Origin of the sequence: Amycolatopsis ruanii (assembly GCF_003385175.1) — a bacterium.
GTDB lineage: Bacteria > Actinomycetota > Actinomycetes > Mycobacteriales > Pseudonocardiaceae > Amycolatopsis_E > Amycolatopsis_E thermalba.
This window is the reverse complement of sequence record NZ_PQHY01000013.1, coordinates 57672-111092: the sequence shown is the minus strand read 5'-3', so window position 1 is coordinate 111092 and position 53421 is coordinate 57672. Positions and strand designations below refer to the sequence as shown.

Genomic DNA, 53421 nt, shown 5'->3' with positions numbered 1-53421 from the left:
ACGGCCAGCAGCCCGGGTACGACCAGGGCGGCTACGGGCAGCAGCCGGGTTACGACCAGGGCTACGGGCAGCAGCCCGGCTACGACCAGGGCGGCTACGGCCAGCAGCCGGCCTACGACCAGGGCTACGGCCAGCCCCAGGGCGGGTACGACCAGGGCTACGCACAGCAGCCGGGCTACGACCAGGGCGGTTACGGCCAGCAGCCGGGTTACGACCAGGGCTACGGGCAGCAGCCCGGCTACGGCACCCCGCCGGGCGGTTACGGGCCCCCGCAGGGCGCGCCGGACCCGTACGCGCAGCAGGGCTACGCCCCGCCGCCGGCCGCTCCGGGCGCCGGGCGCCAGGTCCAGGCGGTCCTGCAGCTCGACGACGGCTCGAACCGGAACTACACCCTCAAGCAGGGCGGCAACGTCATCGGCCGCGGCCAGGACGCCGACTTCCGCCTGCCCGACACCGGGGTCTCCCGCCGCCACCTGGAGATCACCTGGGACGGCCAGAGCGCGACGCTCGCCGACATCGGCTCCACGAACGGCACCACGGTCAACGGCACCCCCGTCCAGACCTGGCAGCTCGCGGACGGCGACGTGATCCGGGTCGGTCACTCCTCGCTGGTGTTCCGCACGCAGGGCTGACACACGCGCCGGTAACCTGCGCCTGACCGGGTTCGCACCCGAAATCCCGTGTCCCGCAGAATGACTCCTGCGGGACGCCGCGGCGCACGCGTGCCACGGTCGGGAGAACAGAAGGCGGAGACACGTGCCGGAGCTGGTCGTTCAACTCACCAGAGTGGGCTTTCTCGTGCTGCTCTGGCTGTTCGTGCTGGCCGCCCTTCGGGTGGTGCGCTCGGATCTCTACGCGGCCTCGGGCCTGAAGGTGGCGATGCCCGGGCTGCGCCGGGCCAAGGAGCAGAAGAAGCCGCGGGGCAACGCGAAGACGCCCCGCCAGCTGCTCGTCACCCACGGGGCGCTGGCCGGCACGCGGATCACGCTCGACGGCAGGCCGATCACGATCGGCCGCGCCGACGACTCCACCCTGGTGCTGGACGACGACTACGCCTCGACCCGGCACGCCCGTCTCGTACTGCGCGGTGCGGACTGGTACGTGGAAGATCTGGGATCGACCAACGGGACTTATCTGGACCGGGCTAAGGTCACTGCACCCCTCCGAGTCCCACTCGGTGTCCCCATCCGGATCGGCAAGACGGTGATCGAGCTTCGCCCATGACACTCGTTCTTCGCTACGCGGCCCGCAGCGACCGTGGCCTGGTGCGGTCCAGCAACCAGGACTCGGTGTACGCGGGTCCCCGCCTGCTCGCACTCGCCGACGGCATGGGTGGCCATGCCGCGGGTGAGGTGGCCAGCAAGGTCGTGATCGCCTCCCTCGCCCCGCTCGACGACGACGAGCCCGGCGACGACCTGCTGACCATGCTCAGAGACGCGGTGGCCGGCGGCAACGCGGCCATCAGCGAGCTGGTGGCGAACGACCCGGACCTCGACGGCATGGGCACCACGCTCACCGCGATGCTGTTCTCCGGCTCGCGCCTGGGCATGGTCCACGTGGGCGACTCGCGCGCCTACCTGTTCCGCAACGGCCAGCTGACCCAGATCACCCGCGACGACAGCTTCGTCAACGAGCTGCTGGAGCAGGGCCGCATCACCGCCGACCAGGCCGCGACCCACCCGCAGCGCTCGCTGCTGCTCAAGGCCCTCACCGGGCACGAGGTCGAGCCGAGCCTGACCGTGCGCGAAGCCCGCGCCGGCGACCGGTACCTGCTGTGCTCCGACGGCCTGTCCGGCATGGTCAGCGACGAGACGCTGGCCGAGGCGATCCGCATCCCGGACCCGCAGGACTGCGCCGACCGCATGATCGAGCTGGCGCTCAAGGGCGGCGGCACCGACAACGTGACGGTCATCGTCGCGGACGTGGTGGACGTCGACTACGGCGAGGACGCGCCCATCGTGGGCGGCGCCGCCGGGGACGGCAGCGACCAGTACGAACTCCAGGGCGACTCCCCCGCGGCCAGGGCCCGCGCGCTGACCCAGCCGCCCCCGCCCCGCCGCCGCAGATGATCGCGCCGCCGGAGGAGCCGAAGAAACGCCGCAAGTGGCGCTGGGTCGTCGGCATCCTGCTGGTGCTGGTGGTGCTCGGCGCGGGCGCGATCGCCACCCGCTACTTCGTGCTGAGCCAGTACTACGTCGGCGAGGGCGCCAACCAGGAGGTCGCGATCTTCCGCGGCGTGCCCGGCAGCATCCTCGGCGTCCCGCTGCACCAGCAGGCCGAGGGCTCGTGCCCGTCCGGCGACCAGGTGTGCGACAAGCTGACCGTGCCGCAGCTGCAGCAGGACGCGCAGGCCGCGGTGCGCAACGGTGTGAAGAAGGACAGCTTGGCCGACGCGCGCGACTACATCGACAACTTCCTGCGCTACAAGACGCTGCGGGACTGCACCCAGACCACCATTCCCGGCGTGCCGACCGTGCCGAGCGAATCGACGAGCCAGCAGGCGGGGAGGGACTGCGCGACGACGACGGTGCCAGGTGGCGGTGGCTGATGTCCCAGCCATCGCTGTCCGATCCGGCAGCCTCCCTCTACGCGACGAACCCCCCGCGGGACATGCCGACCCGGCGTGGCACGGAACTGGCCATGCTGGGCTTCGCCGCGTTCATCGTCACCTGCGCGTTCGTGCTCGTGCAGGCGAACCAGGAGCAGGAGCTGTCCTGGTCGATCGTCTGGTACGGGCTGGCCTACCTGGGGTTGTTCTCGGTCGCCCACGTGGCCGTGCGCAGGTGGGCGGCGTACGCGGACCCGCTGATCCTGCCGTGCGTGGCGCTGCTCAACGGCCTCGGCCTGGTGATGATCTACCGGATCGACCTGGCCAACGCCGAGAAGGCGACGCAGGCGAGCAGGGACTTCACCGCGGACGCGCCGAAGCAGGTGCTGTTCACCGCGCTCGCGCTGGTGCTGTTCCTGGCCGTGCTGGTCCTGGTGAAGGACCACCGGACCCTGACCCGCTACGGCTACACCGCGGGCCTGGTCGGCATGGTCGCGCTGGCGTTGCCCGCGCTGCTGCCCAGCTCGCTGTCCGAGGTCAACGGCGCGAAGGTGTGGCTGAAGCTGCCGGGCTTCTCGATCCAGCCGGCGGAGTTCTCGAAGATCCTGCTGATGATCTTCTTCGCCTCCTTCCTGGTGGCCAAACGCGACCTGTTCATGATCGCGGGCCGGAAGGTGTTCGGCGTCGAGCTGCCGCGTGCGCGTGACCTGGGCCCGCTGCTGATCGCGGCCGGGGTCTGCCTCCTGGTCCTGGTGTTCGAGAAGGACCTGGGCACCTCGCTGCTGATCTTCGGCATCGTGCTGGTGATGCTCTACGTCGCCACCGAACGCGCGATCTGGGTGGTCACCGGCCTGAGCTTCTTCATCCTCGGCTGCCTGATCGCCTACCAGCTGTTCACGCACGTCGAGCAGCGCGTGGCGAACTGGATCGACCCGCTGGAGACCTACTCCGACCCGGGCGGCGGCTACCAGATCGCGCAGGGCCTGTTCGGCCTCGGCACCGGCGGGGTCGGCGGCACCGGGCTGGGCGCCGGGCGCCCGGAGATCGTGCCGGAGTCCAACACCGACTTCATCACCGCCGGACTCGGCGAGGAGCTCGGGTTCGTCGGCCTCGCCGCGATCCTGATGGTCTACCTGCTGCTGGCCACCCGCGGCATGCGCAGCGCGCTGGCGGTGCGGGACACGTTCGGCAAGCTGCTCGGCTGCGGCCTGTCGTTCGCGATCGTCATGCAGGTGTTCGTGATCGTCGGCGGGGTGACGAAGCTGATCCCGATGACCGGCATCACGACGCCCTTCCTGTCCTACGGCGGCTCGTCGCTGCTGGCCAACTACATCCTGGTCGCCCTGCTGCTCCGCATCTCGGACGCGGCGCGGCGGCCTGCCCAGAAGCCCCGGCCCAAGCAGCCGCAGCAACAGGCTCCGCTGGCCGAGGCGCACACGGTGATGGTGCAGCGGCCGCCGGCCGGGGGCAACGCGACAGGGGAACCGACGGCATGAACAAGCCCATGCGCCGCGTCGGCATCGCCATGATCACCATGGTGGTGCTGCTGCTGGCCAACATCACCTACATCCAGGTGGTGAAGGCCGACGACTACCGCACCGACTCGCGCAACCAGCGGGTGCTGCTGGACCAGTACTCCCGGCAGCGCGGCAGCATCGTGTCGCAGTACGACGGCCAGGTGCTCGCCGACGTCGTGGCGACGAACGACAAACTGAAGTTCGAGCGCCGCTACACCGACGGCCCGATGTACGCGCCGGTCACCGGCTACTACTCGGTGCGCTACGGCTCGGGCGGCATGGAGCGCGCCGAGGACGACATCCTCAACGGCGAGGACCCGCGGCTGTTCGTGCGCCGCCTGTCGGACATGGTGACCGGACGGGACCCGCGTGGCGGCAACGTCCAGCTGACCATCAACCCCGCCGTGCAGTCGGCCCTGTACAACGCGATGACCTCGAAGGGCTACACCGGCGCCGCGGTCGCGATGAACCCGAAGACCGGTGAGATCCTCGCGATGGTCTCCACCCCGTCGTACGACCCGAACGCCCTCGCCTCGCACGACAGCACCGCCCAGCAGGAGGCGTGGACCCGGTTCAACGACGACCCGAAGAACCCGATGCTGAACCGGGCGATCTCGGAGACCTACCCGCCGGGGTCGACGTTCAAGCTGCTGGTCGCCGCCGCCGAGCTGGAGAACGGCGCCACCGCCGACACCCCGGTGAGCAACGCGCCGAACGTGAAGCTGCCGGGCACCAACGTCACGCTGGAGAACTACGGCGGCGCGGCCTGTCCGGGCACGACGTTCAAGGACGCGCTGGCGCACTCCTGCAACGTGCCGTTCGCGACCTTCGCCGGCCAGCTGGGGGCGGACAAGCTGCGCCAGATCGCGGTCAACTTCGGCATCGGCACCCCGCTGTCGATCCCGATGAACGTGGCGCCCTCCAGCCTGGGCGACCTGGACTCGCAGGCCGCGCTGTACCAGAGCGGCATCGGCCAGCGCGACGTGCGGCTGACCCCGCTGCAGGACCTGATGCTGTCCGCCACGATCGCCAACGGCGGCATGGCGATGCGGCCGCAGCTGATCAAGAAGCTGCTCGCGCCGGACCTGTCCGACCTGGAGACCTTCTCGCCGCAGGAGCTGACCGGCACGCCGGCGCTGTCCGCGGAGAACGCGGCCGTGCTGCGCGACATGATGATCGCCTCCGAGGCCAACACCAAGGGCGGCGGCAAGCGCGGCAACATCCAGATCGCGTCCAAGACCGGTACCGCCGAGCACGGCACCGACCCGAAGGCCACCCCGCCGCACGCCTGGTACACCGCGTTCGCGCCGGCCGCCGACCCGCAGATCGCCGTCGCGGTCATCGTGGAGTCCGGTGGTAACCGCGGCCTGGAGGCCACCGGTGGCACCGTGGCCGCGGAGATCGGCCGTGCCGCGATCAACGCCCAGCTCGGGGGTGGGTAGCGCATGCTGTCCACCGGTCAGCTGCTGGCCGATCGTTACCGGCTCGTCCACCGCATCGCCGTCGGCGGCATGGGCGAGGTGTGGCAGGCCAGCGACACCCGGTTGGACCGGATCGTCGCGGTGAAGGTGCTCAAGGCGGAGCTGTCCCAGGACGCGGAGTTCCTGCACCGCTTCCGCACCGAGGCCCGCACGACGGCCTCGCTGAACCACCCCGGCATCGCGGCCGTGCACGACTACGGCGAGACGGTCGCGGGCGAGCACGCGATCGCCTTCCTGGTGATGGAGCACGTCGACGGCGAACCCCTGGCCGGGATCCTGATGCGCGAGGGCAGGCTGGCGGCCGACCGGACGCTGGACATCCTCGAGCAGGCGGGCAACGCGCTGCAGGCCGCGCACGAACGCGGGCTGGTGCACCGGGACATCAAGCCGGGCAACATCCTGGTGACCCCGAACGGCACGGTGAAGATCACCGACTTCGGCATCGCGAAGGCCGCCGACGCGGCGCCGGTGACCAGGTCCGGCATGGTGATGGGCACCGCCCACTACATCGCGCCCGAGCAGGCGCTCGGCCACGACGCGGAACCGGCGAGCGACGTGTACTCGCTGGCCGTGTGCGGCTACGAGTGCCTGGCCGGGCACCGGCCGTTCCTGTCCGAGAACGCGGTGACGGTCGCGATGATGCACATCCGCGACCTGCCGCCGCCGTTGCCGCCGGACGTGCCACCGCACGCCCGCGCGGTCATCGAGGCGACCCTGGTCAAGGACCCGCGGCAGCGCTACAACAGCGGCGGCGAGTTCGCGGCCGCCATCGCCGCCGTCCGCAACGGGCACGCGTTACCCACCCCGCGCGGCCTGGTGCAGACTTATGCCCCGGTCGTCGGCCCGGTGGCAGCCGTCGGCCCGGTGTCCCAGCCGGCGATGCAGCCGGTCAGCCCACCCGGCATGCCGCACCCGAGCGGGGTGCTGCCGATGCCGGTGCCACCGCGGCGGCGGGTGCCGATCGCCGTGTGGGTGCTGCTGGCCGTGCTGGTGGCCGGGATCGTGGTGGTCCTGCTGGTGCTCCTGCCCGACTGGGGCGGCGACAGCGGGACGGGCCGGGTTCCGGGCGGTCAGGTCGGCACGACCGAAATGGTTCCCGGCACGCGGCAACTCCCTCCCCCCGACGAGACGACCTACGAGGCATGATGAGCTGGACGGAACGGAACGGCTTTTTCCGATGACTGCACCCAGGATGCTGTCCAACCGCTACGAACTGGGCGACACGCTCGGTTACGGCGGCATGTCCGAGGTCCACCACGGCACGGACGTCCGGCTGGGCCGCGAGGTCGCCGTGAAGATCCTGCGTGCCGACCTCGCCCGCGATCCCCAGTTCCAGGAGCGGTTCCGCCGCGAGGCGCAGAACGCCGCGGCGCTGAACCACCCGGCGATCGTTGCTGTGTACGACACCGGTGAGGCGCAGACCGAGTACGGTCCGCTGCCCTACATCGTGATGGAGTACGTGCGCGGCCGGACGCTGCGCGACATCGTCAAGACCGAGGGCCCGCTGTCGCAGAAGCGGGCCATGGAGGTCATGGCCGACGTCTGCGCCGCGCTGGACTTCTCGCACCGGCACGGCATCGTGCACCGGGACGTGAAGCCGGCCAACGTGATGATCACCGACCAGGGCGCGGTCAAGGTGATGGACTTCGGCATCGCGCGGGCGATGCACGACGGCCAGGCCGCGATGACGCAGACGGCCGCGGTGATCGGCACGGCCCAGTACCTGTCGCCGGAGCAGGCGCGTGGCGAGGGTGTGGACGCGCGCAGCGACGTCTACGCCGCCGGGTGCGTGTTGTTCGAGCTGATCACGGGTGAGCCGCCGTTCACCGGTGATTCGCCGGTCGCGGTGGCCTACCAGCACGTGCGGGAGGACCCGAAGGCGCCGTCGGCGGTGAACCCCGCGGTGTCGCCGGAGCTCGACGCGATCGTGCTGAAGGCGCTGGCCAAGGGCCCGGCCAACCGCTACCAGTCGGCTGCCGAGATGCGCGCGGACCTGGTCCGCACGTTGTCCGGGCAGCGGCCGTCGGCGCCGATGGTGATGACGGCCGACGAGCGCACGCAGGTGATCGGCGGGGCGCCCGGGCACGCGGCCGACTACGACTACGACCCCGATGCGGTCGAAGAGGACGAGAAACGCCGCAAGCGCAGGCGGATCACCGCCGCCGTCATCTTCACGTTGATCGGCCTCGGCCTGGTCGCGTTCATCCTGTGGCTGAGCGACGCGTTCGACTCGAAACCGGCAACGGCGATGATCCCCGACGTCAAGGGCCAGCAGGCGGCGCAGGCCGAACAGACGCTGCACGACAGGGGCTTCCAGAACATCGTGCTGGCCGACAAGCCGTGCTTCCGCCAGCCCAACGGGGTGGAGACCTGCTCGGCCGACGCCGTGGGCAAGGCGATCAACACCGACCCCGCCGCCGGGGTGAGCGTCTCGCTGGACCAGCGGATCACGCTGTTCATCGGCCGCGCGCCGGCGAACGTCGCGGTGCCGAGCCTGCTGGGCAAGACCCGGGAGGAGGCCACCGCGCTGCTCAACCAGGCCGGGCTGCTCCTGGACCCGAACGTGCAGGAAGTCGACGTCGACGACGAGGACCAGTACGGCAAGGTCCAGAGCCAGAACCCGACCGCGAACACGCAGATCGCGCAGGGCAGCACGGTGTCCATCAAGGTCGGCAAGACGCCGAACATGGTGGAGGTCACCGACTACACCGGCCAGCAGTACGACGTGGCGAAGGCGGGTCTGGAGGCCCTCGGCTTCAAGGTCAGCAAGCAGGAGACCGACTCCGACCAGCCGGAGGGCCAGGTCCTCAACCAGAAGCCGAACGCGGGCCAGCAGCGCGAGGGCTCGACGGTCACGCTGACGGTGTCGAACGGATCGCAGCAGAAGATCTCGATGCCGGACCTGCGTGGCCTGACCCAGAACGAGGCGCTGCAGCGGCTGCAGCAGCTCGGCTGGGACGGCCAGGTGGAGTACCGGTCCGACAAGCTGTCCGACGAGGACATGAACGGCAAGGTCACCGGCAGCGTGCCGACGGCGGGCACGCAGATCACCAAGAGCGAGAAGATCACGCTGCTCATCGGCGAGTCCGACAGCGGTGGCGGTGGTGGCGACGACACGACATCGCCGACCAGCTCGCCGAGGTTCCCGATCCCGGGCGGCCCGTAGAGCTCGACCGACAAGGGCCCGCTTCCCCACCGGGGAGGCGGGCCCTTCGTTTTGGCACACGATCATCGAACGGCTGTGACAGTACTGGCACAAAACCCGCATAGCTTGCGGTCATGGTCTCCGCTCCTCCGATGCCCCCTGCCCGGATCCGGGAATCCGACGCCGCACCGCGCGAGATGGCCGATCGCGGTAAGCGCTGGCAGGCGGTCGTGGCGGTCACCGGCGGGACTGCCCTGATCGCGGCGCAGGCGGCGCGGTACGGGAACTGGATCGTCGACGACGCGGCGATCACGTTCGGCTACGCCCGTGGCTTCGCCGAGGGGCTGGGACCGGTCGTGCAACCCGGCGCGGAAGCCGTGGAGGGGTACTCGAACCCCACGTGGACCGCCCTGCTGGCGCTCGGCAGGCTGATGGGGTTGTTCGACCGCGGCGCGATCCTCGGCATCCCGGACTACGTCCTGTTCCCGAAGGCGCTGGCGCTGCTGTGCTGCGCGGGCATCCTGATCGCGATCCACTCCGCGGCGACGGTGGTGACGCGCCGGCCGTGGGTGGTGACACTGCTCGCCGCGGTCGCGCTCGCGTCCGTGCCGTCGTTCGTGATCTGGTCGTTTTCGGGGCTGGAGAACTCGCTGTACGCGCTGACGGTCGTCGCGCTGGCCGTGATGGTCTTCCGCGCCGTCCTGCGTGGACGGTTGCGCACGCCGAAGCTCGCGGTGGCGGCCGGAGCGCTCGCGGCGGGGGCGGCCCTCACCCGGCCGGAGGGCGCGGTCTACGCGGCGGTCCTCCCGCTGGTGTTGCTGATCCACCTGCGCAGGCAGGTGCTGTGGACGAGCGTCCGCCAGGCCCTCCTCTCGGTCGCCGCCTTCGCCGTCCCGTACGGCGGATACCTCCTCTGGCGCTACCTCGAGTTCGGGCGGCTGGTGCCGAACACGGCCGTGGCGAAGAAGCAGGGCGTACCGGAGATCGGGCAGCTGACCCGCGACGGCGACCTGGTGCAGTACCTGGGGGCGCCGGCCGTGCTCGTGCTGGTCGTCCTGGTCGGGATCGCGCTGTCCCGCTCCTCGTCGTGGCGGGACGGGCTCGTCGCGTTGCTCGTGCCGCTCGGGCTCGCGTCGGTGGCGTACGCGGTGCTGGAGCCGGACTGGATGGGCCAGTTCCGGTTCGCCACCCCGGTCTGGGCTCTGCTGGCGCTGATCGGTTCGCTCGCGGTCGTCGAGGTCTTCCGGACGGCGCGAGCACGTGGCCGCACCCTGATCACGGTCGCGCTCGTCGCCACGCTGCTGCCGTCCGGTGTGACGCTCGCGCAGGCCGCCGAGCGGTTCAGCCGGACGCCGACGCTGCCGATGTGTTTCATCGCCGACCGCTTCGGGCGCATGTTCAACCAGTACGCGGACATCCTGGGCGTGCGCGAAGGTTCGGTGCTGGAGCCCGACCTCGGTGGCACGGCCATGACCAGCCGTCTGCACGTCGTCGACATGGCCGGCCTGGTCGACGCGAAGATCGCGGACTTCTACCGCGACTGGGACATGGCCGGGATGCGCGACCACGTGTTCGAGGAGGTGAAGCCGACGTTCGTGCACTTCCGGATGTACTGGGGCGGCTTGACCGGGCTCGCCGGCGACCCGCGCCTGGCCCGGGACTACGTCCCGCTCTACGAGTACCCCGCCCCCGCCGAGTACGGCGGCGACTTCGTGCGCCGGGAAGTGGCCGGTGACCCCGTCCTGCTCGCCGCGGCGCGGGAATACGCGGCGGAGACGGTTCCGGTGACGGAGAGCCGGGTCAACGCGTGGGGCCTGCGGCAGTGCGGCGACACACTGGCACCGGGGCAGACCACGCTCGGGATTCACTGACCCCGCGGCAGCGACACGGTGAAAACCGCACCGTCGCGTTCGGACACCGTGATGCGGCCGCCGTGGATGCGGGCGTTCTCCTGGGCGATCGCCAGTCCGAGCCCGCTCCCGGAGGTCGCCGTACGGGCCCGGTCGCCGCGGGCGAAGCGGTCGAAGACCAGCTCGCGCAACTCCACCGGAACGCCCGGGCCGGAGTCGGCGACCTCCACCGTGACCAGCCCGGGCCGCGTTCCGTCGATGGTGACGCGGACCGGTGGGTCGCCGTGGGTGAGCGCGTTGGTCAGGAGGTTCCGGGCGATGGTGTGCACCCGCCGCGGATCGGCGCGCACGATCACGTCGCCCACCGCGCGCAGGGTGGTCCCGTCACCACCGCCGACGAGGTCGATCGCCTCCGCCCACAGGTCGGCCAGGTCCACGGCGACGGCGTGGAAGTCGGCCACTCCCGCGTCGAACCGCGACATTTCGAGCAGGTCCTCGACCAGGCTCGCGAGCCGCCGCGACTGCACGGACAGCAGCCGGGCGGCGCGCTCGCGGGCGTCCGGGTTGTCGCTGTCCACCCCGTCGGCGGCGGCGACCACGGTCGCCACCGGGGTGCGCAGGTCGTGTGCGACGTCGGCGACGAACCGGCGCTGTTGTTCTTCCTTCGCCCGCAGCTCCACGATCGACCGCCCGACCTGCTCGGCCATCGCGTTGAACGACCCGGCCAGGTCCGCGAGCTCGTCACCGCCGCGCACGACCAGGCGCGTGTCCAGCTCGCCATCGCCCAGCCGGATCGCGGCGTTCGCGACCGCACGCACCGGCCGCTGGATCCGCCGGGCGGCCACCATGCCGCCCGCGATGCCGAGCGCCGTCACGAGCAACGCCATCCCGGCGAGGTTGCGCCGCAACTTGGACAGGTCCGCCCGCAGCGCGTCCAGCGTGTAGTACTCGACGAGCACCACGTCCATGATCGGCGAACCGGCCAGCACCAGGAACGGTGAGTTCTCGGGCTCGGTGCCCAGCGGTGCGTCGCCGGCGCGCGCCGCGGACAGCAGCCATCCCGGGATCGTCACCGGCGGCTCGGCACCGTGCACCAGCACCTGCTCGCGGGTGTAGTCGAACACGTTCCACGCGACGGCGTGTTCGCGGAGCATGTAGTCGATCACCCCCTCGGTGGGCAGGTTCCGAGCGACGAACCGCGCCTGGGCGAGGTCCGACTCGAAGTCCGCGCGCGACGCGGAGTGGAAGCGTTGCGTCATGTCGTTCGCCTGGAGGTGGTAGGCCGCCAGAGCCATCGCCACGGTCGCGGCCGTCGTGACCACCACGACCGCGGCCGCGATGCGTGCACGCAGACCGAAGTGCGGCCTCATGGTCGGGTCAGCCGGTAGCCGAGGCCGCGGACGGTCCGGATCAGCTCGGGATGTGCCGGATCCTTCTCGATCTTCGCCCGCAACCGGGCCACGGCGGCGTCGACCATGCGCGAGTCGCCCACGTAGCCGTAGTCCCAGACCCGTTTGAGCAGCATCTGCCTGCTCAGCACCTGCCCCGGGTGGTTCGCGAACTCGACCAGCAGTTTCAGCTCGGTGGCGGTGAGGTGGAGCTCAGCCCCGTCGGCGCGCACCGTCAGGCCGTCGGTGTCCACCTCGAGGTGACCGATCTGCAGTTTCGGGATGGACGGCGCGGCCCCGCGGCGCAGGATCGCCTTGATCCGGGCGTCGACGACGCGCGGCTCGACGGGTTTCACCACGTAGTCGTCGGCGCCGCCCTCCAGCCCGACGATGACGTCGACCGGGTCGCCGCGCGCGGTCAGCATGATGACCGGCACCTGGCTGCGGGCCCGGATGCGACGGCAGACCTCGAACCCGTCGACGTCCGGCAGCATGACGTCGAGCAGAACGAGGTCGACCGCGGCGCCGTCGAACAGCTCCGACAGTGCGCGCTCCCCGGAGTCCGCGACCACCACGTCGTGCCCGAGCCCGCTGAGCGCGAGCGAAAACGCCTCAGCCAGCGCCTCGTCGTCCTCCACCAACATCACCGACGCCACGAACACCCCCCGACAACCGGCGTTCCGGCACGATACTCAGGCCCGGCGGTGCACGGCCCAGCCGGTGCCCGCGGCGCTCACCGCCAGCAGGAGCACCCCGCCGAGCAGGCCGAGCGCCACCGCGGAGCCCGGCCCGGAACCCAGCAACCCGCGCAGCATCGGGTTCACCACCGGCACCCAGCGGACCAGCAGCACGATCCCGAGCAGCGCGAGCGCGGCCAGCATGGTGTAGCCGATCCGCGGGAGCAGCAGGCGCGAGCACGGCAGTCCGACGGCGACGCCGGCCGCGGCGCAGGCCACGTGCGCGACCACGCCGTCGACCAGCACGCCCGCGGAGAACCCGGGGTGCACCAGCGCGGCCCAGACCAGCGGGATCACCATCAGGACGGCGGAGCACAGCGCGACCGCGCCGACGATCCCGGAGAGCACGGTGGACAGCCGGCCGGCGTGCACCTGGGTGATCAGCCGTTGCGTCGGGTCCTCGGCGTCGACCAGGGCGATCGTCAGCCAGCACGCGACCACGGTCAACGCGCCGGCGCTGACCGCGTACAGCGGGCGGGTCTCGGAACCGGCGTCGCTGAAGAGGACACCCAGCAGGATCAGGTACGCCAGCAGCGGCGGCAGCCAGCGCTGGGAGTGCGCGAGCAACGCGAGCTGGTAGCGGATCACCGGCGCACCGCCGGGGTGTCCACCCGCACCACCGACCAGCCGCCGCTCAGCGCGTTCAGCAGCAGCTCGTCCGTGTTCTCGGCCGCGACGGTCAGTTCGACGTGGTCGCCGTCGCGGCGGGTGGCGAGCACACCGGGCAGGTCGGCCGCACCGGATCCGCGCAGCACCACGCGGGCGGCCCGGTCCACCACGCGCAGCACCCCGCCGGTGAGGCGGAAGACCTCGGTGGCGTGGGCGTGGGCGCGCTCGTCGCGGTGCTCGGTGAACACCACGCTCGCCCCGCGGGCGCTGGTCTCGGCGATGATCTCGCCGAGCACCTCGTGCGCGTCCGGATCCAGCCCCGACCACGGCTCGTCCAGCACCAGCAGGTCCGGTTCGGTGAGCAGCGCCTGGGCCAGGCCGACCTTCTGCGCGTTGCCCTTCGACAGGTGCCGCAGCGGCGTGTTCGGGCCGCCGGCCAGCGCCAGCCGGTCCAGCCGCGGCCGCGGGTCCGCTTCGGACGCTCCGGAGATCCGGCCGAGGTGGCGCAGGTAGGCCACGGCGCTCATCCGGGTGGACGCCGGGAACCGGTCGGGCACGTACCCGACGCGCGGACGGCCGGTGACCGTGCCCGACGAGGGCCGGGACAGCCCGGCGAGGATCCGCAGCAGCGTGGACTTGCCGGAGCCGTTGGTGCCGACCACGCCGACCACGCTGCCCGGCCGCACCTCGAGGTCCACCCCGGTCAGCACCGGGGCGTCACCGTAGCGCTTGCCGACCCCCAGCAGCCGGATCACGCAGCGGCGGCCTTCTGCAACGCCGCGACCTCACGCTCCAGGGCGTCCACCACCGCCGGCTGGACCGGGTGACCGGCCGTGGCCATCCAGTTCGCCAGCATCCGGTGCCCGCCCTGCGTCAGCACCGACTCGGGGTGGAACTGCACACCCTCCACCGGCAGCTCGCGGTGCCGCATGCCCATCACCACACCGGACTCGGTGCGCGCGGTGACCTCGAACTCGGCCGGGATGGTCTCCGGCAGCACGGTCAGCGAGTGGTAGCGGGTCGCGGTGAACGGGTCGGGCAGGCCGGCGAGCACGCCACCGCCCTCGTGGTGCACCTGGCTGGTCTTGCCGTGCAGCAGCTCGGGCGCGCGGTCGACGGTCGCGTTCCACGCCACACCGATGGCCTGGTGGCCGAGGCACACGCCGAGCATCGGGGTGTGAGTGCCGGCACACTTGCGCACCACGTCGACGCTCTGGCCGGCGCGCTCCGGCGTGCCCGGCCCCGGCGAGACGAGCACCCCGTCGAACTCGGGCACGCGGTCGAGGTCGACGACGTCGTTGCGCCAGACAGTGCATTCGTTGCCGAGCTGGGCCAGGTACTGGACCAGGTTGTAGACGAAGCTGTCGTAGTTGTCGACGACGAGAACGCGCATGGGCTCAAGACTACCGGCGTCCACATGCTGGACCGCAATTCACATCACAGTGAAAGTAAGGGTCACCTATCTTTACCGTGGCAAGGGTGAGCCGTAGTCCTCTTCGCGTCGCCATCGTGGGCGCCGGCCCCGCCGGCATCTACGCCGCCGACATCCTCGACAAGTCCGACACCGACGTCAGCATCGACATCTTCGAACGCATGCCGGCGCCGTTCGGGCTGATCCGGTACGGCGTCGCGCCCGACCACCCGCGCATCAAGGGCATCGTGACCGCCCTGCACAAGGTGCTCGACCGGCCCGGCATCCGGCTGCTCGGCAACGTCGGCTACGGCACCGACATCAAGCTGGACGACCTGCGCGAGTTCTACGACGCGGTCATCTTCGCCACCGGCGCGATGAGCGACCGCGCGCTGGACATCCCGGGCATCGACCTGCCCGGCAGCTACGGCGCCGCCGACTTCGTGTCCTGGTACGACGGCCACCCGGACGTTCCGCGCACCTGGCCGCTGGAGGCGACCAGCGTCGCCGTCCTCGGTGTCGGCAACGTGGCGCTCGACGTGGCCCGCGTGCTCGCCAAGACCGCGGACGAGCTGCTGTCCACCGACATCCCGCCGAACGTGTACGAGGGCCTGAAGTCCAGCAAGGTCACCGACGTGCACGTGTTCGGCCGCCGCGGGCCCGCCCAGGCCAAGTTCACCCCGCTCGAACTGCGCGAGCTGGACCACTCGCCGAACGTCGAGGTCATCGTCTACCCCGAGGACATCGAGTTCGACGACGGTTCGATCGCCGCGATCCGGTCCTCCAAGCAGGTCGACATGGTGGTCAAGACGCTGCAGGAGTGGGCGATCCGCGACCAGGGTGACCGGCCCAAGCGCCTGCACCTGCACTTCTTCCACTCGCCGACGGAGATCCTCGGCGACGAGCGGGTCACCGGCCTGCGCACCGCGCGCACCGAGCTGACCGGCGACGGCAACGTCCGCGGCACCGGCGAGTTCCACGACTGGGACGTCCAGGCCGTGTACCGCGCGGTCGGCTACCTGTCCTCCGAGCTGCCGGAGGTCCCGTTCGACCACGACAGCGGCACCGTCCCGAACGAGGCCGGTCGCGTGCTGGACATCGACGGCGACCACGTGCCCGGCGTGTACGTGACGGGCTGGATCAAGCGCGGCCCGGTCGGCCTGATCGGCCACACCAAGGGCGACGCGGCCGAGACGATCCGCAACCTGCTCGCCGACGCGGACTCCCTGACCGCGCCGAAGCAGTCCGACCCGGACGCGATCACGTCGTTCCTGGCCGACCGCGGCGTCCCGTTCACCACCTGGGAGGGCTGGGGCAAGCTCGACGCGCACGAACGCGCCCTGGGCGAGCCGCAGGGCCGGGAACGCGTGAAGGTCGTCGAGCGCGAGGAGATGATCCGCGTCTCGCGCGGCTAGCACCTCCGGAGGTCGATGACGACCTTGCCGCGCACGTGCCGACCTGCCTGGAGTTCGGCCGCCCGGCGGATCTGGTCCACCGGGAAGCTCGCTGCGATGGGCACCCGGAGCCGGCCCGCGGCGACCAGGCGGGCGATCTCGTCCAGGGCGCCGGGAGCGGCGTTCGCGCCGTTGGCCGCCGCGACGCCGTCGGCTTTCGTGGCGATGGTGCAGATGCGGCTGTCCGGAACGCCGAGTTCCCTCGCCGCGTGCAGTGTCTCCGTCCCGTGCAGGTCGATGGCGGCGGTGACACCGCTGGGAACGAGGGCTCGGACGCGGTCGGCCAGGCCGTCGCCGTAGGCGACCGGCTCGGCTCCGAGACCGCGCAGGTACTCGGCCGATGCCGCTGATCCGGTGCCGATCACGCGCGCTCCGGCGATCCGGGCCAGCTGGACGGCGAAGACCCCGACCCCGCCACCCGCGCCGCCGATCAGCACGGTGTCGTCCGGGCCGGGAGCCACCGCGGCGAGGGCGGCGGATGCCGTGCGGCCGGCGATCGTGAGGGTGGCGGCGGTGCGGTCGTCGACGCCGTCGGGGGTGTGGTGGACCTCGTTCGCGGCGACGGCCCCGGCCGCGTCGACCACCACGAAGTCGGCGACCGCGCGGGACAACGCGCCCCCGAACACCCGGTCACCTGGCGCGAAGCCGGTCACCCCGGCGCCGACCTGGTCGACCACTCCCGCGTAGTCGGTACCGAACCCGGCCGGGAGGCTCAACCCGAACCGGGCGGCGGTGTCCGCGTCGGCGGTCATGATCCAGTCCATCGGGTTGAGGCCGGCCGCGGTGACCCGCACACGGACCTGCCCCCGGCCGGCCCGCGGAGCGGGAATCGCACGGATCGTCAGGACTTCGGGCCCCCCGAACGAATCCAGCTGGACCGCCCTGCTCCTGCCCGTCGCCGGTTGATCGCTCTGTTGCTGCATGTACGCCGGGCTCCTTCGGACGCAGCGAAACGGACTATGCTCCGTTTACCTGACCAACCCTAACACAAGCGGAGCGTGATCCGTTTTGCCTGAGACGGAGGGGCGCGCGCCACGGGCGGACGCGACCCGCAACCGCGACCAGCTGCTCGCGGTGGCGACCCGCATGTTCGCGTCGGCCGACGCCGAGCCGTCGATGCGCGCGATCGCCCGCGAGGCGGGCGTCGGCATCGCGACGCTCTACCGGCACTTCCCGACCCGGGAGTCGCTGGTCGACGCGGTCTACCGGGACCAGGTGGCGCGGCTGACGACCGGCGCCCGTGAACTGCTCGACCGGCTGCCCCCGGCCGCGGCGATGCGGCGCTGGATGGACTTGTTCGGGGCCTGGATCGCGACCAAGAACGGCATGCTCGACACGCTGCTCGCGATGATCGAGTCGGGCGAGATAGCCCATGCCCAGACCCGGACCGAGCTACTGGCGGCCATCACCACCGTGCTCGACGCCGGCCGCGTGGCAGGCGACCTACGCAACGATGTCACCGCCGACGACATCGCCGCCTCTCTCATCGGCATCTTCACGGTGGCCCCCCGGCCCGCGCACGAAGCCAAGGCCGGCCGCCTGCTGAACCTCCTGATGGACGGCCTCCGGCCGCCGCCCGGCTGACCGGCCCGGGCCCGGAGCTAGTTCACCGAGACCTGGTTGAACGGGAGCATCGGCTCCAGCCAGGGGAACACGACGAACAGCAGCAACGCGATCACGCCGAGCACCAGCACCAGCGCGGTCACCGCCTTGACCCCGGCCGGGCCGGGCAGCCTGCGCCAGATCCAGCCGTACATCACACGCCTCCGATCGCCTGCAGCAGCTGCTCGTAGGTGGCACCCGGGGTCTTCGGGTACTGGTTGGTCAGCACGGCGTGCACGATCAGCCGCTGCTTGTCGGAGAACCGCGGGTGGCACGTGGTCAGCGTGAGCAGGGAGACCTGCTGGGCCGTCGGCAGCACGTCGGCCGTCCGGTGCGGCACCGGCGCGACCACCTCGCCCTGGTCCGGTGTCACGATCTCCCGGCCGAAGGTCTTGCCGTACGGGCCGCCGTCCGGCGCGTCGGTGCGCAGGGTGCCCACGTTCGCGCACTGCGGGCGGGCGGCCTTGTCGGCGTTCCAGTTCGCGAGTTCGTCCTGGTGAGGCAGCACGCGGTAGACGAAGAAGTCGCTCTGCGTCTCGATCACGATCGCGTCGCACGAGGCGAGCAGGTCGAGGTCGTTGAACGGCGCCCCCTTGCCGACGCGGTGCCCGGCGACGGCGAAGTTGCCCGGCTCGCCCGGCAGCGCGGTGCCCTTGTAGTGCCCCGGCCCGACCTCCAGCGCCTTCGCGTCCGTGCCCTCCTGGATCGTGAAGTGGTAGTCCGCGCCGAAGCTCGGGATGTACATCTTCGCGAACGCCTCGCCGTCGATCAGGTCGGCGTGCAGCGTGCGGCCCTGCGCCCAGTCCTGGTCCAGCGCGACGGTGGCGCTGGCCTGCTTGCGCGCGGAGAACAAATCGGTGACGTACAGCTCGTAGACGACGAACAGGAGCACGACGAGCCCGGCGGTGATCAGCAGTTCGCCGACGGTCCGCACGGCCCTGGCGAAACCGCCACCGGACTTCTTCGGTGGCGGGGCGTCGAGGACTGCCACGCGCGCTCCTCTCTCGGGGACGCTTACGTTAACGTGTGACGGTAGAGGTGGATGCGCACCACCTGGTCAGAGACGAACACGCGAGGTTCCGATGCCCAAGTCGAAGGTCCGCAAGAAGACGGCGTACACGCCGCCGGCCGATCGGCGCACGCCGGTCAAGGTGCGCGCCGCGGGGCCGTCCAGCCTGCTCTACAAGATCGTGATGTTCGGGCTGATGATCCTCGGGCTCGTCTGGCTGGTCGTGAACTACATCGCGGGCGACAAGATCCCGTTCATGGCGGACCTCGGCAACGGCAACTTCGCGGTCGGCTTCGCGCTGATGATCGTCGGTCTGCTCATGACGATGCGCTGGCGCTGAGCGGAAGATCACAACGATTGCCCCGAACAGCCGCTTGACCCGTAATTACAGCACTGTGACTCATCCCCAGTGTGGATAACCACTGTGGATAACTCGTCTCCGCATTGGGCTCCGCGACCGGTTCTGGTCGGAACCGGTTGTGTCGCCGCCGTTTTCGCCGCGGCCGCCGCGATCCTGGCGAGCGACCGGATGGGCACGGTCCTCTTCGCCGTCGCGGCGGTCGCGCTGACCGCGTTGTCGCTGCACGGTTTGCTCGTGCGGCCGCGCCTGACCGCGGATCCGCGCGGGCTGCGAATCCGCACCACGACCGGGAAACACGACCTGCACTGGCCCGAGGTGACCGCTCGCGTGCGCACCACCCGCCGCCTCGGCCGCGACTCGGCGACGCTGGAAATCGAGGCGGGCGACCAGCTGTACGTCTTCGGCTGGCTCGAACTCGGCGCCGATCCGCGGGACGTGCTCGACACGCTGACCGCGCTGAAGCCCTAACCGGACGGCTCGGCGCAGAACAACCGGTCGCCGCGGTACCAGCAGACCAGGTCCGCCAGCTGCGCGTCGCGCACGAACACCAGCACCAGCAACGCGATCAGCAGCACCGCCACCGCGCCGCCCTGCCAGTACTGGCGACCCTTCGCCGGCGCGTACACCATCGCCGCGGTGGCGACCGCGCCGACGACCAGGCCGCCGAGGTGGCCGAGCAGCGAGATGTTCGGCAGCGACACGGTGATGATCAGGTTCAGCACGATCGTGCCGATCGCGTACGCCGGGTTCAGCCGCAACCGGATCACCGCGACGAGCATCGCGCCCAGCAGCCCGTAGATCGCCCCGGAAGCACCCGCGGTGCCGCGGTCCACACCGTCGAACAGGTACACCGCGACCGCGCCGCCCAGCAGCGACACCACGTACAGCGCGATGAAGCGCACGCGGCCCAGCAGTGTCTCCATGTCCCGCCCGAGGATCCACAGCGCGAGCATGTTGACCGCGAGGTGGATCGGCCCGTAGTGCAGGAAACCGGACGTGACCAGCCGCCACCACTCGTCCGCCCCGGCGATCACACGCGGCCACAACACGCCGTCACCGAACAGCGACGACGTGTCGTTGCGGGTCAGGCTGCCCGACTGCGCCACCGTGACCACGTACGCGAGCACGTTGACCACGATGAGGACCGGCGTGACCACCGGCCGGTGCGAGACCTGCGCCCCGGCGACCGTGCGCGGCGTGTACCGCTGGATGTTCTGCTCGCGACGCCCGGTCTGCACGCAGTCGATGCACTGGTAGCCGACCGAGGCCTCACGCAGGCACTCCGGGCACGCCGGACGGCCGCACCGGACACAACTGAGCCCGGTGGGTCGCGACGGGTGCCACCAGCAACCGGGCAGGGCCGACTGCTGGGGCGGCTGCGAGGCAGGCGGGTGAGGAGGCACGTTCACGATGCCTCCAACCTACCCCGGCTCAGCCTTCGCGCTCGATGTCGATCTTCTCGATGACGACGTCCTGCAGGGGCTTGTCCGCGGGCCCGGTCGCGGTGTTCGCGATCGAGTCCACGACGTCGCGCGACTGCTGGTCGGCCACCTCGCCGAAGATCGTGTGCTTGAAGTTCAGGTGCGGCGTCTTGGCGACGGTGATGAAGAACTGCGAGCCGTTGGTGCCCGGTCCCGCGTTCGCCATCGCCAGCAGGTACGGCCGGTCGAACTGCAGTTCGGGGTGGAACTCGTCGCCGAACTGGTAGCCCGGGCCGCCGCGGCCGGTGCCGGTCGGGTCGCCGCCCTGGATCATGAAGCCCGAGATGACGCGGTGGAAGATCGCGCCGTCGTAGAACGGGCCGGAGTTCTCACCCTTGGCGTTCGGGCGCTGGTACTCCTTCGTGCCCTCCGCGAGGCCGACGAAGTTGGCCACCGTCTTGGGGGCGTGATCAGGGAAAAGGTTGATCCGGATGTCCCCGGCGTTGGTGTGCAGGACGGCGGTCGCCTTCGCACCAACGAGGGATTCACTGCTCTGGGTCACCGCTTCATCGTGCCATCCGCAGCGAGATCGGCCGGAAACGGGCAGGATGGTTACGGGGATGGAACGTGAGACGAAACGATTGACGAGGTGAAAGGCCATGACCCGAGCTGCGGACTCGGTGGGTGAGTCGGTCAAGGCCGGCTTGCTCGGCCTGAGCAAGCGGGCCGTCGAGGTCGGCAAGGCAGGCGCCGAGGTGACCGCTCAGGCCGCGCAGGCGGCCGAGAAACGGCTTTCCGAGAGCACCGAGGAGGCGCGCAAGGAAGCCGCCAAGCGGGGCCGCAAGGCCCGCAAGGACCTGGCGAAGGCGAGCAAGCAGGCACGCAAGGAGGCCGCGGAGCGGCTCGCCGAGCTGCGCAAGCCGGGCCGCAAGGCCCGCAAGGCCGCCGTCCAGGCCGCCAAGGCCGCCGGTGAGTCGAAGCGGAAGGCCAAGAAGGACTTCAAGCAGGCCAAGAAGGACTTCCGGGCCGCGCTGGAGGAGGCGAAGCTCGCCGCCAAGGGCACGAAGAAGAGCCGCAAGTGGCCGCTCTTCCTGGTGCTGGGCGTCCTGGCCGCCGCGGGTGCGGCGGTCGCGCTGCGCGGCAAGCAGGAGCCGCCGGTGGCCACCGAGCCGCCGCGGGCCGCGCCGAAGCCGGCCACTCCGGAGTCGACGGCGAACGGCCAGCACGCGCCGAGCCCGTCGCCGGCGGAGAAGCAGAACTAAACACGTTCCACCGGAGGTGCCGCTCGACCGCGAGGCCGAGCGGCACTTCCGCCTGCGCTGACCCGGTCACGCCAGACCCCGCACAGGCGAACGGCCGTTTTCCCAACGGCTACCGTTGGGAAAACGGCCGTTCTGCGCGTCTGCCTCAGGCGGCGGCCGCGTGCTTGTCGATCAGCTTGCCCAGGCGGGGCAGCGCCTCTTCGACGTTCTTCTTGCCGTTCGGGCGCAGCTTCTCGTAGACCTTCTTGATGCTGTCGCGGCTGCTCTTGGCGGCGCGCGCGTCGGTCACGCTCAGCAGCGCGTCGGCGGCCTCCGAGCCACGACCCGCAAGGTACGAGCCGAAGTCAGTGCTGTTGGTGCCGCCCTGGCCCTTGAAGTCGGCGTAGAACGGCTCGAGCGCGGCGGCGAAGTCGTCGAGCAGGCTGTCGACGGCGGAGCCGATGATGCCCGGCTTGATCTTCTTGACCGCGGCGAAGCCGGTCTTGATGACGGCACCGGACACGCCGCCCTTGTCCGAGACCTCTTCGTCGACCAGCGTCTCCAGGTCGGTCACAACGGCCGGACGCCTGCTGGAGTCGAGCAGGATTTCCTTGAGGGTGTCAGCCACGAATGTCTGTCCTTCTTCACATCGAGGTACACGGGGGCTCTCGCAGCCCGTGGCACGCCGGCCGCAGGTCTCGACCGGTCACGTGCTGGTCCTCCCCGGCTGCGAGGTGCGATCAGGGTAATACAAGATCAACTTGACACTGCACCCCGCCGGTCTTAAAGGCGCGAGATCGCCTGCCGGGCAACGGTTCTCGCCTTCACCGTCTGTTGCTGGTTCGTGGTCACGATGACCGCTGTACCGTCCCTGGCCACGGCATATACCGCGCCGTCCGGTTTCGACGCGTAACCACCCTGCCACCCTGGCGGCTCAGCCGCGGGGTTGCTCGTGGCCACCGGAGCCGCCTGGTCGACGAGCGCGTTCGCCACCGCCGGATCCCCGGTGTAGACGCGCACGGTCAGCTGGAGCTTGCCGGACAGGGCGTAGAAGAAGCACGTGGGATGCGGCTGGTCGGCGGAGATCTCGACCTTCGACACCCGCTGCCCGTTCGAGTCCGCGACGAACGAGTTCTCCAGGTACGGGCAGGGTGCGGCGCGGGCCGGCGTCGGCTCCGGCGGCAGCTGCACGGCCGTGGTGGCCGGCGCACTCGGGGACGGCGGCGCCTCGGGGGCCGGCTGGGCGGAGCAACCGGCCAGCGCGGCGGCCGCGAGCAGGGCGGGCAGGACTCGTCGCATAACCCGATCAGTGAACCACCCGACCTCCGCCGGGTTGTGGCGGGCGCGCCGCTACAGCAGGGTAGAAGAAGCTACTCTACGTGTTCGTGCGGAGGCGAAATGTATTCACGGCGGGCCGCGGGCGGCGTGCTGGCCCTGGTGACCGGAGCCGCCCTGCTGGCCGGGACCACACCGGCGCGAGCGGCCGCGGCGGACTTCCCGGCCGGGGACGAGGGCTACCACACCTACGCCGAGGTCACGACGGAACTGCAGAAGGCGGCCGCGAACCACCCGGACATCGCGGTGCTGTCCAGCGTGGGCAAGTCCTACGAGGGCCGCGAGCTGAACCTGGTGAAGATCAGCGACAACGCCGCCGCCGACGAGGGTGAGCCCGAGGTGCTGTTCACCTGCAACCAGCACGCGCGCGAGCACCTGACCACCGAGATGTGCCTGCACATCGTGCAGCGCTTCACCGGCGGCTACGCGACCGATCCGAACATCCGGTCGCTGGTCGACGGCCACGTGATCTGGGTGATCCCGAACGTCAACCCGGACGGCTCGGAGTACGACATCTCGGACACCGACTACAAGTACTGGCGCAAGAACCGCAGGCCCGTGGACGGCGGCAAGATCGGCACCGACCTCAACCGCAACTGGGGCTACAAGTGGGGCTGCTGCGACGGCTCCAGCACGCGGCCCGCCTCGGACACCTACCGCGGCCCGTCGGCCTTCTCCGAGCCGGAGACGCAGGCCGTGTCGCGGTTCGTCGACTCGCGCGCGGCAGGCGGGCAGCAGCGGATCAAGGCGCACATCGACTTCCACACCTACTCCGAGCTGGTGCTGTGGCCGTTCGGGCACACCGAGGACGACACCGGCGAGGGCATGACGGCCGAGGAGAACGCGCGGTTCCGCGACGTCGGGCAGCGCATGGCGGCGACCAACCGGTACACCGCCCAGCAGTCCAGCGACCTCTACATCACCGACGGGGACGTCAACGACTGGATGTGGGGCACGCACAAGATCCTCAGCTTCACCTTCGAGATGTACCCGACCAGCGCGTTGCCCGGCTTCTACCCGCCGGACGAGGACATCGTGCGGGAGACGACGCGCAACGACGCGGCGGTGGACATCCTGATCAGCGAGGCGCGCTAGACAATCGATCCAAGTTCTGTACATCATGCCCAGGTGAGTGATGCCGACGCGGTGCTCGCCGCGCTCCGACCCGTGCTCGACGGCCTCGCCGCCACCTTCGGCGGGAACTGCGAGGTCGTCCTGCACGACTACCGCCGGCCGGAGGGTTCGGTCGTCGCGGTCGCCGGCGACGTCACCGGCCGGGCGCCCGGCGGCTCGATGAGCGAGCTGGGGCTGAGCCTGCTCAAGCAGGGCCGGGACGCGCGCGACCAGATCAACTACCTGACGCGGACACCGGCCGGGCGCGTGATCAAGGCGTCCACGATGCTGCTGCGCGACCGCGACGGGGAGGTGTTCGGGGCGCTGTGCGTGAACCTCGACGTGACCGATCTGCGGCACGCGGCCGTGCTGCTCGGCGAGCTGGCGGCGGTGACCGCCCTGCCCGACGCGACCACCACGTTCACCAACGACGTGGGCCAGCTGATCCGCGCGGTGGTGGCCGAGGAGGAGCTGAAGCTCGGGCGGCCGGTGAGCCGGATGACGCGCGCCGAGCGGCTGGACCTGTTTCGTGCGCTGGACGAGCGCGGGCTGTTCGCGCTGCAGAAGGCCGTGCCGGAGGTGGCCGCCGCGCTGGGGATCTCCCGGGCGTCGGCCTACAACCACCTGGCCGAGATCAGGTCTTAGGCGGCAGGCCGAAGACGTTCCACGGCGGGCGCGGGGTGTCCAGTGCCTCGGCGTCGGTGATCGGCGTGGCGGTGCCGCGGAACCGGTCGAGGTCCGCACCGCTGGTGACGCGGGCGGGGAACGCCGCGGACGCCGCGCGGCGGCTGATCGCGTCGACGGGCAGTTCCGCGCGCGAGGCGACCAGCACGAGGTTGCCGAACCGGCGGCCGCGCAGGACCCCGGAGTCGGCGAGCATGACGACGTGCGGGAAGACGGCGCCGATCGTGGCGACGACCCGGCGGGCGAACTCGAGTCCCGGCCCGTCGGCGACGTTGATCAGGTAGGTGCCCGCTGGCCGGAGCACCCGGGCGACGTCGGTGGTGAACTCCAGGGTCGCCACGTCGCCCGGCATCTTCGCGCGCTGGAAGACATCCGCGACGACGAGATCGGCCGAGGCGTCCCGTCGCGTGGCAACGCCTTCGCGGCCGTCGGAGATGCGCACCCGCAGGTTGGGCACGGCGCGCAGGTCGAGCTGCTCACGGACGAGGTCGATGAGCGGTTCGTCCGCGTCGAAGACGAGCTGCCTGCTTCCCGGGCGCGTGGCCGCGATGTAGCGCGGAATGGTGCAGCCGGCGCCGCCGAGGTGGAGTGCGTCGAACGGCCCGTCGGCGAGGCAGTCGATGACGTCCCCGATGCGCCGCACGTACTCGAACTCCAGGTGCGTCGGATCATCGAGGTCCACATAGGACTGGGCAACCTCGTCGACGGTCAGGAGCCAACCATTGGGCCGATCGACGTCGGCGAGCAGTTCAGCGAGCCCGAAGCGGACGGGGTAGCGGCCGGGAACCGGACGGGCGGGACCACGCCGCCGGTTCGTGCCTCTGCCTGCCATCGCCGCAACTCTACGTGAGCTCCAAACACCGGCGGCAACGGTCACCGCGGCGGGTTCGCCGGAGACGTCACGGCGACTGTGTGGAGCTGAGGGGAATCGAACCCCTGACCTCTGCCTTGCAAAAGCAGCGCTCTACCAATTGAGCTACAGCCCCGGACGCGGGCCCCCAAGCCCGCGGGAAGTTCAGTTGTTCGTGCCCGCCTCGGCGGTCTTCGCCGGGGCGCTGCCGTTCGTCGAGACCGCGGCCAGCGGGCGCTCGGTCGGGGCGGTGGCCTCGCGCCACAGGTCGGCCTCAGCCTTCGCGTCCTTGTTGCGCTTGATCACGAACAGCACCCCGCCCGCGACGACTGCGAGCGCCAGCAGCTTCTTCACGTTCCGGCCCCTCTTCGACGGTCCAGCTGACCACACGATGCTACTGCACCCGCCAGGGGGAGGTTCGCGCGGTGCGCACGGGCCCGGCCCGGGTGATTAGCGCCCGTGCCGCCCGGGTAGCCGACTCGTGACGGAGACGAAGGAGGGGCAGGAAATGACCGACAAGGAAGACCGCCAGGAAGGCATCAAGGGCGCGGTCGAGGGCCTGAAGGGCAAGGTCAAGGAGACGGCCGGCACGTTCCTCGGCAACGACTCCGCCCAGCGGGAAGGCCGCGCGCAGCAGGAGAAGGCCGACGCGCAGCAGCGTGTCAGCGAGAAGGAAGCCGAAGCCGACCGGGCGCGGGAGGAAGCGGCACTCGGTGAGGCGCGGCAGCGCAGGGAACAGTAACCCCACCCCAGACACGGCCAGGTCAGACGCGGCAGAGCTCCCCGTCTGTCCTGGCCGTTCCACGTGGAACCAAGCTTGACCTTGCCCCTGGGGCAAGCCGCACAGTCGCTTCCGCCGGGCAGAATGCCTGGTACGAGGAGGTCGACATGGGGCTGCTCACGATCGGGGCGTTCGCCCGCGCGGCGGGACTGTCCCCGAAGGCGCTGCGTCTCTACGACGAACTGGGCCTGCTCCGGCCCGCATCGGTCGATCCGGTGTCCGGCTACCGGCGCTACGCACCGGACCAGCTGGAGCGGGCCCGGCTGATCGGCTGGCTGCGCCGGACCGGAATGCCGTTGGCACGGATTTCCCGGGCACTGGCGGGACCCGATCCAGCCGCGGAGGTCCTCGCCTACTGGCGCGAAGTCGAAGCCGACGTCGCGGCGCGCGGGCGGCTCGTCGCCTTCCTCGTCGCGCAACTGTCCGGAAAGGACACTGCGATGACGGGACTCGTCCACGCCGTGCGGGTCTGGTGCGCGAAACGAAGCAGGACGCGGCCTACGCCGGTCCGCACCTGCTCGCCGTCGCCGACGGGTTCGGCCCCGGCGGGCACCAGGCGAGCGTCGCCGCGATCGAGACGGTCAAACCGCTGGACGCGCTGGCCACCGGCGATCCGCTGGACGCACTCGGGGACGCCTTCCGCGTGGCCGGCGCCGCGGTCCGGCACCTCGAGGACGCCGGCACCACCCTGACCGCGCTGCTCTGGTCCGGTTCGCGGCTCGGCGTCCTGCACGTCGGCGACTCGCGGGCGCACCTGCTGCGCGAGGGCGAGCTGTTCCAGCTGACGCAGGACCACGTCCACGGCACCGCGGTTCCGGCGACCCTGGTCCGGGCTCTGCACCGGCACCCCGCGGAGCCGGACCTGCTGCTCGCCGGGGGTGGTGGCGGCGCGCAGTTCGGTGCTCAGGGCGTCGGCGGGCCTCAGCACGCTGGTCGACCTCGCCAACCGGCGCGGCGGTCCGGACAACATCGCCTGCGTGGTCGCCGACGTCGCGGCCTAGACGCCCCGGACGGCCTGCACGTCGAGGCGGAGTTCGATCGTCGAGCCGACCACGACCAGGCCCTTCGCGAGCGTCTGCTGCCAGTTGATCGTGAAGTCCTCGCGGTGCAGCTCGGCCTTGGCGATCGCGCCGAGCCGGTCGCCGTTCCACGAGCGCAGGCCCAGGTAGCTGGCGTCCAGGCGGACGCCCCGGCTCGCGCCGCGCAGGTTGAGCGTGCCGTCGATGTGCCAGCGGTCGCCGGCCACGCGCTGCGCCCGGTCGCTGAAGAAGTGGATCTTCGGGAAGCGGTCCACGTCGAGGAAGTCGGGCGAGCGCAGGTGCTCGTCCCGCTTCTCGGCGGCCGTGTCGATGCTCGCCGCGTCGATGACGACCTCGATCGAGGAGTTCTCGATCCGCTCGCCGACGTTGATGCTGCCGTGGAAGCGCGTGAAGCGGCCGTGGACGCGGGACAGGCCGATGTGCCGCGCGACGAACCGGATCGACGTGTGGTCCGGGTCGATCACCCACCGGCCCGGACCCGGCAAGCGGACGCTCGCGTCCGGGCGCAGCTCCACCTCACCGAGCGCGGTGTGGTCGCCGCTGGCGACGTCGACGGTGTGGGTGACCTCGCGGTATCCGCCCGCGCTGATCGTGACCTGGTAGGTCCCGGTGGCCGCGGTGACCACCGCCAGCCCGTAGTCGTCGGACACGGCGCGGAACACCCGTGGGCCGCGCTTGTGGCGGAGGGTCATCTCGGCACCGGCCAGCGGGTTGCCCAGCTCGTCGCGCAACCGGACGCTCACCAGACCGGCCCCGGCCGCGAACGTGACCGGCTCCCCCTGCCGGCCGTCACGGCGACGCAGGCGCCTGAACATCGGAAACGCTCCCATCGGTCGGTGGTCCGTGGGGGACCCTAACCAGGGGATTCGTGTTTCGTGACCCGGTCGTTACCAGAGTCACCGCACGAACGTGTCCGAATCACCCTTCGCGGTGGTGCCGTGCCAGTCCAGGCAGATCACGCAGGCGTCGTCCTTCGGGCGCCCGCCGGCGGCGTCGACGACGGCCGAGGTCAGCGTCTGCACCACCGCCCGCGGATGCCGCCCGGCGGTCTCGAGCGCCAGACGGCGCAGGTCCACCGACGCCGCCTCCCGTTCCAACATCCCGTCGGTCAGGAGGAACAGCCGGTCGCCCGGCCGCAGGTCCACGCTCTGGACCTCGCGTGGTTTCTCCTGCAGTCCCGTGCCGAACGGGGTGTCGCGGTGCAACGGCAGCTCCCGCACGGTGCCGTCGCGCAGGAGCAGCGGCAGCGGGTGTCCCGCGTTGACCACGTCGGCGCGCCCGTCGGCCAGTTCGATGCGGAACAGCTGCCCGGTCGCGTACGGCGTCTTCGCGTGCTCCCGCACGGCCTGGTCCGCCGCGGCGGCCTGGTCGGCGAGGGACTGGTTCGCCCGGCGGGCGCCGCGCAGGGCGCCCAGCAGCAGGGTGGCCACCAGACCGGACTGGACGTCGTGGCCGACCGCGTCGGTGATGGACAGGTTCAGGGTGTCGTGGCCGAGGGCGTAGTCGTAGGTGTCGCCGCCCACGTTGTCGGCGGGCACCAGCGCGCAGGCGACCGTGAACTGGTCGGCCTCGCAGCAGGCGGCGGTGGGCAGCAGCTGGTGCTGGATCTCGGCCGCGAGGCTGACCTGTGTGGTGCGCTCGCCCCACTGGTAGAGGTCGGTGAAGCGGCGGTCGGTGACGATCAGGTAGGCGAGCGCGAGCGCCACCTCGCGGATCTGCTCCAGCGCGGAGTCGTCGAGGTCCGGAAGGGTCATCTCGAGGAGGCCGACGGGATCGCCGCGGTTGGTGACGGGCACGACGACGTGCCACTGGTCGCGGTGCTCGCGGTGCGGCTCCTGGCTGGACAGGACGCGTTCGTAGACGCTGCCCGCCAGGTCGAGGCGCTCGGCGTCCTCGCCTCGCAGCGACTTCCCGTGCGTGGTGAACCGGACCAGTTCGCGGCCCAGGAGGTCGACCAGCAGGAACGAGACGTCGGACGCGGCGAACCGCTCTTCCAGGTACCCGGCGACCACGTCGACCGACTTCACCGGCGACGCCCGCTCGGCGGCGGTGAGCACCGCAGCGAGACCGGACGGTTCATCGGACATCCCGGTCGCCCCCTCAGACACCGCCGATGCGGCCCTGCGCCGCCGGCACCACTCTTGCCGATCGTAATGGCGCGCGTGACGCCGAGGAGGGTCAGCCAGGTAGCGTCCGGGGCGCGCTGGACGGTGTTGCTGACCAAGACACCCCGCGCGGACACCGGCCCGAACGGCCGCGTGATCAGGACCGGTGCCGTCGTGCCTGGACGTAGATGCTCCACCACACCGCGGAAACCAGGACGCCACCGACGGCGACAAGCCAGTCCACCCAGGTGCGCTCGCCGCGAACCAGGAACAGGGCGGCGTGCCCAACCTGAATCAGCGTCCAAATGACCGAAATGACCAGCGCCATCCGCGGGTTCGGCCAGTTCGAGTCACCAGACACAGCCTCACCGTGGCACGCCACTGTCTCGCGCCGCACGCCACCGACGGAACAACCGATCATGCCTGCGCCCGTCCGCTGTCCTCCATGCCCGACCAGCCCGCGCGCAGGACTCGGTGGAGCGACGCCGAGCTCATGGCACTCGACACCAACCCGCAGGCCCGGCTGGTCATCGTCGAGGGCATGATCTCCGGCATCAGCTCCGGCCGGTGATCGAGCACGGCGCGGAAACCATGGACCGGATCTTCGCGAGCTGATCCGCTCCGAGCGCGGATCCGAAAACAAAGGTCCCAGAACGACACTCAGGCCCCGCCTCCGGGAAGGAGACGGGGCCTGAGTCTGTCGAGTGGGCCCAGGAGGACTTGAACCTCCGACCTCTTCGTTATCAGGCCAGATTTGGACCCCGTTTGATCTTGGGGAGTACCGCATCCGCCCTGGTCAGGAACGTCCGTGGAAGTCCGCCGACGTACGTCGGTCTACGGGGCGGTTGTCGCTCACTTTGACGCCCACCGGCAGGCCCCCTGACCAGGCGAAAGAGGCTGAACCATTGGGGGTAGCCCCCTATGTTCCAGCCTCAGTGACCCTGTGACAGGAAAGTAGTGTGGGGCGAGTTGTCACTCCCCTGTCACTCCTGTTTCCGCAGCTCAAGTGCCAGCGAGTAACAAAGTGACAGGTGTGACAGCGATGAGGTACCGGTGTCACTCGCTCAGCCACCGAGCAACGTTTCAAGTGTCTCGGCGGGCGTCGCGCAGCGGAAACCAGTGTCGTCATCGCACATGCTCGCGGCAGCATCATTGAAGGATGACGGAGTGGCGCGGTCGAAAGGACTGGTCCACGCCCCGCCCTTCAACTCGTAGCGGCCGTGACGTGTCTCGGTCGAGCACCACTCCCACACGTTGCCGCACATGTCGTAAACGCCGTAAGGGCTGATGCCGGTCTGGTAGCAGTCCACGGGCGTGGTCGAGCCGACGCCGTTCTCCCGGACGTTGCACTTGGCCGGCGTCGGCTGATCACCCCACGGGTAGACGGCGCCCCGCGTGCCGCGGGCTGCCTTCTCCCACTGCTGGCTCGTTGGCAGGGCCTTACCAGCCCACTCCGCGTAGGCCGTCGCGTCATTCCAGGTCACAAACACCACGGGGTGGTCACCGAGCTTCTCCACGTTCTCCTCGCTCCACCGCTGTGGCGCGGGATGCCCGGTCGCCGTGAGGAACTGCGCGTACTGAGCGTTCGTGACCGGGTAGACGTCGATGTAGAAGTCCGGCACCCAGATCGGTTCGTTGCTCGGGCCGGACAGGAAGACGCTGCCGTCGACCTTCACCATCGTGCTGCCGTCCGCGGGATGCCTCACGCGGCTGCTGCCGATGAGGTCGGGCATCGCTTCCCCGGCCGCATCGACCGGCACAAGGGAGCCGCCGGTCAGGTGCGAGAAGCGAGCACGGGTGTCAGCATCCGACCGCGCCAAACACGTGTCGAGGGCTGCCTGGTTGACGGGGCGCGGCCGGATGTTCTCCCGGCCCGCCTCCCACTTCGAGATCATCCGCTCACTCACACCGAGGTGTGCCGCGAACTCGCGAATGCTCATGCGCTTCGCCTCCCGAAGCGCGCGCACCTCGATCCCTGACCAGCGCTGAACCGTCGCCACTAGCTACTCCCCCACGGACTGGGCCTTCTCTGTGGAGCGTAGCGGGCTGTTGTCACCCGCTTACACAGCTTCGGAAGGAATGTCCGCGTACAGCTCCCGCAGCTCGTGCAGCACCTTGTGATCCGTAGGCCATTCCGTGCTGTCGACTGAGGCAATGGGCCTGATGCCGGTGGCTGCGTTCGTTGCGAATGCGGCCTCCATGCCCGACAGGTCCGATAGCGTCAGCGGCTCCGTCGCCACGGGCTCATCGAGCGCCTGGTTGATCAGCGTCATGGTGATGCCCTGCAACCACTCGGCACGCGGCCACACCACCCGTCCATCGCGGATGAACCCGATGTTCGAGGTCGCGATCTCGGAAATCGTGCCATCAGGGTTCAGGAACAGGACATCGTCGAACCCCTCCCGCTGAGCAGCCCGACGCCTGCGCAGTGCTCCGAACAGCCCGACGTGCTTGACCGCGGGGATCTCGCGCCGGTACGACGCGGCTTGCAGGCGCCAGGGCGCAGGTGTCGCCAGGCTTGCCGGCCGAGTCGTCACCAGCACGTGCGGATCAGCGTCTGATCCGATGGTCCCCAGGTCGAACGCGGGATCAAACACCGTCACCCGCACGACTGTGGCCGGTTCCGACGCAGCGAGCGCGCGCCGGATGAACTCTCGCACCCGATCGGTGTCCAGCTCGACATCGAACAGCTGGCGGCAGTCTCGCGCGAGACGTTGCATGTGGAGGGACAACCCCTTCACAGAGCCGTCCTGAACCAACATGGACGTGAAGTGCCCGTAGTTGGTCAAGGCGAGCGCCTTCATTTGCTCGATCGTGGCGGGCGAACCGTTCAACTCCATGCCCTCAGCCTCCCATTCCAACGCTCGCAACGCCCCTCCTCCCGGGCCGAAGTTCAGTGAAAGTTCAGGGCCTCAGGTTCGGCGAAAGTTCAGTAGTAGGGCGCTTTCGTGACAGTTCTCAGAATCCCGGCTTGGCCGCACTCTTGATGCATGAGCAACGCCGGCGCTCCGAAAGCCGAGAGTCACAACGAAAGGAGTCAGCATGGCCAAGCAGGACGTTCCCGGGACTGAAGACCGGCAGCGGGCTACTCCCGAAGGTTGTCACCGCCCTGGTCGTGCTCGCCCTGCTGGCGATCGTCGTCAAGCACCCGGCCGACGCGGCAACCTGGGCCAAGAGCATTGGCAGCGGGATCGGGGCGATTATCGACGGAATCGCCACGTTCGTCCGGCAGCTCAGCGCTTAACGCTGGGACTGCCGATCAAGCAGCTCAGTCAGGCGCTTCTCGATGTCTGCGAGCTGGCGGGCGGCACCGGCAAGCTCGGACTGCAAGCCCGCGACGTCATCCCGGATCGCCAAGAGCGCTTCGCTCTCGTTCACATCGGCCGACCGGTCGCGGACCCGCGCTCCAGCGTTCCGCTTGATCGTGACGAATCCCTGGTCGCGCAGCAGCCGCACGGCCGCGATCGCCGTGTTGACCGCCACGTCGTACTCACTGGCTAGCTGTCGATAGGGCGGCAACGGCGATCCCACGGGGTACTCCCCCGCCTCGATCTGCACCCGCAACGCGTCCGCCACCTGCCTGCTTGCGGGCGGCTTGCCGCTCGACTCAGCCGTATCAGCCACTCGTCCACCTTACCCAGATGTCTTACGACACGGGGTTGACAAGACCCCGCCGCCTCCCTAACGTCTTGCGACATAGAGATGTCTCAAGACATCACCCCAACGAACAGGAGAGCAATGAAGTTCGCACGGATCGCCAGCTCGGAAGCGCTCGATGCGCTGTTTCCGCTGGTCGATGAGGACATTTCCGCGGTGGCGCGGGATGAGGCGGTCGCGGCGGAAGTCGCCGAGATCGATGCACTGATCGAAGAGATGGAGCGCGAGTGGGCCGCCGCCGAGCGTGTTGAGGCGTTCCGGATCTCGCGTGAGCTGACCGACGAGGTCCGGGCCCGGCGCACCGCCCGGCGGGCGGCTCAGCAAGCACTGCGGTCGCTGCCGGTCCGGCTCGATGCGGTCACGGGGGAGGCGGCGTGATGATCCGCTACACCAGCGTCGAGGACTTCTACGACCGGCTCGCCGAGGCGCACGACCAGCAGGCGCAGGACGGCACCGAGCACGCGGTGACGCGCCAGGGCGCGCAAGCCCGGGCGGAGCACTACCGCGAGATCGCCGACCAGGCACGCCGCTCCCGCCGGGGAGGTGAGCGGTGATGCGGCACCGTTCGGTGCGGGCGCTCGCGCTGTTCGGGGCGTTGCAGGCGGTGTTTTCGGATGTGCACCCCTACTGCGACCAGATCGTGCAGTCCAGCGAGGACGCCAGCAAGAAGGGCCTGCCCGGGTGGGAGGGCGCGAAGCACTGCGCCCGCCACGTCACCACCTACACCGCCGGTCAGACGGTCGCCTCGGTCGCGGTGACCTCGGCGCTGGGCTACCGGCTGCCGCTGCGCGCGCTGGCCGCGGGCACGGCGGTCAACGCGGTCACCCACTACGTGATCGACCGGCGCGAGCCGTTCAAGCGGTTCCTGCGCAGCAAGTTCATCGGCAAGGGCGGCTACCTCGCGCACGCCACCGTCAAGCGCCGTGAGGGCGTGGTGGACGAGGGCGGCCCGGGGACGGCGCTGATGGAGATGGACCAGGCCGCGCACCGCCTCATCGGCGTGGCCGCCTCGCTGCTGACCACCTACCTCGCCACCCGCAACCACGACTGACCAGGAGAAACCCCATGAAGCTGAAGAAGAACCCCAAGGCCAACACGGGCGCCGTCCAGCTCACCGCGCTGAACCGGACCGGCACGTGCGCCGGGTGCGGCAAGCGGGTCGACAAGACCTCCAACTGCTGCGGCAAGCCCGCCTGCTCCCGCCGCATCGCCGCCCAGCTCTGACCCTGCACCCACCGCTGACCCCGAATCGCTTTGACCGGAAGGAACTGTCCTCAATGGCCGCCAAGGTCTGGATCGCCAAGTACCGCGAAGGCGAGTACGTCACCGACACCGACGGGCGCGAGTGGTGCGTCACCAGCTACACGCAGCGCAGCAACATCGCCTGGATCCGGCTGCGCGAGTTCGCCGGCTCCCGCTCGGTCACCGTCCAGGGGCCGCTGGGCTCGAAGAAGCCCATCCGCTAACCACCACTACCCAGGAGACACACAATGGACTTCTTGCAGGTCGACCGCATCAGCGGCCCGGTGGTCGTCAACGGCCGGGTCTACTACTCCCGCAACGGCGTGTCGGTCAACGGCCACACCGTCACCGACGCCGCCACCGGCCGCCGGTTGTCCGACCGCCCGATCCCGCACCCCGAACGCGGCTCGAACATGGTGTGCCGGGGCGGCCAGGTGTGGATCAACGGCGTCCGTATCGAGCCGGAGGAGGGCTGATGCCCGCCCCGTACAAGCCGGTGCGGACCGCCCGCCGCCCGCAGCCGATCACCGACGCCGAGTACGAGCTGCTGCGCGAGTGCCGCTGCCCCCGCATGCGCGGCACCCACGCCGCCGGCCACTGCGGCTCGGGCCACGACCCTTCCTCGGCAGAGAGGGAGGCCCGATGACCCGCTTGCTGATCACCGAGGTCCCCGGCGCGGCCCGAACCGCCAAGCACGCGGCCGCGCCGGGACTCCCCACCCAGCCACTTCCTGACCAGAACGGAGAGACACCCATGGTCGCACAGGCCATCTACCACCAGGCCTCACAGCGCACCGGCTTCCGCGTGCAGCTGGTGGCCGCGCCGGTCGACATCATCGCCCGCCGCCACCGCGAGGGCCAGTCGGTCTCGCAGATCACCCGCTACCTGCGCGCCCACCTCGGCCCGGAGAACCCGGTCGCCTCCCGCAGCTTCGTGGAGTGGGTCATCACCGCCACCGGGGGTGAGGGCCGGTGAGCACCGAACTCGTGTTCCGCTGCCTGGTCTGCGACCAGCCGCGCACCGAGGCGGACGTGCCGTGTGAGCTGTGCGGCGCTGCCCCGGACCTGCACGTGGTTGAGGGGGACGAGCTGGTCACCTACGACCCCTTCCGGCTCAACCGGCTGGTCTCCGCCGCTGCTGCTGCACGGGTGGCGCACGCGCTGGCGGTGCTGGCCGACAGTCACCACTACCGCGCGCGACTGTGGGCGGACCGCGACGCCCCGCGCGCTCAGTGGCACCGGACGGAAGCGGCGTCCCTGGAGTGGATGCGGGCCGCCGAGCTGGCCCGCGCCGAGTTGGAGGAGACCGCGTGAGCGCCCGCATCGCGGTCGGCACCACACCGGCCCAGGTCAAAACCCTGTGCATCCGCCGCTACGAGGACACCACCGGCAAGCGGTGGCGGGAGGCCACCGAGACGGCCAAGCGGAAGTGGCTGGAGAAGACCGAGCCGGTGATCCGCGCCGAGGAAGGCATCGCCGCCGATGCGGTGTGGCGGGACGGGGCGTGGCAGCCCGCCGGCCAAACCGACCTGTTCTCCCTGACCGACGCCGACACGGAGGTACCGGCATGAGCAAGACCAAGCTGAACGTGCTGCCCAAGAAGAACACCCTGCGCAAGCTGCTCTGGCTCGGCCTGCTCGTGGCCGCGGTGGTGTGGATCGTGCAGCACCCCTACCAGGCCCGGCACGCGCTGGACAACGTGGTGCACGCGCTGACCGTGCTGTTCTCCGGCTGGGGCAGGTGAGCGGTGATGACCGATTCTCGTAGTCGCGCTGTGCGCAAGCTTGCCGAGGCGGAGCTGGCGGTGTCGGACTGGGCCGATGTCATCCGGCAGGGCGCGGAGAGGCGCGTGGGCAGTCACGATGCCGAGGCCGTCGTCGCGGACGCCGCCTACAGCCAGGCGCTGGCGCTCTTCCGTCTGGTGGGCAACGCTGCGGCGGCGTTCACCGCCCACGCCGAAGAGATCGAGCGGGGTGGCCGGTGATGTCGATGTTCGAGGTTCTGCGCCGGTTCGGGACGTTGGCGCTGCTGGTGTTCACCGGCGCGGTGCTGCTGTTCCTGCTGCTGCACCTGGTCCGCGTTCCGCTGGTGCTGATCGCGAAGGTCCTGGAGATCACGATGCGCCGCCTGGACGGCTTCGTGGCGAAGCACGCGAGCAAGCCCCCGGCCGGTCCGGTCAACCAGTTCTTCCACCACCCCACCACCACCCGGGAGGAGGCCATCAATGTTCACGCCTGAGCCCAAGCCCACCACCGGCCACACCGGACAGACCGACCGCGAGGTCCAAGCACGCCGCTCGGCCGACGTGGCGATCTACCAGCGCCCGGGCACCCCGACTCGCACCACGCAGGCGGTGTCGTGGGTGGGCTGGCACCTGCTCGAACTGGGCGGGGTGCTGTTCCCGCTCGGCCTCGGGGCGACCGTCTGGGACGGCTTCTACGCCCTGTCGCTGCTGGCCGCCCTGGGGTGGGTGGCGAACGAGCTGCGGCTGCGCCGCCAGCAGCGTGCCCTGCGTGCCCGCGCCGGTGCCGCGCAGGACGGGGAGGTGCCGGAATGAGGGTGACCCGGATCGCTGATGTGGCGCAGGCGTGGACGGTTGTGGTGACCGTCCCGAATGGAGAGACCGTGGCGGCCGGGAGCTGGCCGGACCTGATCGAGGCCCGCACCTGGGCGCGCGCGACGAACCGGGCGCGGGTGGCGCGGGTGCGGGGTGTGCTGCCGCTGGTGTCGGCGCGTGACCTGATGACCGAGCTGGAAAGGGGGATGTGGCAGTGAGCTGGTATGAGGAGCGGCGGGAGAACAAGCGCACGGAGGCGATGATCCGCCGGGAGGACGCCGCCGCGGCCGCGCAGGTGCGCATCGCCGAGCGGCAGGCGGCCGCGCAGATCAAGCGCGCGGATGCCCAAGCCCGCCGCGAGGCCCAGCAGCAGGCCACCGCCGCCCGGCGCGCCCGGCGCGCCGCCGTGGTGCGTGGCCTGCGGCTGTGGCTTGGCCGGCACGTGGTTGAGCTGCTGATCTACCCGATCGCGCTGCTGTCGTTCGTGCTGGCGGCCCCGGCGATGGCCCGCTACGGCATCGAGGTGTTCGCCTCCGAGCTGGGCGCGCTGCTGCCCGGGATCACCGAATTCGGGATGTGGGCGTTCGCGATCGCGGTGGTGATCGAGCGGCGGCGCCACCCGGACCGCTCGGTGTGGGGGCTGGTGGCCGGGGTGCTGGTGTTCGGCGCGGTCGCCTTCGGCATCAACTTCACCCACGGCCTGACCACCGCCTGGGACCACGGCGTGGTCATGGGCACCGCCTCAATCGCAGGGGTGGTCGCCCACCAGCTCACCCTCGCCACCGCCCCGAAGTCCGGGCAGCAGCGGCGGGAGGCCCGGATCGAGCGGGCCGCCGCCCGCAAGGTCGCCCGCATCCGCAAGGCCGCCGTCAAGCGCGCGGTGGCCGAGATCGAGGCGGACGGGTCGGCCCGGCTGCTCTACGCCCCCGGCCGCTACACCCTCACCCGGCGCGGCCTGAAGCCCGCGACCGTGCCCGGCCTGCCGGTGGCCGAGTCCACCGACTGGGACCGCGAGCTGGCCGACCTGCTCGCCACCACCGGCGCGGCCACCGCCACCGGCGTGACGCCCTCGATCGAGGGCGAGCAGGAGCCCGGGGACTCGATCGAGGGCGGGTCGGTCGCCACCCTCGATCACGGCCCTGACCTGCATGAGTCGAGCCCGGACCGGCCGGTGATCGACCGCAAGCCCGGCCGGTCGATGGAGCAGCTCCGCGCCGAGCTGGCCGCCGCGATCGAGGCCGGGACGGTCAACCCGCGCTCGGCGGAGTCGATCCGCAAGACGCTGCGCGTGTCGGCCGCCCGCGCCCGCCAGCTCCGCGACGAACACACCAAGGGAGGCCGCAAGTGACCCAGCAGCACGAGCAGGACGAGTTGGCGCAGGTGCACTACCTGCCCACCCGCCGCGCCGACGCCACCCCGAGCCCGTCGGAGACGGAGGTGGTTGAGGGTGAGCTGATCTCCGAGGAGGAGTACCAGCGGCTGTTCACCCAGCGCGGGCAGGCGATCGAGCGGTACAAGGGCTACCGCCGCGACCTGGTCACCGCCGGACGGGCGGTGAAGACCGTCGCCTTCCACGACCTCACGAAGGCGGCGGTGAAGGCCACCGGGCGGCACGTGTTCGGCTACCCGATCGCCGGGGCCGTGGTGGTGCTCAAGCGGTGGCGCGACACCCACGGCGCATCCCGCTACGAGCGGCAGATGCTGGCCGCGGAGATGGAAGGCAACCACGAGCGGCTGCTGGAGTGGGAGGCCCGTGACGTGGCGGAGAAGCAGCGCCGCCACCAGCGGGTCATGGACTGGGTGGCCGCGCCCGGCCAGTGGATCAAGGCCGGGGCGCTCGGGATCGTCGGCGTGGCCGGGTTTCTGCTGGTCCTCGGGATGATCCTGGCGGTCAGCTCCGGGCACATCGCCGATGTCATCGGCCCCATCACCGCGGTAGTCGATGCGATCGCGTTCGCGGTGTGGTTCGTGGTCACCTACGGCGCGTTCCTGCTGACCGGGGGCACCGCGGCCGGGTTCTACTACCTGCACCACCAGGGCCGCAAGCACGTCGACCTGCCCGGCTGGCTGCGCTCGGCCCCGACCGCCGCGGGCGGCCCCGAAGTCGAGGTGGACGAGTCGGTGATCATGAACGCGCTGCGCAACCTCGGGCACCCGGCGCTGAACAAGAAGCTCAAGGAGGGCTGGGGCACCGCCATCACCCCGACCTGGGTGCAGCCGCCACTGCCGGTCAGCCACGGCTGGGAATTCGTCCTCCGGCTCCCGGCCGGGGTGCCCGCGACCAGCATCAACGCCCGCAAGACCGTGCTCGCACACAACCTCGGCCGACGCCCGGAAGAGGTGTGGGTCGAAGTCGACGACAACGACCCGATGGCGATGAAGTGCCTGGTCCTCGATCCCGGGTCGCTGCGCAAGCCGGTGCCGGACTACCCGCTGCTCGATGGCGGTCAGACCGACTTCTGGACCGGGTTCCCGGTCGGCATCGATGCCCGCTGGAACCAGGTCGACACCCCGGTATTCGAGCGCAACTTCGTGTGGGCCGGGATCATGGGCTCCGGCAAGTCCGAGCAGATCAACGACCTGCTCGCCGGGGCGGTGCTGGACCCGGTGGTGGACATCGACGTGTTCTGCTTCGCCGAGAACAACGACTACGAGTGGCTGCGCCCGGTCGCCTCAACCATCTCCATGGGCGACACCGCGGAGAACGTCCAGGCGTGCATGGACCACATCCATGCCCTGCACGACTCCCTCGCCGAACGCGGCCAGCTCTTCCGGGAGTACGGCATCAACTCCCTGACCCGGGAAGCGGCGGAGAAGGACGACCGGCTGCGGCCCCGGATCGTGATCATCGACGAGTGCCAGAGCTTCTTCCGGCAGGACAAGCCCGAAGACCGGCGCGAGGTGGTCAACCTGGTCGTGCGGTTCTTCTCCGCCGCCCGCAAGTACGGCATCGTGCTCGGGTTCGCCACCCCCACCCCGTCGGACCTGTCCCTCCCGCGGGACCTGATCGCCGTCACCACCAACAAAGCTTGCCACGCCATCGGCGACAAGACCCGCAACAACGTCGTGCTCGGCGAGAAGGCGTACGAGAACGGGCTCTCAGCGCTGGAACTCAAGCCCGCGGTGAAGAAGGGCGGCAAGATCGTGGCCCTCAACGACGTCGGCACGTCGGTCACGGTCGGGTTCATGGACCAGCCCGGGCTGTTGCGCGCCTTCCACCTCACCAGCGAGCAGAAGGCCGCGATCGTCGCCCGCGGTGTCGAGCTGCGCGGCGGCCGGGTGCGTCGGGCCGCGATCGAGCAGCCGCAGCAGCGGGACCTGCTCGCCGACGTGGCCGCCGTGCTGCTGCCCGGCGAGGACAAGGCCAAGGCCACCGACGTGTGCGCGCGGCTGCGCGAGCTGGCCCCCGGCTACCGGCCCTACATCGGGCTCACCGCCGAGAACCTGCGCGACCAGCTCGCCGAGCACGGCTGCAAGGTCACCAAGGTCGGCGTCCTCATGGTGTTCACCGAGCGTGTCCAGCAGGCGCTGGCCGCCCGCGAGGGAGGGAACGCCTGACCCGGCCGGAGAACCCGCCCGCAAGCCCGCCGCGCGGGCGGGTTCTCCCTCCACTCCCTCGCTCCCTTCACCACTGAAACCGCAGATCACCCCTAGGGAAGCCACCCAGGGACGCGCCGAGGGAATTTTCCCTACCCGCCACCGGATTCCCTCGCCCGCTCCCTCCCGATTCCCTACCCCCGCACGCCACCGATCGTCACACACAGTCACTTTCGGAGGTTCGATGACCACCCGCCTCGCCCGCCTGATCGCCCGGTTCGTCGCCACCTGCAAGTGCGGAGCCCGCATCCCGGCCGACCAGGTCATGTGCTCGGACTGCGCCAACAAGTAGCCCACTGTCGCGAAAGGACACGCCACCGATGGGAAGCAACAAAGGACTCGTGCACCGCGGCTCCAAGTCCTGGTGGACCGGCGACGTCAAGACCCTCTGCGGTCTCATCATCCCCGGCCGGGACGCCAAGTCGCCGTGGCTCACCAGCCCGGCCTGCCCGCAGTGCGAGGCCGTTCTCGAAGCCCGCAAGCGCAAGTAGCCCACCGACCCTGCCGGGCCGCCCGTCCGACTCGCCTCCGGGCGGCCCGGCAGTCCCAAGACCGTCAGCACTCGCGAAAGGTTCCCCATGCCTACCGCCACCGCGACCGACGCCCTGACCGACCCGGAGCGCCAGTTCCTCGGCTGCCTGATGCAGCTGCCCGCCCGCCCGGCGCGGCGGCTGCTGGCCGGGATGCGCGCCACCGACTTCACCGGCGGCATGTCCGCCCACGTCCTCCAACTCGCCATCGAGGTCGTGGCCGCCGAGCACACCCCGGCCCCGGTCACCCTCTACACCCACGCCATCGCCACCGGGCAGGCACCGGGCGAGAAGCGCCGCGAGTGGCTGTCCGGCTGGCTGGCCGACACCTTCCGCGACGCCCCCGTGCCCGGGCTGGCCGACCACCTCAAGGGCGTCCTGTTGGAGGCCGCGTGGCGACGTGCGCTGCTCGCCCACGCCCGCCGGATCGAGCAGGCCGTGGCCGGCTCGCCCACGGCGGTGCTGCGTGAGCTGGCCGACGACACCGCCGCCATCGACGAGCTGTGGACCCGCTATGAGGCCGCTACGACGGCCAACCCGACGCACTTGGAGGTGGCTGCCTGATGTTCACCGTGACCGACCTGTTCTGCGGCGCCGGGGGTTCCGGGCTCGGCGCGACCGCCGTGCCGGGTGTGGAGCTGGTGATGGCTGCCAACCACAGTCCGCGGGCGATCGAGACCCACGCCGCGAACTTCCCCGGCTGCGAGCACGACTGCGCCGACATCTCCCAAGTGGAGCCGCGCCGCTACCGGCGCACCAACATCCTGTGGGCAAGCCCGGAGTGCACCAACCACTCGATCGCGAAGGGCCGCAAGCGCGCCAGCGTGCAGCCGAGCCTGTTCGACGAGCCCGTGCCGGACCACGTGGCGGAGCGGTCGCGGGCGACGATGTGGGACGTGCCCCGCTTCGCCGAGGTGCACCGCTACGACGCCGTGATCGTGGAGAACGTGGTCGATGCGGCGAAGTGGGCGCCGTTTCGGGCGTGGCTGCTGGCGATGGACTCCTACGGCTACGAGCACAAGATCGTGTCGCTGAACTCCATGCACGCCCCGGCGATCGCCGCGCCGCGCGCGCCGCAGTCGCGGGACCGGATGTACGTGGTGTTCTGGCGCAAGGGCAACCCCGCCCCGAACCTCGACATCCGCCCGAAGGCGTGGTGCCCCACCTGCGAGCGGGAGGTGCGGGCGATCCAGGCGTGGAAGGGCACCGCACGGGTCGGCCGCTACCGGCAGCAGTACCTCTACCGCTGCCCATCGGCCACCTGCCGTCACCAGATCGTGGAGCCCTACGTGCTGCCTGCGGCGGCCGCGATCGACTGGAGCCTGCCCGGGCAGCGCATCGGCGACCGCGACAAGCCCCTGTCCGCCAAGACCCTCGCCCGCATCCGGGCCGGGATGCTGCGCTACGCCACGCCGCAACTGGTCACTGCGGGCGGCTCGTGGAACGACACCAGCTACCCGACCAGCCAGCCGTTCCGGACCCGCACCACGAGGGAGGCCGAAGGGCTGATCGTGCCGCTGGAAGGCCGCGACGGCAAAGAAGCCCGCCACACCGGCGAGCCGTTCCGGACGCAGACCACGCGGCACCAGGACGCCCTGGTGGTGCCCTACTACGGCACCGCCACCACCGCCGCGCCGGCCGCCGACCCCATCGGCACGCTCACCACCCGCGACCGCTACGGGCTGGCGTTCATCGCCGAGCTGCGCGGGGGCGGCTCCACCGCCCGCGACGTCCGCGAGCCCCTGGCCACCGTCTGCGCCAGCGGCAACCACCACATGCTCGTCCGCCAGCGCCCCGCATCCCAGCCCCACCGGGCCGGGCTGGACCTCGCGCGGTTCGCGGTCGGCACCGACGGCACCACCCACAACCGCGGAGACCTGCCACCGGCTGTCGCGAACGCCTCGTTCCGGATGCTCACCGTCGCCGAGATCCAGGCCGCCATGGCGTTCACCCCGGATTACGTGATCACCGGCAGCAAGCGCGAGCAGGTGCGCCAGCTCGGCAACGGCGTCACCCCGCCCGCCGCTGAATGGCTCGTCCGCTCCGTCGTCGCCTCCCTCGACACCACCGTCCACGACAGCTTGGAGGCTGCCTGATGACCCCAAATCGCGGGGCGACGCTGCTCGCCCAGCTCCACGACGCGCTGACCCGGTACGTCGTGATGCCCTCCGACCAGGCCACCGATGCCGTGGTGCTCTGGATCGCCGCCACCCACGTCCAACCCGCGTGGGCGCACGCGCCGCGGCTGGTGATCCGGGCACCGGAGCGGCGGTGCGGCAAGTCGCGGCTGCTCGACATCGTGGAAGCCACCAGCCACGACCCGCTGATCACGGTCAACGCCAGCCCCGCGGCGGTGTACCGCTCGATCACCCCGGACCCGCCGGTGCTGCTGGTGGACGAGGCCGACACCATCTTCGGGCCGAAGGCCGGGGACAACGAGGACCTGCGCGGGCTGCTCAACGCCGGACACCAGCGCGGCCGGCCAGCTCTGCGCTACGACGCCGCCACCTCCAAGGTCGTCACCATCCCCACCTTCGCCATGGCCGCGCTCGCCGGGATCGGCGCGATGCCCGACACCATCGAGGACCGCGCCGTGGTCGTGCACATGCGCCGCCGCGCCGCCGGGGAGAAGACGTTCCCCTACCGCGCCCGCCGCGACCGGGAACCGCTCCGCGCGCTGGCGCAGCAGCTCACCGAGTGGCTGCGCGGGGACATGGCCATCCTCGAGCGAGCCGAGCCCGCCATGCCGGTTGAGGACCGGGCAGCCGACACCTGGGAACCGCTGGTGGCCGTCGCCGACCACGCCGGGGGCGACTGGCCGGAACGCGCCCGCGCCGCCGCCGTGGAGATGACCCGCGAGCACAACGAGACCGGGGAAATCTCCGACCGGCTGCGGCTGCTCATCGACTGCCGCACCGCCTTCGCCGACGACCTCGCGTTGCCCACGGCCGAGCTGCTGCACCGCCTGCGCGGACTGGAGGAGTCCCCGTGGCGGGAGTTCGGGCCGACCGGGCTCACCGCCATGAAGCTCGGCTCGCTGCTCAAGGAGTACGGCATCCGCTCGGCCACCATCCGCTTCCCCGGCAGCGGGCAAGCCAAGGGCTACCAGCGCGCGGACTTCGCCGATGCCTGGAACCGCTACGCACCCGATCTCGACACCTCGGCAGGGGGTGAGCCGTCCCAGCCGTACCAGCCTCATAACCGCAGCTCAGACCCGGTACGGCTTGACGAGTGGTACGGCTCAAGCCGTACCAGCAAAAAAGCCGTACCGCCCCTGACCAGCAAAAACGACGCTGGTACGGCTGGGACGGCAACCCCCCTCAAAGTCGTCGGCAACAACGCCTGACCGCCCGCATGAAGGAGGAATGCGATGGACACGCCACCGGTGCCTGAGCGGCAGCTCTACCGCATCACCGAGGCCATGCGCCTGCTGTCGATGAGCCGATCCGTCATCTACGAGCAGATCCGTGCGGGACGCCTCCTCTCGGTCAAACAGGGCCGGGCCCGGCTCATCCCGGCCCGGGCGATCAGCGACTACGTCCAACTCCTCATCGACGAATCGGAGGTCATGAGTGGCGAAGCAGCGTAGCAACGGCGACGGGGGACTGTTCTGGGAGGAATCCCGGCAGCGCTGGCGCGCTGAGGTCACCATCGGCTACACCCCGGCCGGAAAGCGCCGGACGCGAAGGGCCTACGCCAAGACCAAGACCGAGGCCAAGAGCAAGCTCAAAGAGCTGTTCAAGGACCTCGAAGAGGGCATCACCGAAGACCGGAAGTACACCGTCGCACACGCGGTCCGCGACTTCCTCGCATACGGCCTGCCACGGCGCAGCACCGGCACGGTGGACAAGCTCACCAACCTGGCAAACACGCACATCATCCCCGGCTTAGGCGCCCGGAAGCTCCGGGAGCTGACAGCCGACGACGTGGACCGCTGGCTGGCCGATCGAGCGAAAGTGCTGTCCACTCGCTCGCTCCGGGAGGTGCTGTCGCTGCTCCGGCGCAGCATCGAGCGAGCCCAGAAGCGCGAGAAGGTGCGCCGCAACGTCGTGCTCCTCTGCGAGGTCCCCGAGGGCCGGGCGGGACGTCCCTCGAAGTCCCTGACGCTCGAACAGGCGGAAGCCGTGCTGCGGGCTGCTGAGGGGACGCCGATGCGCGCCTACGTGGTTGTGTCGCTCCTCACTGGCGCGCGGACCGAGGAGATGCGAGCACTGACCTGGTCGCACGTCGATCTCGTCGGCCGCCCGGACGGCAACCCGCCCATCCCGCCGCACATGATGGTGTGGCGCTCGGTCCGCGAGCACGGCGACACGAAGACGCGGAAGTCTCGCCGGTCGCTGGCCCTGCCGAAGCGCTGTGTCGAGGCGCTGAGGGCACACCAGGCCAAGCAGGACTACATGCGGACGTTGGCGCGCGACCGGTGGCAGGAGACCGGCCTGGTGTTCTCCTCCGCCGTGGGGACCGAACTGGACGCCGCCAACGTCCGCCGCGCGTTCCGGAAGGTGGTCGAAAAGGCCGGGCTGGAAGCCAAGGACTGGACGCCTCGTGAGCTACGGCACAGCTTCGTCTCGCTGCTCTCAGACAGCGGCGTACCGATCGAGCAGATTTCGCGCCTGATGGGCCACAACGGGACGGCCGTGACCGAGCTGGTCTACCGGCACCAGCTCCGACCGGTGATCGAGCACGGCGCCGAAGCGATGGACCGGATCTTCGCGAGCTGACCGCTCCAAGCACGGATCTGCGGGCAATGTCGCTCAGAATGACGCTCAGCCCCCGTTTCCCTTGGTTGGGAGACGGGGGCTGAGCTGCTGTGGGCCCAGGAGGACTTGAACCTCCGACCTCTTCGTTATCAGCGAAGCGCTCTAACCGCCTGAGCTATGGGCCCTCGAACGGAGAGAAGACTACAACATGCCTTCTACTCGCGTTCCGACAGGGTCACCTCCAGGCCTCCGGCCAGGTCGGCGGACACGTTGTAGATGAACGCGCTCACCGTGGCCAGCGCCGAGAGCAGCACGATGTTGATCGCGCCGAGGATGGCTGCGATGCCGAACACCCGGCCGGCGCTGATGAGTGGCTCGTTGGTCACGCCGGCGCCCTCGCCGGACACCAGGGACGAGTACGTGCCGTTCAGCTTGTCCCAGACGCCCATGCCGTCCAGCACCGTGTACAGCACGCCGACGGCCACCAGCCACACGAAGAACAGCGCGACACCGAGAACCAGCGACAGCTTCAGCACCGACCACGGGTCGAACCGCTTGATCTGCAGGCTCGCCCGGCGCGGGCCGCGACCGGGGCGGCGCAAGGCGCTGGGCGCCGAACGTCCCTTGGTGCCGGCACTGGCCACGCTCACCGTCTCCTGCCCCCTCAACCCTGCCAACGCGTCGTCGCGCGCCGCGGGGTTGCCGAACAGACCCTGCGCCGCCGAACCGCTGACGACGGGATTGTCGTCACCGTTCGAGTACAACACAGTTTTCTCGGCCTGGCCTTCCGACGACCACCCATCGCGGTAACCACCGCTCGACTCGGTGGTCGTGCCCTGACCGGCGTCACGGCTCAGCCGCTGCCAGGGCGGCGTGCCCGCGTCACCGGTCTGCGCACCGTGCTGTTCGGGGTTCTCCGGTGTCGTCACTTAGCTCTCTTCCGAGACGGGTTCTTCGGTTCCTCCGTTGCCTTCACCATTACCGACGCCCGAGGGCTCATCAGCGTTGCGTGCCACCGCGAGAAGAGTCGTCCCCTCCCCGAGGTTGATCAGCCGCACGCCCTTCGTCTGCCGGCCCGCCTTGCGCACCTGGTCCGCCGGCGTGCGGATGACCCCGCCGCTGGAGGTGATGGCGTAGAGCTCGTCGTCGGCGTCGACGATGAGCGCCCCCACCAGCCTGCCACGCTTGCGGTCGTGCTGGATGGTCAGCACGCCCTTGCCGCCGCGGCCCTGCACCGGGTAGTCCTCGATCGGCGTCCGCTTGGCGTAGCCGCCGTCGGTCGCGACCAGCAGGAACTTGTCCGGCTTGACCACGTTCAGCGCGAGCAGCTCGTCACCGTCGTTGAACCGCATGCCGAGCACACCCGAGGTCGGGCGGCCCATCGGGCGCAGCGTCTCGTCGGTGGCGTGGAAGCGGATCGACTGGCCCTCGGCCGACACCAGCAGCAGGTCGTCCTCCGGCCCGGCGAGCACCGCGCCGACCAGCTCGTCGCCCTCGCGCAGGTTGATGCCGATCAGGCCGCCGGAGCGGTTCGAGTCGAACTCGCTCAGCCGCGTCTTCTTGACCAGGCCCTTCTTCGTGGCCAGCACCAGGTACGGCGCGACCTCGTAGTTCGGGATCTCGATGATCTGCGCGATCGTCTCGTCCGGCTGGAACGCGAGCAGGTTCGCCACGTGCTGGCCACGCGCGGCGCGGTTCGCCTCGGGCAGCTCGTAGGCCTTCGCGCGGTAGACGCGGCCCTTGTTGGTGAAGAACAGGATCCAGTCGTGCGTCGAGCACACGAAGAAGTGCTGGACGATGTCGTCCTGCTTGAGCTGGGCACCCTGCACACCCTTGCCGCCGCGGCGCTGCGACCGGTACAGGTCGGTCTTGGTCCGCTTCGCGTAGCCGGTGCGCGTGATGGTGACCACCACGTCCTCGACCGCGATCAGGTCCTCGACCGACACGTCGCCGTCGAACGGGATGATCTGGGTGCGCCGGTCGTCGCCGAACTTGTCGACGATCTCGGTCAGCTCGTCCTTGACGATCTGACGCTGCCGCTCCGGCTTGTCCAGGATGTCCTGCAGGTCGGCGATCTCGAGTTCGATCTTCGCCAGCTCGTCGACGATCTTCTGGCGCTCCAGGGCGGCCAGGCGGCGCAGCTGCATGTCCAGGATCGCGGTGGCCTGGATCTCGTCGATGTCCAGCAGCTCGATCAGGCCGGTGCGCGCCTCGTCGACCGTCGGCGAGCGGCGGATCAACGCGATGACCTCGTCCAGCTGGTCCAGCGCCTTGACCAGGCCGCGCAGGATGTGGGCGCGTTCCTCGGCCTTGCGCAGGCGGAACCGGGTCCGCCGGACGATGACCTCGATCTGGTGCTTGACGTAGTGCCGGACGACCTGGTCCAGCCGCAGCGTGCGCGGCACCCCGTCGACCAGGGCCAGCATGTTGACGCCGAAGTTGTACTGCAGCTGGGTGTGCTTGTAGAGGTTGTTCAGCACGACCTTGGCGACCGCGTCCCGCTTGAGCGTGACCACGATCCGCATGCCGCGCCGGCTGTTCGACTCGTCGGCGATGTCGGCGATGCCGGTCAGCTTGCCGTCGCGCACCAGGGTGGCGATGTTCTCCACCAGGTTGTCCGGGTTGACCTGGTAGGGCAGCTCGGTGACGACCAGGGTGGTCCGGCCGCGGGTGTCCTCTTCGACCTCGACCACCGCGCGCATCCGGATCGAGCCGCGGCCGGTGCGGTAGGCCTCCTCGATCCCGGACGTGCCCAGGATCAGGCCCTTCGTCGGGAAGTCCGGCCCCTTGATGCGCTGCATGAGCGCGGCGAGTGTCTCGTCCTCGCCGGCTTCCCAGTTGTCCAGCGCCCAGATCACGCCGTCGGCGACCTCGCGCAGGTTGTGCGGCGGGATGTTGGTCGCCATGCCGACCGCGATCCCCGACGTGCCGTTGACCAGCAGGTTCGGGATGCGCGACGGCAGGACGTCCGGCTCCTGCGTGCGGCCGTCGTAGTTCGGCGAGAAGTCGACGGTCTCCTCTTCGATGTCCCGCAGCATCTCCATCGCCAGCGGGTCGAGGCGCGACTCGGTGTACCGCATGGCCGCCGCGGGGTCGTTGCCCGGCGAGCCGAAGTTGCCCTGGCCGTCGATCAGCGGGTACCGCAGCGCCCACGGCTGGGCCAGCCGCACGAGGGCGTCGTAGATCGCCGAGTCGCCGTGCGGGTGGTAGTTGCCCATCACGTCGCCGACCACGCGCGAGCACTTGTTGTACCCGCGGTCCGGCCGGAAACCCGAGTCGTACATCGAGTACAGCACCCGGCGGTGCACCGGCTTGAGCCCGTCGCGCACGTCCGGCAGGGCGCGCGACACGATCACGCTCATCGCGTATTCGATGTACGAGCGCTGCATCTCGTGCTGGATGTCGACCGGCTCGGTGCGGTCGTGTTCCGGCGGCATGGTTTCCGTCATGGGGTCCTTCTACTGACGAATGGGCAAGGCGGAGTCGGGGCGCGCTACACGTCGAGGAAGCGGACGTCCTTGGCGTTGCGGGTGATGAACGAGCGCCGGGCTTCGACGTCCTCGCCCATCAGCACGCTGAACAGCTCGTCCGCCGCGGCGGCGTCGTCCAGCGTGACCTGCAGCAGCAGCCGGCGGGCCGGGTCCATGGTGGTCTCCCACAGCTCTTCGGCGTTCATCTCGCCGAGACCCTTGTACCGCTGGATCGCGTCGTCCTTCGGCAGCTTGCGGCCGGCTTCGGCGCCGGCGGCGATCAGGCCGTCGCGCTCCTTGTCCGAGTACGCGTACTCCGGCTCCGACCGCGGCCACTTGATCTTGTAGAGCGGCGGCTGCGCGAGGTAGACGTGGCCGTGCTCGATCAGCGGGCGCATGAACCGGAACAGCAGCGTCAGCAGCAGGGTGCGGATGTGCTGGCCGTCGACGTCGGCGTCGGCCATCAGCACGATCTTGTGGTAGCGCAGCTTCGAGATGTCGAAGTCGTCGTGGATGCCGGTGCCCAGCGCGGTGATCAGCGACTGGACCTCGTTGTTCTTGAGCACCCGGTCGATCCGGGCCTTCTCCACGTTGATGATCTTGCCGCGGATCGGCAGGATCGCCTGGAACCGCGACTCCCGCCCCTCCTTGGCCGACCCGCCAGCGGAGTCACCCTCCACGATGTAGAGCTCGCACTCCTCCGGGTTGGTCGACTGGCAGTCCTTGAGCTTGCCGGGCAGGCCGCCGATCTCCAGCGCGCCCTTGCGGCGCACCAGGTCGCGGGCCCGGCGGGCGGCCATCCGCGCCTGCGCGCTGGACAGCGCCTTGTTGATGATCGTCTTGGCTTCGCTCGGGTTGCGCTCGAACCAGTCGGACAGCCACTCGTTGGTCTTGGACTGGACGAACGACTTGGCCTCGCTGTTGCCCAGCTTGGTCTTGGTCTGGCCCTCGAACTGCGGCTCGGCCAGCTTGATCGAGATGATCGCGGTGAGGCCCTCGCGCACGTCGTCGCCGGAGAGGTTCTCGTCCTTCTCCTTGAGGAGTTTCTTGTCCCGCGCGTAGGCGTTGACCACCCGGGTCAGCGCGGCGCGGAAGCCCTCCTCGTGGGTGCCGCCCTCGTGGGTGTTGATGGTGTTGGCGAAGGTGTGCACCGAGGGCGTGAACGAGTTGTTCCACTGCATCGCGACCTCGACTTCGAGGCCCTCGCCCTTGGCCTCGAAGCAGATGATGCTCGAGTGGATCGGGTCCTTCGAGCCGTTGATGTGCTTGACGAAGTCCTCGAGCCCGCCCGGGTAGTGGTAGACGCGCTCCTTGACCCGCGCCTGCTTGCCGTCGGCGTCGGCCTCGGTCTCCGCCTCGGTGACCCGCTCGTCGCGCAACGTGATGCTCAGGCCCTTGTTCAGGAAGGCCATCTCCTGCAGGCGGCGCGAGACCGTCTCCGTGTTGTACGTGGTGGTCTCGAAGATGTCCGGGTCGGCCCAGAACGTGGTGCAGGTGCCGGTGCCCTCGGCGGGGCCGGCCTCCTGCAGCGGACCGGGCTTGGAGTGGTCGAAGTGCTGGCGCCACTTCTTGCCGTCGCGGGAGACCTCGACGTCGAGCGCCTTGGACAGGGCGTTCACGACGGAGACGCCGACGCCGTGGAGGCCGCCGGAGACCGCGTAGCTCTCGCTGTCGAACTTGCCCCCGGCGTGCAGCACGGTGTGCACGATCTCCAGGGTCGACTTCTTGTGGACCGGGTGCTCCTCGACCGGGATGCCGCGGCCGTCGTCGACGACGCGGACGCCGCCGTCGGCCAGGAGCGTGACCTCGACCTTCGTCGCGTAACCGGCCATGGCCTCGTCGACCGAGTTGTCCACGACCTCCCAGATCAGGTGGTGCAGGCCGCGTTCACCGGTGGAACCGATGTACATGCCGGGTCGCTTGCGGACCGCCTCGAGACCCTCGAGCACCGTGATGGAGGACGCGTTGTAGTCGTTCTGCTGAGCTGCCACGAGCCTGCTTTCTCCTCAGTCTTGCCCAAGGGGCTCCCCACTCGTGTTTATTCTACTTGGCCAGCTCCGCTGACATGCCGCAAGGACACCCCTGATTTCGTCACAGAGGCCCGAACGCGAGCGAGGACGGGTCCGGCGCTATCCGGCCGGGGTCGAGCCGCGATATGACGCGCTCAGTCACCCATAGGTGTCGCGCGGCCCGCGACCGGGCACGTGCCGCGGGCCCTTCCGCCAGCTCGGGGCGGTCGGACCGTGGATGCGCATCCGCTTGACCACGCCGTGACCGACCTTGGCCGCGATCTTGGCGATGAGCTGGCCCTGGAGCAGGCGCAGCTGCGTGGCCCAGGCGGTCGAGTCGGCGCGGACGGTGAGTTCGCCGTCCTTCAACGTCACCGGCTGGGCGTGCTCGGCGACGTCCTCGCCGACCAGGCGAGCCCACTCGCCGAAGACGCGGCTGCTGGTCACGCGCTCCTGCCAGCCCCGCTCGGACACCAGCCTGCCGACGAGCCTGCCGAGCGGCTGCGGGTCGCGGGCGTCCGGGCCCGGCCCCGACCAGCGGCGGCGGCGCGGGTTCTGGCCGCTCAGCTCGAACTTGCGACGGCCCGGCTCGGTGCCCCGGGCGTCGGCCTTGGCGCGAGCGGCGGCCAGGGCGGAGCGGACCAGATCACGTCCGGTAGTGTTCCCGTTCGGCCCAGCCGGGCCATCACCGTCCGTATCTGATCCACTCTTCTGGGGAGTTTGCGCCGCTTCTGACGCGGTTGAAGATCGCTCGTTCGGCCGCTTGGTCACGCGCGGCGATAACGCGTTCACCGTGTTATCCACACTATCCACAGAGTTGTCCCCAGATCGGTGGGTAACTCCTGTGGTCCCGGTCACTCGCCGTTGCTCATCAGGCACGCTTCACCTCCCCGTCGGCGACGGTGAACCGGACCCCGGCCAGTTCCCCGGGCACGTCCTCGTCCACCGCCGCGGTGACCAGCACCTGTTCGGCACCGGCGGCCACCTCGGCCAGCCGCGACCGGCGCCGCCGGTCGAGCTCGGCGAAGACGTCGTCGAGCAGGAGCACCGGTTCCCCCGCTTCCCGCCGCAGCAGCTCGTAGGACGCCAGCCGCAGCGCGAGGGCGAACGACCAGGATTCCCCATGGCTCGCGTAGCCCTTCGCGGGGGCCTCCCCCAGGATGATTTCCAGCTCGTCGCGGTGCGGGCCGACCAGGCTGATCCCTCGTTCCAGCTCCTGCTGCCGCACCTGCGCCATCGCCTCGACGAGGATACCGGTCAGCACCTCCGGCTCGGCGCGTTTCCCGTCCGGCACCCCGTACCCCTCGGGCAGGGCCGCGCCCAGGCTCGACCGGTAGGAGATCGTCGCCGGCCGCGAGTCGGGCGCCACCCCGGCGTAGGCCGCGGTGGTGTGCGGACCGAGGTCGGCGACCAGGTCGAGACGCGCGGCGAGCAGCTGGGCGCCGACCACCGAGAGGTGGTTGTCCCACACCTCGAGCGTCGACAGCGCGTACGGGTCGTCGCGCGCGGCACCTTTCTTCTTGCCCGCCGTCTTCAACAGCGCGTTGCGCTGCTTGAGGATCCGCTCGTAGTCGGCGCGCACCCCCGCGTACCGGGGCGCGCGCTGCACCAGCAGGTCGTCCATGAACCGGCGGCGCTCGCCCGGGTCGCCGCGCACCAGCGCCAGGTCCTCCGGGGAGAACAAGACGGTGCGCAGGATCCCGAGGATGTCGCGCGGCTTGCCGACCGCGCCGCGGTTGACCCGGGCGCGGTTCGCCCGGCCGGGGTTGATCTCCAGCTCGACGGTCAGCTCGCGGTCCTCGTTGACCACGGCCGCCCGCACGAGTGCCCGCTCACAACCGTGCCGCACCAGCGGGGCGTCGGTCGCGACCCGGTGTGACCCGAGGGTCGCCAGGTAACCGATCGCCTCCAGCAGGTTGGTCTTCCCGCGGCCGTTCTGGCCGACGAGCACCGTCGGACCGGGTGTGAGCGGCAGGTC

Annotated in this window: 65 protein-coding genes, 2 tRNA genes and 3 pseudogenes (2 of these 70 running past the window's edge); 43 read left to right on the top strand and 27 right to left on the bottom strand. The window is 70.3% G+C overall.

Going from position 1 to position 53421, the window contains the following annotated elements:
• The 8 genes and pseudogenes from D0D28_RS10150 to D0D28_RS10115 form a co-directional block, all read left to right on the top strand.
• Positions 1 to 632: the 3' portion of a DUF3662 and FHA domain-containing protein gene (locus D0D28_RS10150; protein ID WP_094003385.1), read on the top strand. 580 nt of this gene lie to the left of the window's left edge; 632 of the gene's 1212 nt are visible here — the last part of the coding sequence; the start codon falls outside the window, past its left edge; the stop codon is at positions 630 to 632.
• 124 nt (positions 633 to 756) lie between these two features.
• Positions 757 to 1224 carry an FHA domain-containing protein FhaB/FipA gene (locus D0D28_RS10145; protein WP_094003384.1) on the top strand — a complete coding sequence of 156 codons (468 nt, stop codon included), beginning with the start codon at positions 757 to 759 and terminating at the stop codon, positions 1222 to 1224.
• Positions 1221 to 2548, top strand: a pseudogene (locus D0D28_RS10140) (PP2C family protein-serine/threonine phosphatase). The gene D0D28_RS10145 and the pseudogene D0D28_RS10140 overlap by 4 nt, the downstream one beginning before the upstream one ends.
• Positions 2548 to 4044: an FtsW/RodA/SpoVE family cell cycle protein gene (locus D0D28_RS10135; protein ID WP_094003382.1), complete on the top strand. Its 1497-nt coding sequence runs from the start codon at positions 2548 to 2550 to the stop codon at positions 4042 to 4044. Before D0D28_RS10140 ends, D0D28_RS10135 begins: the two are co-directional and overlap by 1 nt.
• Positions 4041 to 5507 (top strand): peptidoglycan D,D-transpeptidase FtsI family protein, encoded by a 1467-nt coding sequence (locus D0D28_RS10130; RefSeq protein WP_094003381.1) that lies wholly within the window; start codon positions 4041 to 4043, stop codon positions 5505 to 5507. The genes D0D28_RS10135 and D0D28_RS10130 overlap by 4 nt, the downstream gene beginning before the upstream one ends.
• A 3-nt stretch (positions 5508 to 5510) precedes the next feature.
• Positions 5511 to 6692, top strand: coding sequence for a serine/threonine-protein kinase (locus D0D28_RS10125; RefSeq protein ID WP_094003380.1), 1182 nt, complete (start codon positions 5511 to 5513; stop codon positions 6690 to 6692).
• Between the two features lie 31 nt (positions 6693 to 6723).
• Entirely contained in the window at positions 6724 to 8712 is a 1989-nt protein-coding gene (gene pknB, locus D0D28_RS10120; RefSeq protein ID WP_205413220.1) for a Stk1 family PASTA domain-containing Ser/Thr kinase, read from the top strand.
• 113 nt (positions 8713 to 8825) lie between these two features.
• Complete coding sequence (locus D0D28_RS10115) at positions 8826 to 10562, top strand: hypothetical protein (protein ID WP_233157036.1); 1737 nt, start codon at positions 8826 to 8828, stop codon at positions 10560 to 10562.
• On the opposite strand, the gene D0D28_RS10110 is transcribed toward D0D28_RS10115, so the two are convergent.
• The 5 genes from D0D28_RS10110 to D0D28_RS10090 are packed head-to-tail and all read right to left on the bottom strand — an operon-like array spanning position 10556 to position 14668.
• Entirely contained in the window at positions 10556 to 11911 is a 1356-nt protein-coding gene (locus D0D28_RS10110; RefSeq protein ID WP_094003377.1) for a sensor histidine kinase, read from the bottom strand. The genes D0D28_RS10115 and D0D28_RS10110 overlap by 7 nt on opposite strands.
• Positions 11908 to 12573 (bottom strand): response regulator transcription factor, encoded by a 666-nt coding sequence (locus tag D0D28_RS10105; RefSeq protein WP_249467349.1) that lies wholly within the window; start codon positions 12571 to 12573, stop codon positions 11908 to 11910. The genes D0D28_RS10110 and D0D28_RS10105 overlap by 4 nt, the downstream gene beginning before the upstream one ends.
• A 48-nt stretch (positions 12574 to 12621) precedes the next feature.
• A complete protein-coding gene (locus tag D0D28_RS10100) occupies positions 12622 to 13254 on the bottom strand; it encodes a hypothetical protein (RefSeq protein ID WP_116110431.1) in 633 nt (210 codons plus the stop codon).
• The gene (locus D0D28_RS10095) at positions 13251 to 14030 is read right to left on the bottom strand and encodes an ABC transporter ATP-binding protein (RefSeq protein ID WP_116110430.1); all 780 of its coding nucleotides are present in this window, start codon (positions 14028 to 14030) and stop codon (positions 13251 to 13253) included. Before D0D28_RS10095 ends, D0D28_RS10100 begins: the two co-directional genes overlap by 4 nt.
• Positions 14027 to 14668, bottom strand: coding sequence for an aminodeoxychorismate/anthranilate synthase component II (locus D0D28_RS10090; RefSeq protein ID WP_116110429.1), 642 nt, complete (start codon positions 14666 to 14668; stop codon positions 14027 to 14029). The genes D0D28_RS10095 and D0D28_RS10090 overlap by 4 nt, the downstream gene beginning before the upstream one ends.
• A gap of 116 nt (positions 14669 to 14784) precedes the next feature.
• Here D0D28_RS10090 and D0D28_RS10085 point away from each other — a divergent pair, with 116 nt between their 5' ends.
• Positions 14785 to 16101 (top strand): pyridine nucleotide-disulfide oxidoreductase, encoded by a 1317-nt coding sequence (locus D0D28_RS10085; RefSeq protein ID WP_116110428.1) that lies wholly within the window; start codon positions 14785 to 14787, stop codon positions 16099 to 16101.
• Here the strand turns inward: D0D28_RS10085 and D0D28_RS10080 are convergent.
• The gene (locus D0D28_RS10080) at positions 16098 to 17063 is read right to left on the bottom strand and encodes an NADP-dependent oxidoreductase (RefSeq protein ID WP_116110427.1); all 966 of its coding nucleotides are present in this window, start codon (positions 17061 to 17063) and stop codon (positions 16098 to 16100) included. The genes D0D28_RS10085 and D0D28_RS10080 overlap by 4 nt on opposite strands.
• A gap of 85 nt (positions 17064 to 17148) precedes the next feature.
• Between D0D28_RS10080 and D0D28_RS10075 the strand changes: the two genes are divergently transcribed.
• The gene (locus D0D28_RS10075; protein WP_094003366.1) at positions 17149 to 17724 is read left to right on the top strand and encodes a TetR/AcrR family transcriptional regulator; all 576 of its coding nucleotides are present in this window, start codon (positions 17149 to 17151) and stop codon (positions 17722 to 17724) included.
• A 17-nt stretch (positions 17725 to 17741) separates the two neighbouring features.
• On the opposite strand, the gene D0D28_RS36105 is transcribed toward D0D28_RS10075, so the two are convergent.
• Together D0D28_RS36105 and D0D28_RS10070 are read right to left on the bottom strand one after the other, a co-directional pair.
• Positions 17742 to 17897 carry a hypothetical protein gene (locus D0D28_RS36105; protein WP_191247053.1) on the bottom strand — a complete coding sequence of 52 codons (156 nt, stop codon included), beginning with the start codon at positions 17895 to 17897 and terminating at the stop codon, positions 17742 to 17744.
• Entirely contained in the window at positions 17897 to 18733 is an 837-nt protein-coding gene (locus D0D28_RS10070; protein WP_094003364.1) for a class E sortase, read from the bottom strand. The genes D0D28_RS36105 and D0D28_RS10070 overlap by 1 nt, the downstream gene beginning before the upstream one ends.
• A 91-nt stretch (positions 18734 to 18824) precedes the next feature.
• Here D0D28_RS10070 and crgA point away from each other — a divergent pair, with 91 nt between their 5' ends.
• Positions 18825 to 19091 (top strand): cell division protein CrgA, encoded by a 267-nt coding sequence (gene crgA / locus D0D28_RS10065; protein ID WP_094003363.1) that lies wholly within the window; start codon positions 18825 to 18827, stop codon positions 19089 to 19091.
• 189 nt (positions 19092 to 19280) lie between these two features.
• Positions 19281 to 19580, top strand: coding sequence for a PH domain-containing protein (locus tag D0D28_RS10060; RefSeq protein ID WP_094003362.1), 300 nt, complete (start codon positions 19281 to 19283; stop codon positions 19578 to 19580).
• On the opposite strand, the gene D0D28_RS10055 is transcribed toward D0D28_RS10060, so the two are convergent.
• A complete protein-coding gene (locus tag D0D28_RS10055; RefSeq protein WP_094003361.1) occupies positions 19577 to 20350 on the bottom strand; it encodes a rhomboid family intramembrane serine protease in 774 nt (257 codons plus the stop codon). The genes D0D28_RS10060 and D0D28_RS10055 overlap by 4 nt on opposite strands.
• Before the next feature lie 193 nt (positions 20351 to 20543).
• Positions 20544 to 21095, bottom strand: coding sequence for a peptidylprolyl isomerase (locus D0D28_RS10050; protein ID WP_094003360.1), 552 nt, complete (start codon positions 21093 to 21095; stop codon positions 20544 to 20546).
• Positions 21096 to 21192: 97 nt separating this feature from the next.
• Between D0D28_RS10050 and D0D28_RS10045 the strand changes: the two genes are divergently transcribed.
• Complete coding sequence (locus tag D0D28_RS10045) at positions 21193 to 21795, top strand: hypothetical protein (protein WP_233157031.1); 603 nt, start codon at positions 21193 to 21195, stop codon at positions 21793 to 21795.
• Between the two features lie 145 nt (positions 21796 to 21940).
• Here D0D28_RS10045 and D0D28_RS10040 read toward each other — a convergent pair whose 3' ends face one another.
• Both D0D28_RS10040 and D0D28_RS10035 read right to left on the bottom strand, forming a co-directional pair.
• Entirely contained in the window at positions 21941 to 22402 is a 462-nt protein-coding gene (locus D0D28_RS10040; RefSeq protein ID WP_116110426.1) for a DUF6918 family protein, read from the bottom strand.
• Between the two features lie 155 nt (positions 22403 to 22557).
• Positions 22558 to 23073, bottom strand: coding sequence for a DUF2020 domain-containing protein (locus D0D28_RS10035; RefSeq protein ID WP_116110425.1), 516 nt, complete (start codon positions 23071 to 23073; stop codon positions 22558 to 22560).
• On the opposite strand from D0D28_RS10035, the gene D0D28_RS10030 reads away from it, so the two are divergent.
• Positions 22960 to 24204: a M14 family metallopeptidase gene (locus D0D28_RS10030; protein ID WP_369806738.1), complete on the top strand. Its 1245-nt coding sequence runs from the start codon at positions 22960 to 22962 to the stop codon at positions 24202 to 24204. The genes D0D28_RS10035 and D0D28_RS10030 overlap by 114 nt on opposite strands.
• 33 nt (positions 24205 to 24237) lie before the next feature.
• Entirely contained in the window at positions 24238 to 24867 is a 630-nt protein-coding gene (locus D0D28_RS10025) for a helix-turn-helix transcriptional regulator (RefSeq protein ID WP_094003356.1), read from the top strand.
• Here the strand turns inward: D0D28_RS10025 and D0D28_RS10020 are convergent.
• The 3 genes from D0D28_RS10020 to D0D28_RS10010 form a co-directional block, all read right to left on the bottom strand.
• Positions 24857 to 25738 carry a spermidine synthase gene (locus tag D0D28_RS10020; RefSeq protein WP_116110424.1) on the bottom strand — a complete coding sequence of 294 codons (882 nt, stop codon included), beginning with the start codon at positions 25736 to 25738 and terminating at the stop codon, positions 24857 to 24859. The two genes, D0D28_RS10025 and D0D28_RS10020, sit on opposite strands and share 11 nt — an antisense overlap.
• Before the next feature lie 81 nt (positions 25739 to 25819).
• Positions 25820 to 25892: transfer RNA gene (locus D0D28_RS10015), tRNA-Ala, on the bottom strand.
• Between the two features lie 29 nt (positions 25893 to 25921).
• Positions 25922 to 26110 (bottom strand): DLW-39 family protein, encoded by a 189-nt coding sequence (locus D0D28_RS10010; protein WP_094003354.1) that lies wholly within the window; start codon positions 26108 to 26110, stop codon positions 25922 to 25924.
• 154 nt (positions 26111 to 26264) lie between these two features.
• On the opposite strand from D0D28_RS10010, the gene D0D28_RS10005 reads away from it, so the two are divergent.
• The 3 genes and pseudogenes from D0D28_RS10005 to D0D28_RS36655 form a co-directional block, all read left to right on the top strand.
• A complete protein-coding gene (locus D0D28_RS10005; RefSeq protein ID WP_094003353.1) occupies positions 26265 to 26498 on the top strand; it encodes a microaggregate-binding protein 1 in 234 nt (77 codons plus the stop codon).
• Positions 26499 to 26644: 146 nt separating this feature from the next.
• Positions 26645 to 26848, top strand: a pseudogene (locus D0D28_RS36660) (MerR family transcriptional regulator); the annotation flags it as partial.
• Positions 26849 to 27009: 161 nt separating this feature from the next.
• Positions 27010 to 27273 (top strand): annotated as a pseudogene (locus tag D0D28_RS36655) (hypothetical protein); the annotation flags it as partial.
• Positions 27274 to 27534: 261 nt separating this feature from the next.
• On the opposite strand, the gene D0D28_RS09995 reads toward D0D28_RS36655, so the two are convergent.
• The 3 genes from D0D28_RS09995 to D0D28_RS35580 form a co-directional block, all read right to left on the bottom strand.
• Positions 27535 to 28392: a YceI family protein gene (locus D0D28_RS09995; protein WP_116110423.1), complete on the bottom strand. Its 858-nt coding sequence runs from the start codon at positions 28390 to 28392 to the stop codon at positions 27535 to 27537.
• Between the two features lie 81 nt (positions 28393 to 28473).
• A complete protein-coding gene (locus D0D28_RS09990) occupies positions 28474 to 29664 on the bottom strand; it encodes a PP2C family protein-serine/threonine phosphatase (RefSeq protein WP_094003351.1) in 1191 nt (396 codons plus the stop codon).
• A gap of 175 nt (positions 29665 to 29839) precedes the next feature.
• Complete coding sequence (locus D0D28_RS35580; RefSeq protein WP_162831024.1) at positions 29840 to 30010, bottom strand: hypothetical protein; 171 nt, start codon at positions 30008 to 30010, stop codon at positions 29840 to 29842.
• A gap of 117 nt (positions 30011 to 30127) precedes the next feature.
• On the opposite strand from D0D28_RS35580, the gene D0D28_RS37320 reads away from it, so the two are divergent.
• Positions 30128 to 30253 carry a hypothetical protein gene (locus D0D28_RS37320; RefSeq protein ID WP_255407829.1) on the top strand — a complete coding sequence of 42 codons (126 nt, stop codon included), beginning with the start codon at positions 30128 to 30130 and terminating at the stop codon, positions 30251 to 30253.
• A gap of 493 nt (positions 30254 to 30746) precedes the next feature.
• Here D0D28_RS37320 and D0D28_RS09985 read toward each other — a convergent pair whose 3' ends face one another.
• Together D0D28_RS09985 and D0D28_RS09980 are read right to left on the bottom strand one after the other, a co-directional pair.
• Positions 30747 to 31682 carry an SUMF1/EgtB/PvdO family nonheme iron enzyme gene (locus D0D28_RS09985; protein ID WP_094003350.1) on the bottom strand — a complete coding sequence of 312 codons (936 nt, stop codon included), beginning with the start codon at positions 31680 to 31682 and terminating at the stop codon, positions 30747 to 30749.
• 60 nt (positions 31683 to 31742) lie between these two features.
• The gene (locus D0D28_RS09980) at positions 31743 to 32522 is read right to left on the bottom strand and encodes an aminotransferase class IV family protein (RefSeq protein ID WP_094003372.1); all 780 of its coding nucleotides are present in this window, start codon (positions 32520 to 32522) and stop codon (positions 31743 to 31745) included.
• A 275-nt stretch (positions 32523 to 32797) separates the two neighbouring features.
• On the opposite strand from D0D28_RS09980, the gene D0D28_RS37315 reads away from it, so the two are divergent.
• Entirely contained in the window at positions 32798 to 32926 is a 129-nt protein-coding gene (locus D0D28_RS37315) for a hypothetical protein (RefSeq protein WP_275895896.1), read from the top strand.
• Here D0D28_RS37315 and D0D28_RS09970 read toward each other — a convergent pair.
• Positions 32923 to 33306, bottom strand: coding sequence for a GntR family transcriptional regulator (locus D0D28_RS09970; RefSeq protein ID WP_094003348.1), 384 nt, complete (start codon positions 33304 to 33306; stop codon positions 32923 to 32925). The two genes, D0D28_RS37315 and D0D28_RS09970, sit on opposite strands and share 4 nt — an antisense overlap.
• Positions 33307 to 33420: 114 nt before the next feature.
• Between D0D28_RS09970 and D0D28_RS09965 the strand changes: the two genes are divergently transcribed.
• The 23 genes from D0D28_RS09965 to D0D28_RS09880 all read left to right on the top strand — a co-directional run bounded on the left by D0D28_RS09965 (position 33421) and on the right by D0D28_RS09880 (position 45985).
• Entirely contained in the window at positions 33421 to 33717 is a 297-nt protein-coding gene (locus tag D0D28_RS09965) for a hypothetical protein (protein WP_094003347.1), read from the top strand.
• Positions 33717 to 33893 (top strand): hypothetical protein, encoded by a 177-nt coding sequence (locus tag D0D28_RS09960; protein WP_158224388.1) that lies wholly within the window; start codon positions 33717 to 33719, stop codon positions 33891 to 33893. Before D0D28_RS09965 ends, D0D28_RS09960 begins: the two co-directional genes overlap by 1 nt.
• Positions 33893 to 34390 (top strand): hypothetical protein, encoded by a 498-nt coding sequence (locus tag D0D28_RS09955; protein WP_094003345.1) that lies wholly within the window; start codon positions 33893 to 33895, stop codon positions 34388 to 34390. The genes D0D28_RS09960 and D0D28_RS09955 overlap by 1 nt, the downstream gene beginning before the upstream one ends.
• A 14-nt stretch (positions 34391 to 34404) precedes the next feature.
• Complete coding sequence (locus tag D0D28_RS35575; RefSeq protein WP_158224387.1) at positions 34405 to 34563, top strand: hypothetical protein; 159 nt, start codon at positions 34405 to 34407, stop codon at positions 34561 to 34563.
• A gap of 53 nt (positions 34564 to 34616) precedes the next feature.
• A complete protein-coding gene (locus D0D28_RS09950) occupies positions 34617 to 34805 on the top strand; it encodes a hypothetical protein (protein ID WP_094003344.1) in 189 nt (62 codons plus the stop codon).
• A gap of 24 nt (positions 34806 to 34829) precedes the next feature.
• Positions 34830 to 35057: a hypothetical protein gene (locus tag D0D28_RS09945; protein ID WP_094003343.1), complete on the top strand. Its 228-nt coding sequence runs from the start codon at positions 34830 to 34832 to the stop codon at positions 35055 to 35057.
• Positions 35057 to 35227: a hypothetical protein gene (locus D0D28_RS35570; RefSeq protein ID WP_158224386.1), complete on the top strand. Its 171-nt coding sequence runs from the start codon at positions 35057 to 35059 to the stop codon at positions 35225 to 35227. The genes D0D28_RS09945 and D0D28_RS35570 overlap by 1 nt, the downstream gene beginning before the upstream one ends.
• A complete protein-coding gene (locus D0D28_RS09940) occupies positions 35224 to 35556 on the top strand; it encodes a hypothetical protein (RefSeq protein ID WP_143266131.1) in 333 nt (110 codons plus the stop codon). The genes D0D28_RS35570 and D0D28_RS09940 overlap by 4 nt, the downstream gene beginning before the upstream one ends.
• Positions 35553 to 35894, top strand: a complete 342-nt coding sequence (locus D0D28_RS09935) for a hypothetical protein (protein WP_094003341.1) — start codon at positions 35553 to 35555, stop codon at positions 35892 to 35894. Before D0D28_RS09940 ends, D0D28_RS09935 begins: the two co-directional genes overlap by 4 nt.
• Entirely contained in the window at positions 35891 to 36151 is a 261-nt protein-coding gene (locus tag D0D28_RS09930; protein ID WP_094003340.1) for a hypothetical protein, read from the top strand. Before D0D28_RS09935 ends, D0D28_RS09930 begins: the two co-directional genes overlap by 4 nt.
• Positions 36148 to 36324: a hypothetical protein gene (locus tag D0D28_RS36100; RefSeq protein ID WP_167481439.1), complete on the top strand. Its 177-nt coding sequence runs from the start codon at positions 36148 to 36150 to the stop codon at positions 36322 to 36324. Before D0D28_RS09930 ends, D0D28_RS36100 begins: the two co-directional genes overlap by 4 nt.
• A gap of 6 nt (positions 36325 to 36330) precedes the next feature.
• Positions 36331 to 36564 (top strand): hypothetical protein, encoded by a 234-nt coding sequence (locus D0D28_RS09925; protein WP_158224385.1) that lies wholly within the window; start codon positions 36331 to 36333, stop codon positions 36562 to 36564.
• Entirely contained in the window at positions 36564 to 36818 is a 255-nt protein-coding gene (locus D0D28_RS09920; protein WP_094003371.1) for a hypothetical protein, read from the top strand. The genes D0D28_RS09925 and D0D28_RS09920 overlap by 1 nt, the downstream gene beginning before the upstream one ends.
• Positions 36805 to 37137 (top strand): hypothetical protein, encoded by a 333-nt coding sequence (locus D0D28_RS09915; RefSeq protein ID WP_094003338.1) that lies wholly within the window; start codon positions 36805 to 36807, stop codon positions 37135 to 37137. The genes D0D28_RS09920 and D0D28_RS09915 overlap by 14 nt, the downstream gene beginning before the upstream one ends.
• Positions 37134 to 37355, top strand: a complete 222-nt coding sequence (locus D0D28_RS35565) for a hypothetical protein (RefSeq protein WP_143266130.1) — start codon at positions 37134 to 37136, stop codon at positions 37353 to 37355. The genes D0D28_RS09915 and D0D28_RS35565 overlap by 4 nt, the downstream gene beginning before the upstream one ends.
• Positions 37352 to 38485 carry a hypothetical protein gene (locus tag D0D28_RS09910; RefSeq protein ID WP_094003337.1) on the top strand — a complete coding sequence of 378 codons (1134 nt, stop codon included), beginning with the start codon at positions 37352 to 37354 and terminating at the stop codon, positions 38483 to 38485. The genes D0D28_RS35565 and D0D28_RS09910 overlap by 4 nt, the downstream gene beginning before the upstream one ends.
• Complete coding sequence (locus D0D28_RS09905) at positions 38482 to 40695, top strand: FtsK/SpoIIIE domain-containing protein (RefSeq protein ID WP_094003336.1); 2214 nt, start codon at positions 38482 to 38484, stop codon at positions 40693 to 40695. The genes D0D28_RS09910 and D0D28_RS09905 overlap by 4 nt, the downstream gene beginning before the upstream one ends.
• 359 nt (positions 40696 to 41054) lie before the next feature.
• Positions 41055 to 41225 carry a hypothetical protein gene (locus tag D0D28_RS36095; RefSeq protein WP_167481440.1) on the top strand — a complete coding sequence of 57 codons (171 nt, stop codon included), beginning with the start codon at positions 41055 to 41057 and terminating at the stop codon, positions 41223 to 41225.
• A gap of 87 nt (positions 41226 to 41312) precedes the next feature.
• The gene (locus D0D28_RS09900) at positions 41313 to 41828 is read left to right on the top strand and encodes a hypothetical protein (RefSeq protein ID WP_094003335.1); all 516 of its coding nucleotides are present in this window, start codon (positions 41313 to 41315) and stop codon (positions 41826 to 41828) included.
• Positions 41828 to 43360, top strand: coding sequence for a DNA cytosine methyltransferase (locus D0D28_RS09895; RefSeq protein ID WP_116110422.1), 1533 nt, complete (start codon positions 41828 to 41830; stop codon positions 43358 to 43360). Before D0D28_RS09900 ends, D0D28_RS09895 begins: the two co-directional genes overlap by 1 nt.
• On the top strand, positions 43360 to 44610 hold the full coding sequence (locus D0D28_RS09890; RefSeq protein ID WP_094003333.1) for a DUF3631 domain-containing protein: 1251 nt from the start codon (positions 43360 to 43362) through the stop codon (positions 44608 to 44610). Before D0D28_RS09895 ends, D0D28_RS09890 begins: the two co-directional genes overlap by 1 nt.
• A 24-nt stretch (positions 44611 to 44634) precedes the next feature.
• Entirely contained in the window at positions 44635 to 44853 is a 219-nt protein-coding gene (locus tag D0D28_RS09885; protein ID WP_094003332.1) for a helix-turn-helix domain-containing protein, read from the top strand.
• Complete coding sequence (locus D0D28_RS09880) at positions 44837 to 45985, top strand: site-specific integrase (RefSeq protein ID WP_094003331.1); 1149 nt, start codon at positions 44837 to 44839, stop codon at positions 45983 to 45985. Before D0D28_RS09885 ends, D0D28_RS09880 begins: the two co-directional genes overlap by 17 nt.
• Positions 45986 to 46075: 90 nt before the next feature.
• Here D0D28_RS09880 and D0D28_RS09875 read toward each other — a convergent pair.
• From D0D28_RS09875 to recF, 6 genes are all read right to left on the bottom strand, one after another.
• Positions 46076 to 46149: transfer RNA gene (locus D0D28_RS09875), tRNA-Ile, on the bottom strand.
• Positions 46150 to 46179: 30 nt separating this feature from the next.
• Positions 46180 to 46893 (bottom strand): DUF3566 domain-containing protein, encoded by a 714-nt coding sequence (locus tag D0D28_RS09870; RefSeq protein ID WP_094003330.1) that lies wholly within the window; start codon positions 46891 to 46893, stop codon positions 46180 to 46182.
• Entirely contained in the window at positions 46894 to 49413 is a 2520-nt protein-coding gene (gene gyrA / locus D0D28_RS09865) for a DNA gyrase subunit A (protein WP_094003329.1), read from the bottom strand.
• 44 nt (positions 49414 to 49457) lie between these two features.
• Positions 49458 to 51425, bottom strand: coding sequence for a DNA topoisomerase (ATP-hydrolyzing) subunit B (gene gyrB, locus D0D28_RS09860; RefSeq protein ID WP_094003328.1), 1968 nt, complete (start codon positions 51423 to 51425; stop codon positions 49458 to 49460).
• A gap of 177 nt (positions 51426 to 51602) precedes the next feature.
• A complete protein-coding gene (locus D0D28_RS09855; RefSeq protein WP_094003370.1) occupies positions 51603 to 52088 on the bottom strand; it encodes a DciA family protein in 486 nt (161 codons plus the stop codon).
• Between the two features lie 226 nt (positions 52089 to 52314).
• Positions 52315 to 53421, bottom strand: the 3' portion of a protein-coding gene (recF, locus tag D0D28_RS09850; RefSeq protein WP_116110421.1) for a DNA replication/repair protein RecF. It continues 51 nt past the right edge of the window; 1107 of the gene's 1158 nt are visible here — the last part of the coding sequence; its start codon lies beyond the right edge, outside the window; its stop codon occupies positions 52315 to 52317.

What these genes read in the sequence shown, in the direction of transcription:
- D0D28_RS10090 (WP_116110429.1), bottom strand. Translation starts at nt 14,668, where the DNA reads ATGCGCGTTCTCGTCGTCGACAACTACGACAGCTTCGTCTACAACCTG.
- D0D28_RS35580 (WP_162831024.1), bottom strand. Translation starts at nt 30,010, where the DNA reads ATGGCGCTGGTCATTTCGGTCATTTGGACGCTGATTCAGGTTGGGCAC.
- D0D28_RS36095 (WP_167481440.1), top strand. Translation starts at nt 41,055, where the DNA reads ATGGGAAGCAACAAAGGACTCGTGCACCGCGGCTCCAAGTCCTGGTGG.
- D0D28_RS09955 (WP_094003345.1), top strand. Translation starts at nt 33,893, where the DNA reads ATGCGGCACCGTTCGGTGCGGGCGCTCGCGCTGTTCGGGGCGTTGCAG.
- D0D28_RS10135 (WP_094003382.1), top strand. Translation starts at nt 2,548, where the DNA reads ATGTCCCAGCCATCGCTGTCCGATCCGGCAGCCTCCCTCTACGCGACG.
- D0D28_RS09995 (WP_116110423.1), bottom strand. Translation starts at nt 28,392, where the DNA reads ATGTTCAGGCGCCTGCGTCGCCGTGACGGCCGGCAGGGGGAGCCGGTC.
- D0D28_RS10005 (WP_094003353.1), top strand. Translation starts at nt 26,265, where the DNA reads ATGACCGACAAGGAAGACCGCCAGGAAGGCATCAAGGGCGCGGTCGAG.
- D0D28_RS09960 (WP_158224388.1), top strand. Translation starts at nt 33,717, where the DNA reads ATGATCCGCTACACCAGCGTCGAGGACTTCTACGACCGGCTCGCCGAG.
- D0D28_RS10115 (WP_233157036.1), top strand. Translation starts at nt 8,826, where the DNA reads ATGGTCTCCGCTCCTCCGATGCCCCCTGCCCGGATCCGGGAATCCGAC.
- D0D28_RS09950 (WP_094003344.1), top strand. Translation starts at nt 34,617, where the DNA reads ATGGCCGCCAAGGTCTGGATCGCCAAGTACCGCGAAGGCGAGTACGTC.
- D0D28_RS09940 (WP_143266131.1), top strand. Translation starts at nt 35,224, where the DNA reads ATGACCCGCTTGCTGATCACCGAGGTCCCCGGCGCGGCCCGAACCGCC.
- pknB (WP_205413220.1), top strand. Translation starts at nt 6,724, where the DNA reads ATGACTGCACCCAGGATGCTGTCCAACCGCTACGAACTGGGCGACACG.
- D0D28_RS09920 (WP_094003371.1), top strand. Translation starts at nt 36,564, where the DNA reads ATGTCGATGTTCGAGGTTCTGCGCCGGTTCGGGACGTTGGCGCTGCTG.
- gyrA (WP_094003329.1), bottom strand. Translation starts at nt 49,413, where the DNA reads ATGACGGAAACCATGCCGCCGGAACACGACCGCACCGAGCCGGTCGAC.
- D0D28_RS10080 (WP_116110427.1), bottom strand. Translation starts at nt 17,063, where the DNA reads ATGCAGCAACAGAGCGATCAACCGGCGACGGGCAGGAGCAGGGCGGTC.
- D0D28_RS09965 (WP_094003347.1), top strand. Translation starts at nt 33,421, where the DNA reads ATGAAGTTCGCACGGATCGCCAGCTCGGAAGCGCTCGATGCGCTGTTT.
- D0D28_RS09885 (WP_094003332.1), top strand. Translation starts at nt 44,635, where the DNA reads ATGGACACGCCACCGGTGCCTGAGCGGCAGCTCTACCGCATCACCGAG.
- D0D28_RS10130 (WP_094003381.1), top strand. Translation starts at nt 4,041, where the DNA reads ATGAACAAGCCCATGCGCCGCGTCGGCATCGCCATGATCACCATGGTG.
- D0D28_RS09900 (WP_094003335.1), top strand. Translation starts at nt 41,313, where the DNA reads ATGCCTACCGCCACCGCGACCGACGCCCTGACCGACCCGGAGCGCCAG.
- D0D28_RS10125 (WP_094003380.1), top strand. Translation starts at nt 5,511, where the DNA reads ATGCTGTCCACCGGTCAGCTGCTGGCCGATCGTTACCGGCTCGTCCAC.
- D0D28_RS09945 (WP_094003343.1), top strand. Translation starts at nt 34,830, where the DNA reads ATGGACTTCTTGCAGGTCGACCGCATCAGCGGCCCGGTGGTCGTCAAC.
- D0D28_RS09990 (WP_094003351.1), bottom strand. Translation starts at nt 29,664, where the DNA reads ATGTCCGATGAACCGTCCGGTCTCGCTGCGGTGCTCACCGCCGCCGAG.
- D0D28_RS09925 (WP_158224385.1), top strand. Translation starts at nt 36,331, where the DNA reads ATGACCGATTCTCGTAGTCGCGCTGTGCGCAAGCTTGCCGAGGCGGAG.
- D0D28_RS09915 (WP_094003338.1), top strand. Translation starts at nt 36,805, where the DNA reads ATGTTCACGCCTGAGCCCAAGCCCACCACCGGCCACACCGGACAGACC.
- D0D28_RS10105 (WP_249467349.1), bottom strand. Translation starts at nt 12,573, where the DNA reads ATGTTGGTGGAGGACGACGAGGCGCTGGCTGAGGCGTTTTCGCTCGCG.
- D0D28_RS36100 (WP_167481439.1), top strand. Translation starts at nt 36,148, where the DNA reads ATGAGCAAGACCAAGCTGAACGTGCTGCCCAAGAAGAACACCCTGCGC.
- D0D28_RS10060 (WP_094003362.1), top strand. Translation starts at nt 19,281, where the DNA reads ATGGGCACGGTCCTCTTCGCCGTCGCGGCGGTCGCGCTGACCGCGTTG.
- D0D28_RS36105 (WP_191247053.1), bottom strand. Translation starts at nt 17,897, where the DNA reads ATGTACGGCTGGATCTGGCGCAGGCTGCCCGGCCCGGCCGGGGTCAAG.
- D0D28_RS09895 (WP_116110422.1), top strand. Translation starts at nt 41,828, where the DNA reads ATGTTCACCGTGACCGACCTGTTCTGCGGCGCCGGGGGTTCCGGGCTC.
- D0D28_RS10020 (WP_116110424.1), bottom strand. Translation starts at nt 25,738, where the DNA reads ATGGCAGGCAGAGGCACGAACCGGCGGCGTGGTCCCGCCCGTCCGGTT.
- D0D28_RS09890 (WP_094003333.1), top strand. Translation starts at nt 43,360, where the DNA reads ATGACCCCAAATCGCGGGGCGACGCTGCTCGCCCAGCTCCACGACGCG.
- D0D28_RS37320 (WP_255407829.1), top strand. Translation starts at nt 30,128, where the DNA reads ATGCCCGACCAGCCCGCGCGCAGGACTCGGTGGAGCGACGCCGAGCTC.
- D0D28_RS35565 (WP_143266130.1), top strand. Translation starts at nt 37,134, where the DNA reads ATGAGGGTGACCCGGATCGCTGATGTGGCGCAGGCGTGGACGGTTGTG.
- D0D28_RS10035 (WP_116110425.1), bottom strand. Translation starts at nt 23,073, where the DNA reads ATGCGACGAGTCCTGCCCGCCCTGCTCGCGGCCGCCGCGCTGGCCGGT.
- D0D28_RS35570 (WP_158224386.1), top strand. Translation starts at nt 35,057, where the DNA reads ATGCCCGCCCCGTACAAGCCGGTGCGGACCGCCCGCCGCCCGCAGCCG.
- crgA (WP_094003363.1), top strand. Translation starts at nt 18,825, where the DNA reads ATGCCCAAGTCGAAGGTCCGCAAGAAGACGGCGTACACGCCGCCGGCC.
- D0D28_RS10110 (WP_094003377.1), bottom strand. Translation starts at nt 11,911, where the DNA reads ATGAGGCCGCACTTCGGTCTGCGTGCACGCATCGCGGCCGCGGTCGTG.
- D0D28_RS10045 (WP_233157031.1), top strand. Translation starts at nt 21,193, where the DNA reads ATGACCCGAGCTGCGGACTCGGTGGGTGAGTCGGTCAAGGCCGGCTTG.
- D0D28_RS09980 (WP_094003372.1), bottom strand. Translation starts at nt 32,522, where the DNA reads ATGGAGTTGAACGGTTCGCCCGCCACGATCGAGCAAATGAAGGCGCTC.
- D0D28_RS35575 (WP_158224387.1), top strand. Translation starts at nt 34,405, where the DNA reads ATGAAGCTGAAGAAGAACCCCAAGGCCAACACGGGCGCCGTCCAGCTC.